This window comes from Roseobacter fucihabitans (assembly GCF_014337925.2).
Classification (GTDB): Bacteria; Pseudomonadota; Alphaproteobacteria; order Rhodobacterales; family Rhodobacteraceae; genus Roseobacter; species Roseobacter fucihabitans.
In genome coordinates, this window is sequence record NZ_CP143423.1 from 2,957,602 (window position 1) to 3,014,027 (window position 56,426).

The 56,426-nt window shown below is 53.3% G+C and carries 59 protein-coding genes and 9 pseudogenes (2 of these 68 only partly in view); 40 read left to right on the plus strand and 28 right to left on the minus strand.

Features of this window, described 5'->3' with window-relative positions; genetic code table 11:
• The 5 genes from ROLI_RS14495 to ROLI_RS14515 form a co-directional block, all read left to right on the plus strand.
• Positions 1-303 carry the 3' portion of a CIA30 family protein gene (locus ROLI_RS14495; protein WP_187429758.1) on the plus strand. Its footprint begins 174 nt before the window's first position, so the window shows 303 of its 477 coding nt (coding positions 175-477); its start codon lies beyond the left edge, outside the window; the stop codon is at positions 301-303.
• A gap of 111 nt (positions 304-414) precedes the next feature.
• Positions 415-888, plus strand: a complete 474-nt coding sequence (locus ROLI_RS14500; RefSeq protein WP_187429682.1) for a pyridoxamine 5'-phosphate oxidase family protein — start codon at positions 415-417, stop codon at positions 886-888.
• An 82-nt stretch (positions 889-970) separates the two neighbouring features.
• Positions 971-2,320, plus strand: coding sequence for an NADP-specific glutamate dehydrogenase (gdhA, locus tag ROLI_RS14505; protein WP_187429681.1), 1,350 nt, complete (start codon positions 971-973; stop codon positions 2,318-2,320).
• Between the two features lie 38 nt (positions 2,321-2,358).
• The gene (locus tag ROLI_RS14510; RefSeq protein ID WP_187429680.1) at positions 2,359-4,008 is read left to right on the plus strand and encodes an acetolactate synthase large subunit; all 1,650 of its coding nucleotides are present in this window, start codon (positions 2,359-2,361) and stop codon (positions 4,006-4,008) included.
• Between the two features lie 78 nt (positions 4,009-4,086).
• Positions 4,087-4,425 (plus strand): DUF3140 domain-containing protein, encoded by a 339-nt coding sequence (locus ROLI_RS14515; RefSeq protein WP_187429679.1) that lies wholly within the window; start codon positions 4,087-4,089, stop codon positions 4,423-4,425.
• 138 nt (positions 4,426-4,563) lie between these two features.
• Here ROLI_RS14515 and ROLI_RS14520 read toward each other — a convergent pair whose 3' ends face one another.
• The 6 genes from ROLI_RS14520 to ROLI_RS14545 all read right to left on the minus strand — a co-directional run bounded on the left by ROLI_RS14520 (position 4,564) and on the right by ROLI_RS14545 (position 9,524).
• The gene (locus ROLI_RS14520) at positions 4,564-5,877 is read right to left on the minus strand and encodes an MATE family efflux transporter (protein ID WP_187429678.1); all 1,314 of its coding nucleotides are present in this window, start codon (positions 5,875-5,877) and stop codon (positions 4,564-4,566) included.
• 87 nt (positions 5,878-5,964) lie between these two features.
• The gene (locus ROLI_RS14525; RefSeq protein WP_187429677.1) at positions 5,965-6,945 is read right to left on the minus strand and encodes a DNA topoisomerase IB; all 981 of its coding nucleotides are present in this window, start codon (positions 6,943-6,945) and stop codon (positions 5,965-5,967) included.
• Entirely contained in the window at positions 6,942-7,154 is a 213-nt protein-coding gene (locus tag ROLI_RS14530; protein WP_187429676.1) for a DUF2945 domain-containing protein, read from the minus strand. The genes ROLI_RS14525 and ROLI_RS14530 overlap by 4 nt, the downstream gene beginning before the upstream one ends.
• A gap of 471 nt (positions 7,155-7,625) precedes the next feature.
• Positions 7,626-8,042, minus strand: coding sequence for a DUF6326 family protein (locus tag ROLI_RS14535; RefSeq protein ID WP_222869471.1), 417 nt, complete (start codon positions 8,040-8,042; stop codon positions 7,626-7,628).
• Position 8,043: 1 nt separating this feature from the next.
• Positions 8,044-8,787: a DUF2306 domain-containing protein gene (locus ROLI_RS14540; RefSeq protein WP_262386468.1), complete on the minus strand. Its 744-nt coding sequence runs from the start codon at positions 8,785-8,787 to the stop codon at positions 8,044-8,046.
• Positions 8,766-9,524: a class I SAM-dependent methyltransferase gene (locus ROLI_RS14545; protein ID WP_187429675.1), complete on the minus strand. Its 759-nt coding sequence runs from the start codon at positions 9,522-9,524 to the stop codon at positions 8,766-8,768. The genes ROLI_RS14540 and ROLI_RS14545 overlap by 22 nt, the downstream gene beginning before the upstream one ends.
• Before the next feature lie 97 nt (positions 9,525-9,621).
• On the opposite strand from ROLI_RS14545, the gene ROLI_RS14550 reads away from it, so the two are divergent.
• From ROLI_RS14550 to ROLI_RS14570, 5 genes and pseudogenes are all read left to right on the plus strand, one after another.
• A complete protein-coding gene (locus ROLI_RS14550; protein ID WP_187429674.1) occupies positions 9,622-10,506 on the plus strand; it encodes a LysR family transcriptional regulator in 885 nt (294 codons plus the stop codon).
• A gap of 189 nt (positions 10,507-10,695) precedes the next feature.
• A pseudogene (locus tag ROLI_RS14555) lies at positions 10,696-12,158 on the plus strand (IS1182 family transposase).
• Between the two features lie 241 nt (positions 12,159-12,399).
• Positions 12,400-12,919, plus strand: a pseudogene (locus tag ROLI_RS14560) (Tn3 family transposase); the annotation flags it as partial.
• A 153-nt stretch (positions 12,920-13,072) separates the two neighbouring features.
• Positions 13,073-14,209 carry an Acg family FMN-binding oxidoreductase gene (locus tag ROLI_RS14565; RefSeq protein WP_187431382.1) on the plus strand — a complete coding sequence of 379 codons (1,137 nt, stop codon included), beginning with the start codon at positions 13,073-13,075 and terminating at the stop codon, positions 14,207-14,209.
• Positions 14,206-14,655 (plus strand): MarR family winged helix-turn-helix transcriptional regulator, encoded by a 450-nt coding sequence (locus ROLI_RS14570; RefSeq protein ID WP_316247483.1) that lies wholly within the window; start codon positions 14,206-14,208, stop codon positions 14,653-14,655. The genes ROLI_RS14565 and ROLI_RS14570 overlap by 4 nt, the downstream gene beginning before the upstream one ends.
• 77 nt (positions 14,656-14,732) lie before the next feature.
• Here the strand turns inward: ROLI_RS14570 and ROLI_RS14575 are convergent, their stop codons facing one another.
• The 7 genes and pseudogenes from ROLI_RS14575 to dctP all read right to left on the minus strand — a co-directional run bounded on the left by ROLI_RS14575 (position 14,733) and on the right by dctP (position 21,294).
• Positions 14,733-15,329: an FAD-dependent monooxygenase gene (locus ROLI_RS14575; RefSeq protein ID WP_187431381.1), complete on the minus strand. Its 597-nt coding sequence runs from the start codon at positions 15,327-15,329 to the stop codon at positions 14,733-14,735.
• 46 nt (positions 15,330-15,375) lie between these two features.
• Positions 15,376-16,088 (minus strand): annotated as a pseudogene (locus tag ROLI_RS14580) (IS6 family transposase).
• Positions 16,089-16,109: 21 nt separating this feature from the next.
• Complete coding sequence (locus ROLI_RS14585) at positions 16,110-17,273, minus strand: alanine racemase C-terminal domain-containing protein (protein ID WP_187431380.1); 1,164 nt, start codon at positions 17,271-17,273, stop codon at positions 16,110-16,112.
• 1 nt (position 17,274) lies between these two features.
• Complete coding sequence (locus tag ROLI_RS14590) at positions 17,275-18,420, minus strand: amidohydrolase (RefSeq protein WP_187431379.1); 1,146 nt, start codon at positions 18,418-18,420, stop codon at positions 17,275-17,277.
• Positions 18,421-18,423: 3 nt separating this feature from the next.
• Positions 18,424-19,713, minus strand: a complete 1,290-nt coding sequence (locus ROLI_RS14595; protein WP_187431378.1) for a TRAP transporter large permease — start codon at positions 19,711-19,713, stop codon at positions 18,424-18,426.
• Positions 19,710-20,240: a TRAP transporter small permease subunit gene (locus tag ROLI_RS14600; RefSeq protein ID WP_338469168.1), complete on the minus strand. Its 531-nt coding sequence runs from the start codon at positions 20,238-20,240 to the stop codon at positions 19,710-19,712. Before ROLI_RS14600 ends, ROLI_RS14595 begins: the two co-directional genes overlap by 4 nt.
• 61 nt (positions 20,241-20,301) lie before the next feature.
• Positions 20,302-21,294 carry a TRAP transporter substrate-binding protein DctP gene (dctP, locus tag ROLI_RS14605; RefSeq protein ID WP_187431376.1) on the minus strand — a complete coding sequence of 331 codons (993 nt, stop codon included), beginning with the start codon at positions 21,292-21,294 and terminating at the stop codon, positions 20,302-20,304.
• A gap of 156 nt (positions 21,295-21,450) precedes the next feature.
• On the opposite strand from dctP, the gene ROLI_RS14610 reads away from it, so the two are divergent.
• From ROLI_RS14610 to ROLI_RS14655, 10 genes and pseudogenes are all read left to right on the plus strand, one after another.
• Positions 21,451-22,407 carry a LysR family transcriptional regulator gene (locus ROLI_RS14610; protein ID WP_187431375.1) on the plus strand — a complete coding sequence of 319 codons (957 nt, stop codon included), beginning with the start codon at positions 21,451-21,453 and terminating at the stop codon, positions 22,405-22,407.
• Positions 22,408-22,514: 107 nt separating this feature from the next.
• A complete protein-coding gene (locus tag ROLI_RS14615; protein ID WP_405048967.1) occupies positions 22,515-22,706 on the plus strand; it encodes a hypothetical protein in 192 nt (63 codons plus the stop codon).
• A gap of 39 nt (positions 22,707-22,745) precedes the next feature.
• Positions 22,746-23,431, plus strand: a pseudogene (locus ROLI_RS14620) (IS6 family transposase).
• Between the two features lie 37 nt (positions 23,432-23,468).
• Positions 23,469-23,678, plus strand: a pseudogene (locus tag ROLI_RS14625) (tyrosine-type recombinase/integrase); the annotation flags it as partial.
• Between the two features lie 11 nt (positions 23,679-23,689).
• Entirely contained in the window at positions 23,690-24,883 is a 1,194-nt protein-coding gene (locus ROLI_RS14630) for an IS91 family transposase (protein ID WP_187431374.1), read from the plus strand.
• Between the two features lie 611 nt (positions 24,884-25,494).
• A pseudogene (locus ROLI_RS14635) lies at positions 25,495-25,608 on the plus strand (Rrf2 family transcriptional regulator); the annotation flags it as partial.
• Positions 25,592-26,065 (plus strand): annotated as a pseudogene (locus ROLI_RS14640) (CobW family GTP-binding protein). The pseudogenes ROLI_RS14635 and ROLI_RS14640, both read left to right, overlap by 17 nt.
• A 48-nt stretch (positions 26,066-26,113) precedes the next feature.
• On the plus strand, positions 26,114-26,497 hold the full coding sequence (locus ROLI_RS14645; protein WP_316247482.1) for a GTP-binding protein: 384 nt from the start codon (positions 26,114-26,116) through the stop codon (positions 26,495-26,497).
• The gene (locus tag ROLI_RS14650) at positions 26,482-27,543 is read left to right on the plus strand and encodes a WD40 repeat domain-containing protein (protein ID WP_338469169.1); all 1,062 of its coding nucleotides are present in this window, start codon (positions 26,482-26,484) and stop codon (positions 27,541-27,543) included. The genes ROLI_RS14645 and ROLI_RS14650 overlap by 16 nt, the downstream gene beginning before the upstream one ends.
• A complete protein-coding gene (locus ROLI_RS14655; protein ID WP_262386606.1) occupies positions 27,536-27,784 on the plus strand; it encodes a hypothetical protein in 249 nt (82 codons plus the stop codon). The genes ROLI_RS14650 and ROLI_RS14655 overlap by 8 nt, the downstream gene beginning before the upstream one ends.
• Positions 27,785-28,048: 264 nt before the next feature.
• On the opposite strand, the gene ROLI_RS14660 is transcribed toward ROLI_RS14655, so the two are convergent.
• Positions 28,049-28,426 (minus strand): hypothetical protein, encoded by a 378-nt coding sequence (locus ROLI_RS14660; RefSeq protein ID WP_222869624.1) that lies wholly within the window; start codon positions 28,424-28,426, stop codon positions 28,049-28,051.
• Between the two features lie 117 nt (positions 28,427-28,543).
• A complete protein-coding gene (locus tag ROLI_RS14665; protein ID WP_187431371.1) occupies positions 28,544-29,356 on the minus strand; it encodes a PRC-barrel domain-containing protein in 813 nt (270 codons plus the stop codon).
• Between the two features lie 311 nt (positions 29,357-29,667).
• Between ROLI_RS14665 and ROLI_RS14670 the strand changes: the two genes are divergently transcribed.
• A complete protein-coding gene (locus tag ROLI_RS14670) occupies positions 29,668-29,940 on the plus strand; it encodes a DUF202 domain-containing protein (RefSeq protein WP_262386605.1) in 273 nt (90 codons plus the stop codon).
• Between the two features lie 155 nt (positions 29,941-30,095).
• Positions 30,096-30,941 carry a mechanosensitive ion channel family protein gene (locus tag ROLI_RS14675; protein WP_187431370.1) on the plus strand — a complete coding sequence of 282 codons (846 nt, stop codon included), beginning with the start codon at positions 30,096-30,098 and terminating at the stop codon, positions 30,939-30,941.
• A 131-nt stretch (positions 30,942-31,072) separates the two neighbouring features.
• Here the strand turns inward: ROLI_RS14675 and ROLI_RS14680 are convergent, their stop codons facing one another.
• Positions 31,073-31,354 carry a CsbD family protein gene (locus ROLI_RS14680; RefSeq protein WP_405048968.1) on the minus strand — a complete coding sequence of 94 codons (282 nt, stop codon included), beginning with the start codon at positions 31,352-31,354 and terminating at the stop codon, positions 31,073-31,075.
• 463 nt (positions 31,355-31,817) lie between these two features.
• Between ROLI_RS14680 and ROLI_RS14685 the strand changes: the two genes are divergently transcribed.
• Positions 31,818-32,603, plus strand: coding sequence for a Crp/Fnr family transcriptional regulator (locus tag ROLI_RS14685; protein WP_262386604.1), 786 nt, complete (start codon positions 31,818-31,820; stop codon positions 32,601-32,603).
• A gap of 2 nt (positions 32,604-32,605) precedes the next feature.
• Here ROLI_RS14685 and ROLI_RS14690 read toward each other — a convergent pair whose 3' ends face one another.
• Positions 32,606-33,103, minus strand: a complete 498-nt coding sequence (locus ROLI_RS14690; RefSeq protein WP_187431366.1) for a ferritin-like domain-containing protein — start codon at positions 33,101-33,103, stop codon at positions 32,606-32,608.
• 284 nt (positions 33,104-33,387) lie between these two features.
• On the opposite strand from ROLI_RS14690, the gene ROLI_RS14695 reads away from it, so the two are divergent.
• The 6 genes from ROLI_RS14695 to ROLI_RS14720 are packed head-to-tail and all read left to right on the plus strand — an operon-like array spanning position 33,388 to position 38,532.
• The gene (locus tag ROLI_RS14695; protein WP_187431365.1) at positions 33,388-33,867 is read left to right on the plus strand and encodes a hypothetical protein; all 480 of its coding nucleotides are present in this window, start codon (positions 33,388-33,390) and stop codon (positions 33,865-33,867) included.
• On the plus strand, positions 33,864-34,265 hold the full coding sequence (locus ROLI_RS14700; protein WP_187431364.1) for a phage holin family protein: 402 nt from the start codon (positions 33,864-33,866) through the stop codon (positions 34,263-34,265). The genes ROLI_RS14695 and ROLI_RS14700 overlap by 4 nt, the downstream gene beginning before the upstream one ends.
• Positions 34,255-35,391, plus strand: a complete 1,137-nt coding sequence (locus ROLI_RS14705) for a DUF3618 domain-containing protein (protein ID WP_187431363.1) — start codon at positions 34,255-34,257, stop codon at positions 35,389-35,391. Before ROLI_RS14700 ends, ROLI_RS14705 begins: the two co-directional genes overlap by 11 nt.
• A 58-nt stretch (positions 35,392-35,449) precedes the next feature.
• Complete coding sequence (locus tag ROLI_RS14710) at positions 35,450-36,397, plus strand: YihY/virulence factor BrkB family protein (RefSeq protein WP_187431362.1); 948 nt, start codon at positions 35,450-35,452, stop codon at positions 36,395-36,397.
• Positions 36,398-36,407: 10 nt separating this feature from the next.
• Complete coding sequence (locus ROLI_RS14715) at positions 36,408-37,421, plus strand: endonuclease/exonuclease/phosphatase family protein (protein WP_262386603.1); 1,014 nt, start codon at positions 36,408-36,410, stop codon at positions 37,419-37,421.
• Positions 37,384-38,532, plus strand: a complete 1,149-nt coding sequence (locus ROLI_RS14720) for an AI-2E family transporter (RefSeq protein WP_262386602.1) — start codon at positions 37,384-37,386, stop codon at positions 38,530-38,532. Before ROLI_RS14715 ends, ROLI_RS14720 begins: the two co-directional genes overlap by 38 nt.
• Positions 38,533-38,571: 39 nt before the next feature.
• On the opposite strand, the gene ROLI_RS14725 is transcribed toward ROLI_RS14720, so the two are convergent.
• A complete protein-coding gene (locus tag ROLI_RS14725) occupies positions 38,572-38,757 on the minus strand; it encodes a GlsB/YeaQ/YmgE family stress response membrane protein (RefSeq protein WP_187431361.1) in 186 nt (61 codons plus the stop codon).
• A gap of 540 nt (positions 38,758-39,297) precedes the next feature.
• Here ROLI_RS14725 and tnpB point away from each other — a divergent pair.
• Positions 39,298-39,459, plus strand: a pseudogene (gene tnpB, locus ROLI_RS23835) (IS66 family insertion sequence element accessory protein TnpB); the annotation flags it as partial.
• A gap of 222 nt (positions 39,460-39,681) precedes the next feature.
• Here the strand turns inward: tnpB and tnpA are convergent.
• A pseudogene (tnpA, locus tag ROLI_RS14730) lies at positions 39,682-39,915 on the minus strand (IS200/IS605 family transposase); the annotation flags it as partial.
• Positions 39,916-40,140: 225 nt separating this feature from the next.
• On the opposite strand from tnpA, the gene ROLI_RS14735 reads away from it, so the two are divergent.
• From ROLI_RS14735 to ROLI_RS23840, 3 genes are all read left to right on the plus strand, one after another.
• Positions 40,141-41,604 carry an ATP-binding protein gene (locus ROLI_RS14735; RefSeq protein WP_187431359.1) on the plus strand — a complete coding sequence of 488 codons (1,464 nt, stop codon included), beginning with the start codon at positions 40,141-40,143 and terminating at the stop codon, positions 41,602-41,604.
• The gene (locus tag ROLI_RS14740; RefSeq protein WP_187431358.1) at positions 41,601-42,020 is read left to right on the plus strand and encodes a response regulator; all 420 of its coding nucleotides are present in this window, start codon (positions 41,601-41,603) and stop codon (positions 42,018-42,020) included. Before ROLI_RS14735 ends, ROLI_RS14740 begins: the two co-directional genes overlap by 4 nt.
• A 532-nt stretch (positions 42,021-42,552) precedes the next feature.
• Positions 42,553-42,705, plus strand: a complete 153-nt coding sequence (locus ROLI_RS23840; RefSeq protein ID WP_222869622.1) for a recombinase zinc beta ribbon domain-containing protein — start codon at positions 42,553-42,555, stop codon at positions 42,703-42,705.
• On the opposite strand, the gene ROLI_RS14745 is transcribed toward ROLI_RS23840, so the two are convergent.
• Positions 42,686-43,759 carry a UvrD-helicase domain-containing protein gene (locus ROLI_RS14745; protein WP_262386601.1) on the minus strand — a complete coding sequence of 358 codons (1,074 nt, stop codon included), beginning with the start codon at positions 43,757-43,759 and terminating at the stop codon, positions 42,686-42,688. The two genes, ROLI_RS23840 and ROLI_RS14745, sit on opposite strands and share 20 nt — an antisense overlap.
• A gap of 534 nt (positions 43,760-44,293) precedes the next feature.
• Here ROLI_RS14745 and drt3a point away from each other — a divergent pair.
• From drt3a to ROLI_RS14765, 4 genes are all read left to right on the plus strand, one after another.
• Positions 44,294-45,526 (plus strand): antiviral reverse transcriptase Drt3a, encoded by a 1,233-nt coding sequence (gene drt3a / locus ROLI_RS14750; RefSeq protein WP_187432152.1) that lies wholly within the window; start codon positions 44,294-44,296, stop codon positions 45,524-45,526.
• Complete coding sequence (gene drt3b / locus ROLI_RS14755; protein WP_187432151.1) at positions 45,519-47,036, plus strand: antiviral reverse transcriptase Drt3b; 1,518 nt, start codon at positions 45,519-45,521, stop codon at positions 47,034-47,036. Before drt3a ends, drt3b begins: the two co-directional genes overlap by 8 nt.
• Positions 47,002-48,131 (plus strand): IS3 family transposase gene (locus ROLI_RS14760; protein WP_338469156.1). Its coding sequence is split into 2 segments (ribosomal slippage): positions 47,002-47,248 and positions 47,248-48,131, totalling 1,131 coding nucleotides; the frame shifts between segments, so codons are not numbered across the junction. Before drt3b ends, ROLI_RS14760 begins: the two co-directional genes overlap by 35 nt.
• A 154-nt stretch (positions 48,132-48,285) precedes the next feature.
• Complete coding sequence (locus ROLI_RS14765; RefSeq protein WP_187432002.1) at positions 48,286-48,759, plus strand: hypothetical protein; 474 nt, start codon at positions 48,286-48,288, stop codon at positions 48,757-48,759.
• Between the two features lie 224 nt (positions 48,760-48,983).
• On the opposite strand, the gene ROLI_RS14770 is transcribed toward ROLI_RS14765, so the two are convergent.
• Both ROLI_RS14770 and ROLI_RS14775 read right to left on the minus strand, forming a co-directional pair.
• Positions 48,984-49,133, minus strand: a complete 150-nt coding sequence (locus ROLI_RS14770) for a hypothetical protein (RefSeq protein ID WP_187432001.1) — start codon at positions 49,131-49,133, stop codon at positions 48,984-48,986.
• Between the two features lie 66 nt (positions 49,134-49,199).
• The gene (locus ROLI_RS14775) at positions 49,200-49,418 is read right to left on the minus strand and encodes a helix-turn-helix transcriptional regulator (protein ID WP_187432000.1); all 219 of its coding nucleotides are present in this window, start codon (positions 49,416-49,418) and stop codon (positions 49,200-49,202) included.
• 142 nt (positions 49,419-49,560) lie between these two features.
• Between ROLI_RS14775 and ROLI_RS14780 the strand changes: the two genes are divergently transcribed.
• Positions 49,561-50,124: a GIY-YIG nuclease family protein gene (locus tag ROLI_RS14780; RefSeq protein WP_187431999.1), complete on the plus strand. Its 564-nt coding sequence runs from the start codon at positions 49,561-49,563 to the stop codon at positions 50,122-50,124.
• Between the two features lie 304 nt (positions 50,125-50,428).
• A complete protein-coding gene (locus tag ROLI_RS14785; RefSeq protein WP_187431998.1) occupies positions 50,429-50,707 on the plus strand; it encodes a hypothetical protein in 279 nt (92 codons plus the stop codon).
• Between the two features lie 529 nt (positions 50,708-51,236).
• Here ROLI_RS14785 and ROLI_RS14790 read toward each other — a convergent pair.
• The 6 genes from ROLI_RS14790 to ROLI_RS14815 form a co-directional block, all read right to left on the minus strand.
• The gene (locus ROLI_RS14790; protein WP_222869701.1) at positions 51,237-52,217 is read right to left on the minus strand and encodes an AAA family ATPase; all 981 of its coding nucleotides are present in this window, start codon (positions 52,215-52,217) and stop codon (positions 51,237-51,239) included.
• Complete coding sequence (locus ROLI_RS14795; protein WP_222869700.1) at positions 52,207-53,175, minus strand: DNA-primase RepB domain-containing protein; 969 nt, start codon at positions 53,173-53,175, stop codon at positions 52,207-52,209. Before ROLI_RS14795 ends, ROLI_RS14790 begins: the two co-directional genes overlap by 11 nt.
• A gap of 58 nt (positions 53,176-53,233) precedes the next feature.
• The gene (locus ROLI_RS14800; protein WP_187431995.1) at positions 53,234-53,434 is read right to left on the minus strand and encodes a hypothetical protein; all 201 of its coding nucleotides are present in this window, start codon (positions 53,432-53,434) and stop codon (positions 53,234-53,236) included.
• Entirely contained in the window at positions 53,431-53,664 is a 234-nt protein-coding gene (locus tag ROLI_RS14805) for an AlpA family transcriptional regulator (RefSeq protein ID WP_187431994.1), read from the minus strand. The genes ROLI_RS14800 and ROLI_RS14805 overlap by 4 nt, the downstream gene beginning before the upstream one ends.
• Before the next feature lie 133 nt (positions 53,665-53,797).
• Complete coding sequence (locus ROLI_RS14810; RefSeq protein ID WP_187431993.1) at positions 53,798-54,529, minus strand: hypothetical protein; 732 nt, start codon at positions 54,527-54,529, stop codon at positions 53,798-53,800.
• Complete coding sequence (locus tag ROLI_RS14815) at positions 54,480-55,664, minus strand: site-specific integrase (protein WP_222869699.1); 1,185 nt, start codon at positions 55,662-55,664, stop codon at positions 54,480-54,482. Before ROLI_RS14815 ends, ROLI_RS14810 begins: the two co-directional genes overlap by 50 nt.
• 549 nt (positions 55,665-56,213) lie before the next feature.
• On the opposite strand from ROLI_RS14815, the gene ROLI_RS14820 reads away from it, so the two are divergent.
• Positions 56,214-56,426: the start of a site-specific integrase gene (locus ROLI_RS14820; protein ID WP_262386683.1), read on the plus strand. 402 nt of this gene lie beyond the right edge of the window; the window shows 213 of its 615 coding nt (coding positions 1-213); its start codon is at positions 56,214-56,216; its stop codon lies beyond the right edge, outside the window.

Sequence of the window (56,426 nt, forward strand, 5' to 3'; positions counted from 1 at the left end):
GCATCGGGTAGCGCGTACGATGCAAGCCGCTGGACTGGCATTGAGGTGGACGTTCTTGGCAATGGCGAGACATACGAGATGCGCTTGCGTACCAACGAACTTGATAAACCTTGGCAATCCTTTCGACAGGCATTTCAGGCGGACAAAGATTGGAGAACGGTGCAATTGCCGTTCGCCGACTTTACAGCCCACAGGCATGATCTGGCCTTTGACCCTGCGCATTTGCGCCGGTTGGGTGTTCTGGCTGTCGGTCGGGAATTTCACGCCGATATAGCGCTCGCACAGGTACGATTTTATAATTGAACCATCTCGGTGCGACGGAGTTGTACAGTTAAGCTTTCTCCGAAAATTTAGAGCGGGTCGTCGGCGTCACAGTTGAGGGACGCGCGCAAAGCAACGAGCAGAGGAAACCGAATGACAACTAAACACGATCAATTCTGGAACATTATTGCTGGCATTCCGGCCTGTATGGTCACGACCGAAGACGGTGACTACATCCGCGCGCGCCCTATGGCCCCGTTCGTTAACAAGGACGCGCGCACCATTCAGTTCGTGACGGACGACGACAGTGCCAAGATCGAAGAAATGCTGTTGAACCGCAATCTGTGCCTGTCGTTTGCCGATACCAAAACGATGCAATTTGCGTCAGTGTCCGGCAAGGCGCGCATGACGGAAGACAAGCAATTGATCAAAAAACTCTGGGGGCCGTATTGCGACGTATTCTTCCCCGGTGGTCCCGACAGCGTGTCTGTGATCACGCTTGATGCGTCCCGCGCCGAATATTGGGATAACGATAAAAACAAACTGCTGTTGGCCTTTGAAGTCACCAAAGCATACTTCGGCGATCATGGCCCTGATCTGGGTGAAAATGCGAAACTCGATCTTTGAATGCTCGGATGACGCGCGGCGATCATAGGTTCCACGCGGCGTCTTATACCGTCCAACTTCCATCTCTAATCGGAGCGATCCAATGACATTTTCCCTTAGCAAACGGCATAGCAGCCTTGAAGAGTATCTTAATGCCCGTGTGCCCAACGAGCCGGAGTTCCATCAGGCGGTAACCGAGGTTATTGAAGATATCAAACCGATCATCGACCAGCATGCGGACTACAAGGCAGCCAACATGTTTGAACGGCTGGTCGAGCCCGAGCAGGTGATTACCTTTCGCGTGGAATGGCAGAATGACGCCAACGAGATTGAGGTCAACCGCGGTTACAGGGTGCAATTCAACGGGGCCATTGGGCCGTTCAAGGGGGGATTGCGGTTTCATCCGACGGTGAACCAATCCGTTCTGAAATTCCTCGGGTTCGAGCAGACGTTCAAGAACGCGCTTACAGGTCTGCCGATGGGCGGTGGCAAAGGTGGCTCCGATTTTGACCCATCGGGGCGATCAGATGCCGAAATCATGCGGTTTTGTAACGCGTTCATGCAGCAGCTTCATCGCTACATCGGGCCTGATATCGACATTCCGGCGGGTGACATCAACGTCGGTGCGCGTGAAATCGGCTTTCTGTTTGGAGCGCACCGCCGCATTACCAACCAGTTTCAGGGGATACTAACTGGCAAATCCCCGTCCTTTGGGGGCAGTCAGATGCGGACCGAGGCGACGGGTTACGGCGTCATGTATTTCCTGCAGGAGATGCTGAGAAAGAACAGCGCTGACGTGGATGGAAAATCGGTTATCATTTCAGGCGCTGGAAACGTTGCGACCTATGCCGCTGAAAGAGCCATCACAATGGGGGGTAAGGTGATCAGCTTGTCCGACAGCACGGGTTTTATCCACGATCCCGACGGCCTCACACAGGACAAGATTGACTGGGTTCGCGATCACAAGTCAAAAGCAGGCGAATCTCTAGCGGCTTACGTCAAGGAATTCGGCGGCGAATGGACCGAGGGCGGCGTGCCGTGGGGCCTGCAGGCCGACATCGCGGCCCCCTGTGCGACGCAGAACGAACTGGACGAAAAAAGCGCCAAGGCGCTGATCGGCAATGGGGTGCAAGCGGTGATCGAGGGCGCAAATATGCCGTCCACAGCTGCGGCCAAATCTGTGTTCAGGGCGGCCGATATCCTTTACGCGCCCGGCAAAGCCGCAAATGCTGGCGGCGTTGCGGTCTCAGGGTTAGAAATCAGTCAGGACCGTATGCGCAGGCCAAGCAGCGCCGAAGACGTGGACAAATCGCTGCAAAACATCATGTCAGACATCCACGACGCCTGCATCGAGGACGGAACCCGCGCCGGAAATGTCGATTACGTCAAAGGGGCAAATATCGCAGGATTTCGAAAAGTCGCAGACGCTATGCTCTCCCAGGGCGTAGGGTGATCCCGATCCTTAATTTTACCAAATAGAAGGCCGAAACCATGAAAGCATCCGATCTGTTTGTTCGCTGCCTGGAGCAGGAAGGCGTCACGCGAATTTACGGTGTGCCGGGTGAAGAAAACGCCGATTTTATGATGTCGCTCGGAAACTCGTCTATCGAGTTTATTCTGACGCGGCACGAACAGGGTGCGGCCTTCATGGCGGAAGTGTACGGCAGGTTGACTGGCACGGTCGGTGTCTGTCTGGGAACGCTCGGTCCTGGTGCCACAAACCTGATTACAGGTGTCGCTGACGGCAATATGGACCGCGCGCCAATGCTGGTCATTACCGGACAGGGTGCTTTGACCCGCCAACACAAAGAAAGCCATCAGATCATGAACGTGGTCGAGATGTACCGGCCCGTCACCAAATGGTCCTGCGCAGTTAATCACGCTGATAACATCCCCGAAATCGTCCACAAAGCAATCAAGCTGGCAGTCACGGAAAAGCCGGGCGCTTGCCATATTGAATTGCCCGAGGATATCGCCGCGACGCTAACCGAGGCGGCACCATTGCGTGCGACACGCACGCGCCGCCCGGTGCCGGGTAGCAAAGTCATCGACGATGTCTGGGGCCGTCTAAAAACCGCCAAAAGCCCGCTGATCATTGCTGGCAACGGTGCCATAAGGACTCGCGCAAGCGTCGAGTTGCGCCGCTTTTGCGATGCCACCGGAATTGGCGCGTTAATGACTTTTATGGCCAAGGGTGCGCTTGATCTTGATGATCCGCACTGCCTATTCACGGTGGGACTGGGGCAGCGCGACTATCCACAACTGGCCATTGACGCCGCCGACCTTGTTCTGACGGTCGGTTATGATCCGGTCGAATACGGACCCGAGAAATGGAACGCCGATTGCGACCTTGATATCATCCACATGGATTTCATGCCCGCGGAAAGCGACGCACATTATCAGCCACAGATCGAAGTCGTTGGTGATCTGGCACACGGTCTCGCAATGTTGAACGAACGCATCGCCGCTGACGGTTTACCGTCATACGACCTGACGGCGCAATCTGACCTGCGCACGAAGATGCAGACCGAATTTGCAGAGCACGCCGATGATAAGACCAAAGGCAGTATTCGTCCTCAAAAGGCCCTGGCAGACGTTCGCGCTGTTCTTGGGCCCAAGGACATTCTGCTGTCAGGTGTCGGCGCACATAAAATGTGGGTCGCGCGGCATTACCAGTGTCATGAACCTGGAACTTGCCTTATCTCGAACGGGTTTTGTTCCATGGGGATGCCATTGCCCGGGGCGATTGCCGCAAAACACGCCTGTCCGGATGTGCGCGTGTTAGCCGTGGTCGGGGACGCGGATGTGATGATGAACATCCAGGAAATGGAAACCGCGAGCCGGTTGGGCTCTGACATCACGGTGCTTGTCTGGGAAGATCACGCCTACGGTCTGATTGCATGGAAACAAGAACAGGAATTCGGTTCTCATACCGATCTGTCCTTTACCAATCCCGACTGGTTGGCGCTGTGTCAGTCTATGGGATGGAAGGGCGCGCGATGCGATAATGCCGAAAACCTGCAAGCAACGCTGAACGATGCGCTGGACCATGCAGGCCCGGCGATGGTTGTCATACCGATCGATTACCGCGAAAACATGGCGCTGACAAAGCGATTAGGCAAAATCGATCAAACATTCTAACGACCGGATCATGCTGCGCCAAATTCCGTGCGGTTGGTCATGAATTAGAATGATGCAAACAATGAGGTCTATATATTAATGTCAAAATCCAAGGATCAGATCTGGTCAGAATGGCGCGAATTGGTGAACCTGCAACCAAATGAGCTGGAAGACTGGCTGGAAACCGAAGAGTCAAAATCCGTCGGTGACACTGATGAAGGCGAGAGTACCGGACATAAATCGGGCCGCCGCATTGTCGAAATGAAGCGGACCAACAAGGATGATCTGAGCGACGATCAATGGGACCACATGGCAAAAGTTGTCGGATATGTTAAGCGTCATCTGTCGCAGGGTGGACCGGATGACGGAAAGGAAAGCTCGGCGTGGCGATACTCATTGATGAATTGGGGTCATGATCCACTTTTGGACGACAAGTAGAGAGAACCGCAGGAAATCCTGATCTCAGGATGTGCAGGCTTTTTTAACCGATCTGTTCCCATGCGACCGCATAGGTGCCAGTCCGCTCTTGCCGAGGCTGGGCGAGATGCGCTTTTACCCCTGATGAGATTGCCATGGTTAAGCCGCTTTTTCTTTTTTGACTTTGATAAAATCAGGTACTTTTACTTGCAACAGCCCCGTGCAGTGCAGCGCATAGACGGCGGCGGCGGCCCCAAGGACATTCGCAAGGGCCGCAGCAGAGACGATCCCGAAATATCCAAAGAGCGACACGCCGACCCAAGCCAACGGTAGATAGACGACAAATATCCGCCCCAAGCTGAGCGACATTGACCATATCGCCTTATCGCGTGCATTCATCGCGGCGTTGGCAATGACGACAAAGCCGTATCCAAACATCGTCAGCCCTACGATACGCAAATATTGAGCGGCATATTCGAGATCCCCTTCACCTGCGGCCAGAAGCCCTGCGATAGGGGTAGCAAACAGAAACAGAGCCAAGCCAATCACTGCGCCGTACGCCAGCGAGACCGACAATGCCCAGCCTGTCGCGGACTGCGCGCGCCCGGTTTCTTCGGCACCCCAGTTCTGGCCCACGACTGGACCTATTCCAGCCGACAGCGCCATCAGGGGCACCAGAAGAATGGACTGGATACGCCCAGCCGCACCAAAGCCCGCAACGGCATCATCGCCAACGGTGGCCACCGCAGCCGTGACCAGCGCCATGCCCGCAGGGTTAATCGCGTTTGATAGCGACGCAGGCACACCAACTGCCAGAATTCTTGATGCACTCTTGTAGGCACCCGCGAGGATATTGCCGCAATATCCCAAGAGCCCACGCCGCCACGCGATCCAGAGCGCCGCAATCATCGCCACGACCCGGCCGACCAGTGTGGACAATGCCGCACCTGCGGTTCCCATTTCAGGCAAAGGCCCCCAGCCGAAGATGAACACCGGGTTCAACGCAATCCCGAAAAACGCGGCAAGGATCATGATCGCGGGTGCGGTTGTGCCATCACCATGGGCCCGAAAGACCGAGTTGGTGATCATCATTATTACGAGAAACGGAAACGACAGCGCCCATAGGGGCATATAGGCCGCAACCTCCTGCGCGACCTTGCCACTTGCCCCGAGGCTGGCAAACAGCATCGGGTAAATCAGCCAGATCAGGATCGCAATGATCATCGAAAACAGTGCGCCCAATCCGATGGCGTGAATGCCAAGGCGCTGGGTGTCTTCGTCGGTTTCCCCAGCACCAACAAATTGCGATAACGCCGCATTTGCACCAGCACTCAGTCCGATGGACAGTGATGTCACCGCTGTTATGACGGGGTAGATAAAGCCGACCGCCGCAAGGGCTGCGCCGCTGACTTGCCCGAGGAAATACGCATCTGCAAGGCCAACTGCGATAACGGAAAAGATGCCCAAGCTCATGGGTGCAGACATGACTGCCAAAGCTTTCCAGATGGGTCCTTTCGTCAGGTCCCTTTTATTGCTCTCACTCAAAATCTTAATCCTCGGTCAGTTTTGTTTGGATGCGGGCGTAGATAGAAGCAACCGCATCAGGCGTTGTTCCGCAGCAACCAATCCGGCCTTTTTGATAGGTTGGAACGGTGCATTCTGTTTACCGGCAAGTTCAATAACAGCAGGATGGATGTAGCTGTTGCGCGCCACTGTCGGTGTGTTGTGCAACCGGGTCGCGGCGGCCTGCGCCATTTCTTTGATCGTGACGTTGCCGCCTTCTGCGCAGGAGAATGCGGCCAGCGTACCGGCCCATGTGCGAAATGACTTTGCAGTTACATGCGTATCATTTGCGGCATCGGCAAGATACGCATTCAGGGCCTGTGACGACAGCTGGTGCGGTGCGCCATCTTCGTCTGTCCATGTCAGTAAAGTGGCACCTGGAAGATCGTTCACCACTTGTAACAGTTTTTGCAACTTGCGGTCGGTGATCAACTTTTTGACCTTTTTACCGCCTTTGGCTGTAAACCTTAACGCGGTGTAATCATCATCAAGCGTCAAATGTTTGCGCCGCAGCGTCAATGCACCATACGTTCCGTTTTGACGCGTGTATTCGGGGTGACCCACCCTCAGTGCCGCACGGTCAATGATCTTCACCGCTGCGGCAAGGGCAAATTCGGCGTCTCCGGGGTCTGTCTCGAGGTCGCTTTCGACGCGCCGTCTGATGGCGGGCAGCAGGTTCCCGAATGTTGCAAGCTCTTCGAACTTCGCATTCGATTGGGCCGCCGACCAATCCGGATGGTAGCGGTATTGCTTACGCCGGCGCGCGTCTCTCCCTGTCGCCTGCAAATGGCCGTTAAGGTTGGTACAAATCCAGACATCCTCATATGCGGGCGGAACCGCGAGCGCTTCGATCCTTTTGCGTTCGGAACCGCGCGCTATGGCCGTGCCGTCAGGTGCTGTATAGGAAAATCCGCGCCCGCGCCGCTTGCGTGTAATCCCCGGATCCTGATCCGTCACATAGACCAGTCCGCTGGTCATTTCTTCTCAATCTCCGAGACGAGCTTGAGCACGGCGTCACCATCATCTTGCTTGATATAGACTGCGGGATCATCCTTGGTGCCGTTGCGCGTGACTTCTGTTCCCTTGATTTTGCGGGTCGTTTTTTCATGAAAGACCGACTGGACAACACCTGAGCCATGGCCGTCGCCCCAAGCCCATCTCACCTCATCACCTTCTTTGAACTGCATTATGTCGCTCCAAGTACCAATGTGCACGAGTTTATACTGTGATGTGAGTTGATGTGTTCCATTAAAACGAAAAAGCAAGTCTGACTAATAGGCCGGTCAACGATAAAGTCTGCTTGGTCCGAATCTGGATTTTTGGAACAATCAGGGTCGAAAGTTTAGTTTGATATCAGCGCAGATGGCCGCGTTTGAAAGACTGGTTTGGGAAAATATGCTGCACTGCCGAATTACAGTCACTGCAAATACGAACGTTTGCTGCGTGAGCAATAGCTGCGCGTGCACAAGTCCGGTTTGTCCGCATCTGTTAAGTTCAGGCAGGATGCAGCGAACGGTAGTGTATCTTGGAGCTAAGGTTCACGGACTGCTAAGCGAAAGTTGCTGGAAAGCCATCTTCGACTGATGCTGAACCATGTATCAATGACAGCTATAAATATTAAGATATTTTGTTGGAAAAAGCGGTCAAACGCCACGTATTTACGATGTTAATACATCTGTTCGCTCAGGGGCTTGCCATCGCCATGCTATCCCGACGATGGCAATTAGGGCAATCAACTGAATACCCATGAAAAAGAGGTTGTCGAGGTCGGGCTTTAGGTTCATTGCCACGATCATAACCATCGTGAAAAGGCCCACACCAATGTTCGCCCATCGATTGGCCGCATTTGGTAACAGCAATGCAAGGACTGTCATCAAGATCGGGATCTCTATCATGATCCCTCCGAACAGCATCAACATTTCTGTGACGACGGCTCCGTCAATTGTGCCGGACATAATCTGTTCCAGCATGCCGGGGCGGCGCAGCTCATGAATGTCGCGTGCAAAGAAATTCAGGATAATGAAGATCCAAAGGACCGACAAAAGAATACGGGGATTGCCACTTTGGTACATCATTTTAGGCCTCATTCCTTGGTGTTGACGACATATTGGGCAGTGAGGAATTCTTTCGCGGTCGCTTCGCTGGCTTGAGTATTGACCGAATTAAAATTTCTGCGACCAGCAGATTAAGCACCCAAGCGAAGATCATCATGCCGTCGCGTTGGGGTCCCGTCGCCTCAAAGCCGACAAAAATGATCCAAGTGATTCCCAAAACAGTTTGGGTCGAAGCACCTTGCCCGATGGCGTAGGCTCGCACCATTGATGTGCTATGTTGAAAGATATTCCGGGACCTGATCGCGATCACAGCCCAGATGATGCATCCAACCATTGCTGTACCCAGAACTATCCGCGCCCAATAAAGCGCTGCACCTTGCAGCGTTTGTGGAAAGACGTAAAAGTGCGTCATCCAAAGGCCAGTGAGCGCGGAAACACATCCCGCCGCTGCGATCAGCCAACCGATAGCGCGATGCGCTGCTGGACGCTGGTGGCGTAGGCTCGGTAAGAACTGGAAAGCGCCGAGCACGCAGAACAGACTGCTGCTGAGGATGTGGAGAATGATGGGTGTTGGGGCAAACGATGCCCGAGGGTTCTCTGGTGCGATCTGCGGCCCGCCTGCAAGCTCGAGAACCCGTATCAACCCGCCAACGACCGGAATGAATGAATAGACAAAGATTGCGCCAAGGACGACCCACTCCCATTTTCCTAAGCGAAGTTTTGGGGCTTTTCGATTTGAACTAATCATTTTGGCCGCCGGGCCCAAAAAGCAGTGCTCCCGAAGCCAGCAAAGGAACCAAGCCGAACCGGTTGGTATCCGACATCAACAAGCTGGGATGCGTACAGCCAATCAATGCCTTGTTGTTCTGTTATCGCCCGTGTGCGCCACAGAAGTTGGACAACTACTCCAAAAAGTGAGGGGCGCGTCACGCAAAGGAACACCATCCCACCCGGCTTTAGAACACGAACCATCTCTGTAAGGGCACGTTGCGGATTCGGCAGATGTTCAAGGACATGCGCGGCCATAACAACATCAAAAGACTGATCCTCATAAGGCAATGACATAACATCGGCCTGTTGAAGGCGCGGGGCCAGCCCGGCGTACTGCATCACGGACTTGGCCTGTACAAGCATTTCAGCAGAGGTATCAATGGCATGGAAGTCGATCGGACCCTTCTTGATGCTATCAAGTGCGATCGAAAGGCTCCCATTTCCGACGCCGCAATCAAGTATCTGCGCCTTTGGCTCAATCTGCATAAGTTCTATCACGACCTGAGAGGTCAAAAGCGGTTCCTGATACGCGGTATTCAATTGGAAACGACGCGCCGTCCGCGCCCATTTGCCCGAGACCGCGTCGTAACGGCTGGCAAGATCCGTCGTGGAGAGCGGCCACCTGCTGATCATGAATTCCCAAGAGCCAATGCGACGAGAGGTCATGGGGATTGCCTTTGCTATCGTGGCGGTGTTTGACGACCTGAGGTTTTTGATTTTTAGCTGCGTCATGTCTCTCACCTGCATAAAGTTGGCCGTTGGCGAGCATATAGAGTGCAGCTTATGAATACAGAATTGCGTATCTTTCTTGTTTTGGTATACGTAAATAGTGGAGTGGAAACGATCAGCTTTCGACTGGAACCAAGCGCGGGCGTTTCTCGTCACCGCCGAAGAAGGATCGCTGTCCGCAGCCGCACGCGCGCTTGGACTGACGCAACCAACGCTGAGCCGACAGGTCGTGGGCCTCGAAGAGGCGCTTGGTTTGACACTTTTTGAGCGGACATCGCGCGCACTCTTGCTGACACAATCCGGCTTAGAATTGCTGGCCCACTTTCGGATGATGGGCGATGCGGCAAACAGCATATCCCTTGCCGCAACGGGCCAATCCCAAGCTGTGACTGGACATGTGTTGATTTCGGCCACAGACCTGATGGCAACCCATTTTCTATCGCCAGTCCTCAAGACATTGCGCGCAACCGCACCAGACCTTCAGATCGAGATTATCGCAACAAATGAGTTAAGCGACTTGCGGCGGCGTGAGGCTGACATCGCAATCCGTCATGGTCGCCCCAAAGACGAGACCTTGTTTGCAAAACGGCTTCGCGATACCAACGCACATCTGTTTGCTTCAAAAGAGTACCTCGACGAAGTGGGGCGCCCCGAGACGCTTGCAGATCTTGAAAAATTGAAGTTTGTCGGTGTCGACAAACCAGAACAGCGGCTTGGTTTGATGGCATCTCGTGGCGTAAATCTGACGACTGCAAATTTCAATTTTTCGACGTCGAGTGCCACACTCACGCTCGAACTTGTCCGTCAAGGTTTTGGGATCGGCATTCTCCCTATCGACATCGGGGTGGCTTATCCAGAACTCGAAAACCCTTTCTCGGCGTTTGAGCCGATCAGTATCGAGACATGGCTGGTGGCTCACCGCGAGCTAAAGACCAATCTAAGAATTCGCGTGGTTTTTGATCTGCTGGCAGAAGGCATTGGATAGAAACATCGAGGCTCCGCTACCGGGTTGAGGCTGGAAAGCCAAGACTGCCGCTATTCCAAACAACCTTTGGAATAGGCCATCGCATGGGAGGTCCCAGAATAAATGAAGGGCGGATTCTGTTGAAAAACTCTTGCTTGATCGGGTGGCTATTCGCTGATTCAATTTTCCTTAGCAACGGGGGTGATTTCGATGCTGGGACCAAAGCAAGAAGCACAAGGCGCGCTGTTTTACGAGTTCTCGATTGACGATCATGTGCCCCAAGATCACCTGCTGCGGTCAATTGATAGGTTCGTTGATCTAAGCGACATCCGCCAATACCTAGCGGACTTTTATAGCCACACTGGCCGCCCGTCCATCGACCCAGAACTGCTGATCTATTACCCGGCAGTGCATGTTTACATGCATGAGAGGGCGCATGCTGCTCGTGGGCTATTGTTCTGGCATCCGCTCGGAGCGCCGTCTTTGTGAAGAGGTGCATTTGAAACTGGCGTATCGTTGGTTTTGCCGCCTCGATCTATCTGATCCGGTGCCGAACCACTCGACGTTCTCCAAGAACCGGCATGGGCGTTTCCGGGAGAGTGCATTGTTGCGACACCTGTTCGAGAAGACCGTAGCTCGGTGCATCGCGGATGGCTTGGTGAGTGGCCAGCGCCTTGCGGCAGACGCCAGTTTGATCGAGGCAGATGCGAACAAACAAAACGCGACGCCGAAGGAAGATTGGGACCATAATGCCATCGATCCAAACGATGCGCCGCGTGCCGTGAAGGAGTATCTTGATGTCTTGGATAACGCAGCTTTTGGCGCAGCATCTGAGGTTGAACCCAAGTTCACGTCCCATTCTGATCCTGCAAGCCAATGGACGGCAGCCCGTAAAGGCCCTGCGTTCTTCAGTTATTCCACCAATTACCTGATCGACACGGATCATGCCGTGATCGTCGATGTGGAGGCCAGACGATCAATCCGGCAAGCAGAAGTCGGGTCTGTGCGCTCAATGTTGGATCGGGTCAAAGACACGTTCGATCTGCATCCCGAATGGATTATCGCCCCCTCTCATTGATTGCTTTGCAATCAACTGCCGGGCAATGGACACAGCTTACGGTTCCGGCCCGATGCTCGGGTGGTTGGTTGATCGCAAGATCGAACCGCACATTCCGGTTATGGATAAAGCGAGCCGCACGGATGGCACATGGTCTTGCGCGGACTTTGAATGGGATGCGGAGAATAACCAATACATCTGCCCGGAAGGCGAGCCGCTCAAGCAATTCCGGCGCAACTATTCTGACCCAAATCGTGGGCCAACCGGCAAAGGCGTCGCCAAGTATAAGGCCCTTAAACAGACGTGTCAGGCCTGTCTGTCAGAAATGCAATGCTGCCCGAATGCTGATGCGCGAAAAATTACCCGCGAAGAACATGAAGACGCCCGTCAGGTCGCCCGCGACATTGCCAAGACCAAGCAATACGCAATCTCAATGCGGCTGCGCAAGAAAGTTGAGATGCTCTTCGCGCATCTCAAACGCATCCTCGGGCTGGGACGTCCCCGATTACGTGGCCCATGCGGCGCAAATGACGAATTCCTGCTCGCCGCCACCGCCCAAAACCTCCGCAAACTCGCCAAGATCTTTCCTGCACCGCAGCAAATGCAAAAAGCCTGATAAGAAAGGCGCTCGCGCTCCATTTAGATCACCACTTCCTGCGCTCGCAACACGTTGTTTTTCCACAGAATCAGCCAATGCAGACTTTCGCTGCGAGCGCAGCGAGATCACACTTTGTTCCGCACGGTGTGGGTTCGTCGACGGGGAAGCGAACGGTAACATCTGCAATTCATCAGTTCCGAGTAACGATAATTCCTAGTTATCGTTACCCATACGGTAGGCGCACGAACTGATGGCTAAGGTGCGCGAGAAACTGATCCACGATCACTGGAGGACATTCTACGTATCGCCGTCACCATGGAAAGTGGTGCAATGCAACCAAGCCAGATCATGCGAAAGCTGGCGTCATATCCACGCCAATTGCTCTTGCCGTTGCGTTGCGCGAGGTGGGGACGGTCGAACGCACTCTCTTCATCGCGCGATGGCTGACAGACAGCGATCTGCAACGTCGCGCCCAGATCGGCCTGAACAAAGGCGAGTCCCATCACGCTTTGAAAAATGCTCTGCGCATTGGCCGCCAAGGCGAAATCCGTGACCGCTCCGGCCGCGCCCAAGATGACCGCCTCGCGGACCTCAATCTCCTGGCTACGATCATCATCTACTGGAATACAAAACAACTCGGTCAGGTAATCGCCAAGCGCAGACAGACTGGAATTTATGATCCAGAAGATCTGCTCTCACACGTCTCTCCACTTGGTTGGGCCCACATTTTGATCACTGGCGAGTACAGATGGCCCAAAACCACCCCGAAAATCCCTTAGCGCAGGATTCCGCCCCTATCCGCAACTGACCCCCCTCTGCGCGCTGCCACCGTATGAGAGCAGAAGGCGTGATCTAGACGCGTCTAATGTAAGCACCCTTGATTAGTTCGATGTCGATCTATATGGTTCGATATAGAACCAATGGAGATAATCATGCACAGAAGAAATATTCTCAAAATTATTGGCGGTGGCGTCGTTTTAGCAGCGGCGGGTGCTGTCGGATTTTCCACAACCCGCCGTCCTGACACCGCATTGGCCCCTTGGGGTCAAGCCGGGCAATATGATGATCCGCGCATGAATGCGCTGTCCTACGCCATTCTGACGCCCAATCCGCACAACCGGCAGCCATGGATCGTGCGCCTTGATGGTGAAAACGCGCTGACGCTGTTCTTCGACACCGATAAGCAACTGCCGCACACCGACCCCAACGACCGACAACTGACCATCGGACTTGGCTGTTTTCTGGAACTGATGCGGATGGCCGCAAATGCAGACGGCTATGACGTTGCGGTATCGCTGTTTCCAGATGGCACAGACCCTGGCGGGTTGGATAACCGGCCTGTTGCATCGGTCGTGTTCACAGCGGCACCCCCCTTGCGCGATCCGTTGTTCGATCATGTGATGGCGCGACGCTCGAACAAGGAACCTTACGACAGCACCAGACCGGTGCCGACCGATGCGATCGCGCGCATTTTGCAAACGGCACGCCACGGGCGCCTAGGCGGGTCCGTGCAAGACGCCGACATCGCATTCTGGCGGCAACTGACGACAGACGCACTAACCATCGAATTCGAGACACCGAATACTTTCAAAGAAAGTGTCGATCTGTTCCGGATCGGTAAGGCCGAGATTGAAGCAAACCCCGACGGTATCGACCTAGGTGGCCCGCTTTTCGAAGCGCTGTCCTACGCAGGCGTTCTGACCCGCGAAGCCACGCTTGATCCCGCATCGCAGGCCTATGCCGAAGGTCTTGCCGCCGCACATGACAATACACAATCGGCGATGGGCCATCTTTGGCTGGTCACCCAGGACAATACGCGAGCCGACCAGATCGCGATAGGGGCTGACTGGCTGCGGGTGAACCTTGCGTGCACAGCCGAAGGCCTGTCGTTTCAACCGCTTAGTCAGGCATTGCAGGAATACCCTGAAATGGCGGCTCTCTATCAGGAAACCCACAGCCGTCTGGCCCCGGGCAGTGGCACTGTTCAAATGCTCGCACGGATCGGCTATGGTCCTGATGTGGACCTCAGTCCCCGTTGGCCGATTGCAGCAAAACTAGGAACAGTGTGAACGAAGACCAAAAGACAGCCTCGAAGATTTTCGACTTCTTTACGGAAGTCGGAATAATCACCCAGTTATCGACAGCGATGTTCGCCAAAAGCTTGCCCGATGGTGTCCATCCGTCGCATTTTTCGATCCTGAACCACCTTGCCCGATTGGGCGATGGTAGGCCGCCCGCGCGGATCGCCGCTGCGATGCAGGTCACCAAGAACACGATGTCGCATTCCTTAAAGGTGCTGTCGGCGCGTGATTTTATCACGGTCGCGGCTGACCCCGACGATGGACGCGGCAAACTGGTTTTCCTGACCCCAACAGGTCGCCGCTTTCGCGATCGGGCGATCACAGATGTCACCGAAACGTTCGGCCCTGTTTTTGGCCCTCAGCAGCTAGAGATCATGGACCGTATCCAAGATGACCTCGCGCAGATGCGCAAGCATCTGGATGATAATAGGTGAGCCGTACAGATCGACGGTCCAGCTTAGTGAATTGATGTTCGACCGACTAACGGCTGACGCAATCCGCCTGTCTTCTTCTATCCAAGCCTCGATCCACTTGCGAGCCGACGGCCCCGAATAGCGGTTGTTTCCAGATCCATTGTTCCGGCCATGTTCCAACGCTCAAGCATGTCTTTTGGAAGAAGATCAGAGGCAGTCCAACCTGATAAGGCCTCCGCCAGAAGTGCCGCATCGCCGAAGGCTTTAGAGGTGCCCGCAGCTGTGTGCGGGAGGATGGTTCCGGCTGCGTCACCAATCAGAAACGCCCTTCCATGAACGCGCGGTTGCGCGGCCACGTCCTGCACCGGCTGCATGAAGATCGCTAATGCGTGAACAAGCGCGCGGAACAAAGGTGGGAGGGTGCGTTCAGCCATTTCCTGTATCGCCAGTTTCGTTGCCTCCGTGACATAGCCGGCCGGAAGAAACGACTGATACCGCGTCCCGGTCTGGCCCGTCATGAAGCGGTCGAGGTCATCGGCAGACGTATTCACATACCAGACCCAATTGATACGGCGTTGGCCGGGCGCGGTTTCACCATCCGCTCCGGGGACCAGATAGCAAAGCATCTGCATTCCGGGTTTCATGTAGGAGGTAAACCGGTCCTTGAGTGCTGCGACCAATTCGTCGGATGGCATCGCCAACTTACTGGATCTTGCCGAAAAGGAGCTATAACACACCTGGTCAAGCGGCGTTCAACTCACACGTGATGTCGTCCCAAATGCTGTGTGCATCTGAGCGGGATTGTCGATAGGCAGGGGCGGTTAGTTTGTGGCGGCGAGGGCGAAATACGGTTTGAACTTGATCGTGGACAGACAAAAAGAGCTGTGCTTGGCAAGGCGATTTGAAGCGGGCCATGATCTTTTCTCGGTGCCGCGTTGGTCGATGCGAGCCTTCAGATCTGTTGTTTAAGCCTTTATGCCTGCGGTGGTCGATGCCGGGCGCGAGGCTTTTCAAAGCCGCACTATAGCTGCTGAGTTTGTCCGTGGTCACAACGCGCGGCCGCCCGTATTGCTTGAGTAGCTTGCGGAAAAGCGTTTCGCTGCGCGAGTGTTGCGCCGAGATTGAACCAGAATATCAAGAACGTCACCAGTGCTGTCGATCGCGCGCCAAAGCTAGAATTTGCGCCCGCGGATAGGAGTGACCACTTCATCAAGGTGCCATTTATCAGACGGCGCAGTTCGATCCCGGCGGATGGAAGCGGCATAGTTTGTGCCAAATTTGCCAACCCATTTCCGGATCGTCTCATAGCTTACGATGATGCAGCGCGTCGCAAGTAGATCCTCGACATCGCGCAGGCTCAAGGGAAACCGAAAATAAGACCAGACTGCATATGCAATGATCTCAGGCGGGAAACGGTGACCTTTGAAGGCTCTGGAATGTTTGGCTTTTGTCATCTCGGTCGGTACGATTTCGGATCAGGTCCCGCAAGTTGACGATGCCGTCCATCGGAACTTACTGACTACGCTACATTTATCGCAGGGAATCTGTGTGTTGCGTTGACCCCAACTGGCGTAGAGTTCGGCCATGATGGTACTTGACTGTACCTGTATTTGAGTCGGATCAATACATGACCCTGCCTGGGCGCCAAAGATAACAACCTCATCCCCAACCTCAATTACCGGAACGTCGGTGACGTCGATCGTCAGCAAGTTCATCGAAACCTTTCCCAACACTGGTACGTGTTTTCCTTGAATCAAAACATGAAATCGATCCGTCCAGTGGCGTTCGATACCATTGGCGTATCCAATTGAAACACTCGCCAAACGGCTGTCGCGGTTCAAACGCACGGTCCGGTCGTAGCCCACGCTGTTGCCGGCGCTGTAACTGCTTAGGCTGACCACGCGAGATTTCACTGTCATCGTTGGCTCAAATCCAAGGTCCGGCTTCAATATGCCGTAAAGGATCGCGCCGCAGCGCAGCATATCCGTTGGCGGCGGAGCATCTGCCACCAGCGTCAAGGAACTGCCAGCGTGGATCAAAATCTGTTGGCGGTCGAGCTTACCATGCTGAACGATCCACGCTGCATCTTCGGCAAAACAGGCGGCGGTTTTGGCCAAATCTTCGCACGTATTTGAAGGATAATGCGTGCAAATGCCGCGTATATGCCCCGCACAAAGCTCAAGTATTTCTTGTGCCTTTTGTCGTCCGCGATCTGAGCGCAGCTCAAGCGCATCCCGCGACATGCCATCTGCGTTCAACGCCAGATGCACAGGGGCAGTTGAATGCAACTCGCGCCAGATGCGGGCGCCTTCGGGCGAACTGATCTGCTCTTCTATGCGCAAAGGCAATGCGGCCTGTGCCTCAGCCAAGGTCGCGCATCGCAGCCTGATCACGTGACCGGTAAAGCCGGCGTCTCGCACGGCGCGGGCCTCTTGATTGGACACGATGCCGATATTTTGCACTTTGTTGCGCGACAGAATTGGCACAACATTTGCGATCCCATGCCCGTACGCATCTGATTTGAGAACGGCGCAGAACATGGCATTGCGCGGCAAAAGAGTGAGGGCGCGGATGAGGTTGCCTTCGATTGAAGGCAAAGAAATTTCGCACCATGACGAAAGAGCAGCCGTGCGATCCATGTTAGTCCAGCAAAAGAGCGATGATGGCGCGCATCAGCTTTGCGCCCGGCGCGATCAGATCGTCGGGGAAGTCGTAGTCGGGATTATGAAGCTGCGGATGATTTTCGCCCGCGCCTAAAAACACGATCGCGGACTTTGCCCCGTCCAATCCGAATTGACCGAAATCCTCGGACCAACTTTGCGGTGTATCCATCTCTTGGATCAGGTTGCCGCAGATTTCGGCCGCGGCGCGGGCCAATGCAATGGCGTCAAGATGGTTCAGCGTCGCCTGAAAAATGTCGCAGAACGACGTCTCGACTGTCAGCGCGCCTCTGGCGTCGGCAATCGCGGCGTCGGCACCTTTCACCATCTGTGCGATCCCGTCATCAGTGCTGCTGCGCAGTGTCACGCGCAGTTCACCTTCGCCCGGCGCAATGCCAAATGTGGGTGCGCCAAGCCGCGCATGCGTTAGGGTGCTGAGCCTGAAGTCGCCATCACGTACCCCGCCCATCCCCAGCGTTTCAAGATCCCCCATCAACCGTGCCATGGCAGCGGCAGGGGACAGACCGTTCTGCGGTTCAGCAGCATGAGAGCTTTTGCCCACCAGTTGCACTTTAACTCCGCGCGAGGCACAACAGGCCGGACCCGTGCGCAATCCGATCTCGCCCAGACGACGGCCCGGAACATTGTGAAACGCGAAAGCAAAGTCCGGGCGCAGCGCGGGCCAGCGCGGATCGGCGATGACGGTGGCAGCACCTTGACCGGTTTCTTCGGCAGGTTGAAAGAGCAGTATCACCCGCCCCCGTTTTGGCCGCCGCGCCAGAAGTTTGGCGACCCCCATGACAATCGCCATATGACCGTCATGCCCACACAGGTGCCCTTTGCCCGGTGCGGCAGAGCGATAGGGCAGATCGGAAATTTCCTCGATCGGAAGCCCGTCCAGCTCACACCGGATCAGCACAGTGGGCCCATCCTCAGGCCCTGCAAAAGACGCAGCCACGCCGTGACCGCCGAGCCCCTCGTACAGGTGATCGGCCCCCGCCTCTTCAAGTGCCAAGGCGATACGCCCGGCCGTGCGGATCTCTTCGCCGGACAGTTCGGGATGGGCATGCAGTTGGTGCCTCAGTTCGGTAAGCGCCGCGCATTGTGAATTAGTCAGTTCTGACATCGATCATCCAAAGACGAGGTTCGGCAGCCAGAGAGATACCTGCGGAACAAAGGTTGTGATCAGGAGCGTCGGCAGCCAGGCAAACACAATCAGCAAAAGCGTGGGTTTCAGCATGACGTTGACCGGCGTCTCGGTGACCCGCGCGCCAAGATAAAGAAGCGGCGCGGTGGGCGGCGTGATATTCGCCATACCGAGGTTGACGCCCAGAACAGCCGCGAAATGAACCGGATCCATGCCAGCGCTTTGAACAATGGGCAAAAGCAACGGGGCAGACAGCAGCAGACCCGAGATATCATCCATCAGCATCCCGATCAGGATCATTACCAGATTGACCATCAAAAGCACGATGACCGGATGCTCGGAGATCGAATAGATCAGATTTTGCGCAAGCGCGGGGATGTTTTCATAGACGAGGAACTGGCTGACGATAAGCACCATGAAGACCATCATCATCACTACGCCGATGGTCGTGCCCGCATAGCGCAGGGTTTCAAAGAAATTCTCGCGCGTCAGTCCCTTGTACACAAAAAACCCCACCGGGATGGCGTAGACAACGGCAACGCCTGCGGCCTCGGTCGGGGTCATGATGCCCCCATAGATGCCGCCCAGAATGATGACGGGCATCATCAGTGCCGGTATTGCTGCGACAGAACGCTTGCGCAGTTCCGGAACAAAATCACTGTGATCTGTGCGCACCTTGAGATCGGTCACGTTGCGCAAAAGTACGAAATTCACCAGACAGAGGAGCGTTATGAGGATCAGCCCCGGCACCACAGTCGACAGAAAACACTTCAGCACAGATTGTTGGGCAACCCACGCATATAGGATTTGCGATGAACTGGGCGGGATCAAAAGCCCCAGCGGTGAGGCTGATACGATCAGCGAAGCTGACAGGCCGTCAGGATAGTTGGCGCGGCGCAGGTGCGGCATCATGATTGATCCGATGCAGGTCAGGGTCGCCGCCGCTGACCCCGAGATCGCGCCGAAAATGCCACTGGCAACCACCGCTGCTGCGCTGAGCCCGCCACGGACATGCCCCACCATCAGTTCTGCCAATGCCACCAGCGGTGCTGCGATACGGCCACGCTCCATGATTGCACCGGCCAGGATAAACAGCGGGATGGCCAGCAAGACCAGTGAAGATACTTTCCAATGCCCCGTGGGCATGAAGCCACTGACGTCATGGCCACCGAATATCGAAATAAAGATTAGCACGCCGCCAAAAGACATCGGAACGGAAACCCCGATCAACAAGAGCAGGCAAATGAGGAAAAGAGCGCCAAGAATAATCATGGGGTTGCCTCTTCCGGGCCGGTCCTGATCCGGGCATAGAGGTGCAGGGCGCTGTAAAATGCCATGAAGCCAAAGCCCACCAGAATTGCCAGGCGTGGCACAAAGAAGGGGATGCGTAAGGCAATAGTCGTGCGCCAGCGCGGATAGCTGGAAATTTCGTCGATCAGCATCAAAACCGCCCAATAGACCAGCGCCAATGTCACAATCAGCTCAATCGCCGTCACAAGGATCGCGCGGATATGAGCCTTTTTAGGGTCGTTAATGACGTAGCTTAGCAGGTCTGCGTTTACATGACTGCCTTCGAAGGTGCCAATCGCGCTCCCCATGAAATAAAGCCAAAAGCAAATGATTAAGAGCCATTCTTCATAGGCGAACAGGTCAGCATCAAAGAGATATCGAAAGATCACCACGAAGAAAAAGGTCACCGCCATGATGAGACAGGCAATCACCGCGAACCAGGATTTCACCGTGATCATCCGCGAGACAAGGCGTGAAACATTCGGCGACAAAGTAGCATGCACGTTCATCATGAGAAGTCCTTCGACACAGTAGCGGAAGGGGGCCAGACGCGGCCCCTGCCACAGGTGTTTACTGGTCGGCCATCAGAGCATCGATGACGTCTTGCCCGACAATCTCCGCAATCTGTGGCCAGACGTCCGCCCGCACGGTGTCGGCAATCGCGGCACGCTCGGCATCCGAGACGGGGATGACCTGATACCCACGTTCTTCCAGCTTGGTCAGATAAGCGCCTTCATTTTCACGGCCCCAAGCGGCGTAGTCTTGCGCAGCCTTGTCAAAGGCAGCCTGAACGGCGGCTTGTTGCTCGGCGTTGAGATCATTCCAGGTGTCCAGCGAGGCATAATACGTCGTGTTCTCGACCACTGCATTGTAGGGCACAAAGGCTTTGCCGACATCGGATGTTGCAAAGGCCGTATAGGCCAGTTGCGCCGTGCAGCAAATCGCGCCGTCTACGGTGCCCGATTGAATGGCTGGGAAGACTTCACCCCAGTTCATCGTCGTGGCGTTAAAACCAATCGCCTCAACGGTCGCTTTGATGACCTGGCTCGACCAGACACGAATATTCATGCCCTTGTCACCGGTTGTGGTCGCATTTTCCGGGATTGCCTCTGCGACAACGCCCACAAAGCCTTCAGGCGCGTTGGCCAACAGCTTAAGGCCCAGCCCATCCAGTGTTGATGCGAAAATTGAATTGAAAGCGGACTCAGAGTTGAGATAAACCGCTTCGGCCTCATCCCAACTGCTGACCAGATAGGGCAATGAATTGATTTCCAGCACGGGGTCGTTGTGCGCGTAGACGACCGAATGAACCAAATCGACATTGCCGCGCGAAGCTGCTTCAAACAGTTCTTCGCCGGAGCCGAGTTGGCCGGCAGGAAAAACCATAATGTTCAGCCCGACATCTGCGGCTTCAATGTCGGTTTTAATCTGGGTCAACAGGTCATTGCCGAAGTGTTCAACAGGTACCACACCTGCCAGTTTGAGCGTGGTATCTGCCACTGCCGGACCCGCCAATGCCAAAGCAAGGGCAGCGCCTGCTGTCAATTTGTTGAAAATACTCATTGAAAATTCTCCCTGTGGTACGCATGTACCGTTGTTTTATTTTCGCGCAATTCAACTCCCGTAGATTGCCCGTTGTATTAACTAGACGGTGCGATGGACCCATAAAGCAAATTCATTTATATTATTTATGTATAATTTATAAATATGGATACTGCTGTGAACCTGACCCATACAGACCGGTTTTGCCGAAATCTCGATTGGAATCTGTTGTTTGTCTTCTTTGTTCTTGTCGAGGAAAAGAGCGTGACCAAAGCGGCCAAGCGCTTGCTGGTGTCACAACCTGCCGTATCAAACGCCCTGAAACGGCTGGAAGCGCAATTTGATTGTACCTTGATCGAGCGCTCGGCGCGGCGATTTGCTCTGTCTGAGGCAGGTCGGTTGTTATACGAGGAAGCCGCCCAGATGCGCGGCTCCGTTTCACGCATTGCCGTCGCGCTGAAGGACGTCACCGATGAAATCACGGGCCATGTCACCATTAGCGTTGCGACCCATGCTGAGTCTCCGGTGATTGATGCAGCCTTGCGCCAATTCCACACGAACCATCCGCGCGCAACGCTATCCATCCAGGTTGTGACCAGTGGTGATATTCTTACGGCAGTACGACGTAAGACAGTGACCTGCGGGATAGGGCTTGCGCAAAATAAAGTGCCTGAACTAGACTATGAGATGATCTATCGCGAGCGTTTTGCGCTTTATTGTGGGAAAAGCAGCGATTTGTTTGGTAAGCAAATCCTAACAAGCGTTGATGTTGTTGCTCAGCCTTATGTGACTTTTCCGACAGATGAACCGGGTGGGGACATGCATGATTTTGCGGTGGCTCGCAGGGATTTCGGGATTACATCGACCCCAGTCGGGCGGTCTTATCATCTCGAAGAATTGCGCCGTCTAATCGAGATCGGTGTTGGTATCGGCCCACTGCCGTTCCACGTAGCGCAGCGCTATGTCGCAATGGGACGCCTTTGGGAAATACCCATTGCGGCGGACTTGCCGGTGTTCGACGTCAGCTTAATCACCAACCCCCGAACCTGTCTTAATCCCAGTGAGTCAGCGTTCATCGACATCTTGCGCGTCAAAATCGCCGAGCGATCAATTCAAGAACGCAGCTATCTTTAACGCCTGAATTGACATGGTAGTTTAGCAAATTTTCGGAAGACGGTTGGGTTTTGTAGCGACTCGGTTCAGTGGAGGCGCTTTCCAAAACCAATACCAGGATTGAGAAGTTGATCAATTTCAAAGGCGCGCATCATCCGAAATCTGTGATCCTGTACGCGGTCTATTTCTATGTTCGGTTCGCGGTATCATATCGGGATCTCGAGGAAATCATGGCCGAGCGCGGCGTTGTTATCGATCACGCTACTCTGCAGGGTTCTGTCGCAAAGTTTTTGCGGTTGGTTGGACCGGCTCGCGCATGATAGGATCAGGCTTTTGAGTTTGAAAGCGAGCGCCTACCCGTGACGATTGATTTCAAAGGGAACCATTTCCCGAAGAGCGTGATCCTTTGCGCTGTGTTTTTCTATGTCCGCTACGGTGTCTGTATAGGGATCTTGAGGAGATCATGGCCGAACGCGGCGTCGAAAGCGATCATGCCACGCTGAACCGCTGGGTGGTGAAATTCTCTCCGTTGATCGCGGCAAGTGCGCAGGCCAGAAAGAAACCGACAGCCGTCTCTTGGCGGATGGACGAGACATACATGAAGGTTCGTGGCAAGTGGACCTATCCGTACCGTGCTGTAGATCGGGACGGGCAAACCCTTGGTTTCATGCTGTCAGAGCGTCGCGATACCGCTGCCGCGCGAAGGTTCTTCAAACGCGCCGTTGGCACCAACGGTGTCCCAGACTGAATTGCCATCGACAAGAGCGGTGCCAATTTAGCTGGTTTGCAAAGTCTAAACGTCATCCTCAAATTCACAGGAGTTGGCCGGATCATCGATATCGTTCAATCCAAATACCTCAACAACATTGTTGAGCAGGACCATCGGTTCATTAAACGGATCACGCGGCCAATGCTCGGTTTCAAAGCATTCCACTCTGCGGCAGCAACGTTAGCTGGGATCGAAACCGCCCATATGATCCGCAAGGGACAGCTAGGCCAAATAGGGCTCTCACCTTTCAAGCAGTTCGCCACCCTCGCAGAATAAATGTGTCCAGCGCCTACACACATTTATGCAGTACGAAACTTTGCACACGCTGCGGCACAGCTTTGCCACGCATCTGCTGGAGGCTGGTACTGACGTCCGCGTGATCCAGGTTTTGCTCGGTCACGCCAAGCTGAGCACGACGGCGCGCTATACCCACGTCGCCACTAAAACGATCCGGGACACGCCCAGCCCGTTTGAGGCACTCAAGCAGCTGAACATCGAGAACCTGCATCTGCGACCGGGATAAGCACTGGCCAGTTGGCGGAGGCAAAGCTGGAGATTGCTGACATCTTCCGCACCCATGGCCCTGCGTGGCGGCAGGCCAACAAAGGACGTGTCAGCCTTTCCCAGCTCAAAGTTATGTCCTCAATTGAAGCCTGCCGAACAGAGGCGTTCGGCGGGCATGTGGCCGCGTGCACCAAATGCGATCACCAACATATCACTTACAACTCGTGCAAGAACCGCCACTGTCCCAAATGTCAGGGACCGGCGGCACGCGACTGGATGGCGGCGCGTGCTGAAGACCTGCTGCCTGTAGAATACTTCCACCTGGTCTTCACACTGCCAGCAGAGATTGCCCGGATCGCGTATTGGAACAAGAAGGCGGTCTATGGCCTGCTCTTCAAAGCATCCGCCCAGACGGTGACCAACATTGCCGCAGATCCCGAACGTCTTGGTGCCCGCGTTGGTATGACCAGCGCCCTGCATACATGGGGTTCGGCGCTGACCCATCACCCCCATGTCCATATGATTGTTCCGGGCGGCGGCCTGTCGCCAAGTGGCAACCGCTGGATCGCGTGCAAGCCGGGGTTCTTTCTGCACGTCCGGGTTCTATCACGACTGTTCCGGCGCTTGCTTATCGAAGGGCTGCTGGCCCTGCATCGTACAGGCGAACTTAACTTCTTTGGTGATCTAGCTGCGTTATCAGAACCGCAGGCCTTTGCCGCATATCTCGCCCCGTTGCGCAAAATAGAATGGGTGGTCTACGCCAAACCACCCTTCGGCGGACCGGAGGCCGTGCTCGCCTATCTCAGCCGATATACGCACCGCGTCGCCATCTCAAACAGCCGACTGATCAGTGCTGATGTCGATACCGTCACCTTCCGCTGGAAAGACTACCGGGTCAAAGACGGTGATGGGCGATCCGTCATGCGCCTGTCCACATCAGAGTTCATCCGACGCTTTCTGATCCATGTGCTACCGGAAAGGTTCCACCGCATCCGCCACGATGGTCTGCTCGCCAGTTCGGCCCGCAAGGCCAATATCGCAAAGGTTCGCACCTTACTCGGCGCACAGCCCCCCAAGCAAGAAGACGCACTAGCCGCCGAGGTCATCCCACTCACATTGCGCGAACCATGCCCCGATTGCGGCGGTGCGATGCGCATCATCGAGATCTTCAGACGCGGCCAGAAACCGCAATCCCGTGCATCACCACGAAAGGCGGCAGCTTGATGAGATGCACGTCAATATCCCACGGCTGCAGCCTGAACAGCCTCGCTTTCCAAGCCAATACAGGCATGCTTGAAGCTGGATTTATAACGTCCGGTGTGCAGAAATTGCATCGAACGTTTCGCACAAACGATGTGCAGATACCTCAGATCGATGCCGAAACCGGAAAACTCTCATCACCTTGGATCAATCACCCCAGGGTCCGCTCAATGCTTTCCCCATAGGGCTCAACCAGATCCCACGGCTTCCTCCTAGTCATGTTTCCCAACGCGGGCCACCGTCGCACAGAAACGAAAACCTTCGCTCAGGCCAGCATCGAAAAACCTTAAACAAAGCCGACATTCGATTTCTTGCCTTCGCTGACGCAGCATTCCTTTGCATGTGCAGCATTTCTGTCGCTACATAGTAACCCAAATCGCCAAACCGGTCGTTGATTGTTACGGCCCACCTCTGATTCCGCCAGTGCACACCCAACTGTGGGAGCGCGTGCAAATCTAGGATCGGCTTTAGATCAGCGTCGATTTCCAAAGAATGCAGCATAGGGCTATGCAAGCGGTGGATTTATTGTAACAATAGTAGTTGCGATATTTGAATAGAGAAGACGGAGTATTCACATCAAGCGGAATTCGCGTTTGTCTTTGGCGCTGCACACACTCAGTCATATGGCATATGACACCGAAGATGCCCAAACATCCGCTGATATCGCGGATCATGCTGGGACCAATCCTGACGGAACGCCATGGCAAGAAATATGCCGTAATCGTTAATGAATTCGGTGAAGAAGGTATCGACAACGATCTTGTTGTCGATGCCGATGAAGAAGTATTTGAAATGAATAATGGCTGCATTTGTTGCACCGTACGGGGGGATCTGATCCGTATCCTCAGCGGTCTGATGAAGCGAGCCGATCAGTTAGATGCTATCATCGTTGAGACCACGGGCCTCGCCGATCCTGCCCCTGTCGCACAGACGTTCTTCGTTGACCAAGATGTCGCCACCCGCACCAAGCTTGATGCGATTGTGACGGTTGCGGACGCTGTGCATCTTGATGGGTAGCTTGGCGCACATCATGAGGCCGAAGAACAGGTTGCCTTTGCCGATGTCGTCCTGCTCAACAAGACAGATTTGGTCGAGGCCGATGGGCTAGAACGGGTCGAGGCGCGTATCAGAAAGATTAATCCTTAAGCCAAGATCATCCGCACAGCACATTGCGCAGCACCACTTGACGAGATTGTGGGGCTGAACGCGTTCAGTCTTAACCGTGTGCTGGAGGTCGAGCCTGATTTTCTGACCTCGGATCACGATCATGAGCACGATGATGATGTGACCAGCGTGTCTTTCACGACCGAAACACAGCTTGATCTGGACAAGTTTCAAACGTGGTTCGGAACGCTCTTGCAAACACATGGCCAGAACATTCTGCGCTCAAAAGGTATTCTCGATTTCGCGGGACAAGATGACCGTTACGTCTTCCAAGGTGTGCATATGCTGATGAGTGGATCGGAAATGGGACCCTGGCCTGATAGCAAGGCGCGCAACTCACGTGTTGTGTTCATTGGGCGCGATCTCGACAAGATGAGTCTTGAGGAAGGATTTGAAGCGTGCAAAGCGGCGTAATGGCTAGGTTGCCTCGCAAAGCCGACCTAAAGCCGACTGCGCTTGAACAACGCGGCAAGCGCTTCGCTTTCGGTGCTCCAGTGACAGGTGCCGTTAGCGTTGGCGACGCCGTTGTCGTCAGTTTTGGAGATGGCATGTTGCGGTTTTTCTGCCCCGATAAGATGCCTCAAGAACTCAAGCTGCATGAGGGCGTTATCCTTTGCTTGGCCGCCGATGGCGACGGCCATGTCATAACGGGAGGTGATGATGGTAAGTTTTTGCGGACGTCTCTCGAAGGTGCAGTTGAAGAACTTGCAGATTTCGGCACCCGCTGGGTGGATTGCGTTGCCGCAAGCCACGGCCAGATTGCCTGTTCGTCGGGAAAAGAGGCCCATGTCTGGACACCCGGGCAAAGCAAAGTGACCGTTTTTGAACATGCCAGCACTGTCGGCGGACTTGCCTTTGACGCAAAGGGCAAACGCCTCGCTGTCAGCTACTACGGCGGGGCGACCATTTGGGCACGGGAAAAGCGTTGGAAGTCATCCAAACTCGTCTGGAAAGGCTTACACGGTGATACCTGTTTTAGCCCAGACGGCAAATATCTTGTGACATGCATGCAAGAAAACGCGCTTCACGCATGGCGTTTGCGAGACAAAGGAGATTTCGAAATGCCGGGTTATCCGGCAAAAATCAGAAGCCTGGCCTGGGTCGGCGACACACCATACCTTGTCACCTCGGGCGCGGATGAAGCCATCGCATGGCCGTTCGGTGGCAAGGACGGACCATTGGGCCGCAAGCCCGTTTGCGTGGCCTACAATGAAGGTGAACTCGTCACTTGCGTGCATGCCCTGCCAGACCAAGACGCCGTCTTTGTTGGGTTCCGAGATGGTGCAGTGCAATTGGCAGAGCTTGATGAAACGAAACCGGCGATTGTCATTTCTGGCTCCACCGGCTCAGAGGTCATCGAGATCATTGTTGCGGGGCTCCATATTTTTGTTGGTGACGCGCGCGGCAATGTGCTGTGGGCCCCTCTTTGGGAAGGGAGCAGCTTTGCTCAACATGTTTGATAACTCCCGCCCTAACCCCGACGCAATCACCCGGGTAAAGGCGCAGTTCACCGAAGCATTTGAACTGCCGGAAGACACCATGCTGAGCCTTGCAGAGCTGCGTTGCCATGAACCGGATTGCCCACCGATCGGGACGGTCATCGTCGCACGCGCGCAGGGCTCTGGCATGCGCGAATGGCGTATAGGAAAACCCATCGCAGAAATCACCGAAGCAGATATCGCGCCACTCACCGGCGACTAGAAAGAAATCTCACCCGGCCATATCTCGGGGCAATCGGCGCGCCGAAGGCAGCTGATCCTTGCGCACTTTTTGGTGGACGCAGCTTGTCGGAATGGCCGCTTTTCATGCCGCGCTGCCGAATAGAAAATCACGTCGTTGCTGCAATATTCGCGCTGCGAGCGCCCGCAGCATGAAAATCCAATTCACAGGTTGGGCTCTTTTATAGCATTCGCCGCAGATTTGGCTAACGGCTGCTTCAGCTGTTTTGAAGCGGCGCACCTCAACTCACCGTTCCCGACCGCGCTCAGTTTGCATTGATTTTTCGAGGGTTTTCGCAGGTAGCTCAGAGCTTCCTTTATCAGAAGCACCACGTACAGTCGCATTCTTCACCCGAGTCTGCTCGATAATCCGGGAGATGTCTTTCGAGGTCAGCGCTTTTGCCGCCATCTGCTGAGCAATGCTCACGTTGGGCAACCGCTGTACGTCGAATTGTCGGCCTTCCCGAATGCCTTTGGCAAGTTCGCTGGAATCAAGATCACGCACCGTGTCGCGGTCTGTATCCGCGACACCTGCGGTGCGCATTTCCGCATCCAGTATGGCCAGAATACTGGCGGCACCGCGCAGCTCTGGATTATTCATTCTCTGCATAGCGTATTCAGTCATTATCGCGAAAGCTTTGTGCCGCGCACATCGTTCGATTTAGGCGAACATAGAGGGGGTTGCCGCCAAATAACTGGCGGCAACAAACTCATTAAACAATTAGTATTCTAGTCATGAGGGTTAGCCGTCGTAGTTTGGCTGCGCTTCAAGTGCTTCTTGCGTGCTCTCGATGTAGACGCGGACATCGCCTTCGCTCTGCATGATGGTCAACTCCTCCAGTGTGACGGCTACTGGCTTTTCGCCCATTCCAAGGAAACCACCGACGTCGATGACTGCGCGTTCAATTTTACCATCAACAGCCAAAAGCAACTCACTAATTTCACCGACGTCTTCGTCATTAAGACCATAGACGCGGGCACCTGTCAGCATCTCGCTGGTCAGTTGCTCGATCACAACGGCTTCATATCCGTCACGGTTGATCATTGGCGGTGTCAACGTTGATCGGCCCATGGAAGAACCCATATCCGTGTCAGCGCGTGTGTAGGATGGTGCGTCTGTAACGCCCGCAACGTTCGCCTTTATGACAAGAAAAAAGTCGTCTGCGTCGTCTTGGTCAGCAACAATTTGAAGCTGCGACATATCGATCGCTACATCTTTTTCACCGATGCTCAAGAAACCACCGACGCCTACGATGACGGAGGATACTTCGCCGGAACGGGTCAAAACAATCTCGTTGATCTCGCCGATATCATCCCATTCCTTTTCGCCGTCTGCGGCCAAAGGTTCGTTGGCAATGTCGCTCTCAGATGCGTAAACCCGCATGCCGATCAATTCGGATGCATTCAGGTTTTGCGCTGCGTCGAATTTGAATTCCATGAATGCAGTTGTGTGAGCATCAGCATAGGCAGATGTTCCCAACACCAATGCGGTCGCGGCAGTGGCAAGAAACTGCATGGTCTTGGAATGTGTTGCTTTGTTTTTCGTATGTAACATTTTTCTATCCTTGATAATGCCATACGTCACCCTGCGAAGTTGCGCATGATGGCGAAGGCCTGACAGTTGGTCTCTGGTCACGGCGAGTTGAAACCCCGCACACCGATCGCCCAGCCCCGCGTTGCGGCGGAGTATCCTGAGCCTGATCGACTTTAGCTGACTGCCAAAATGCAGTGTCGGCCAAAACACTAATCTGGGACAAGAAATGACTGTTTACCGCCTTCTCATGGGTAGGATGGTCCGGCTGGCGTTAGCGGTCTGCCGTTTTCTGTGATTAGTTATTAATTTATCCCTGCAAGAGGACCCATCATATGCCTGATACCGAAATGTCCAAAGATCCGTCGTCAAATGAAATGGCCGACACCCGGACCGCTTGGGCCGAGGATCGCACAATGCTGGCAAACGAGAGGACTTTTGCAGGCTGGATGCGAACGGGTATGGCCTGTGTCGCACTCGCGCTTGGCCTGAAGGCCGTTTTCAAAGATACGGACTATCCGCTGATCGCAAAAAGCGTGGCAGAAGTGTTCATTGTCGTTGCGATCCTGATTTTCTGGGCTGCCGTCTCAAAATGTCGCGAGACCTGAAAGCGCATGGATGATCACGACGTCAGTGCACAATCGCATAAACGGATGACAATATTAGCCACGATTTTAACCTTTGGAGCTGTCGCGACGGGGATAATCCTATGGCTGTTGTAGGACAACCAGCCCATTTTCATTGATCACGAAGGAAAACACTTTTGGAACCCGTTAAAATTTTGATTGAACAGCTACGAGAAATTGCCCGCGCATCGATCGAGCTGCTGCCGCAGGTTGCAGTCGCAATAGTCGTCATCTTGCTTACCGTCGGCATGAGCAAATTTGTAAAGTACGTGGCACGGCGGGTCTTTGCCCGCACAAAGCTTCGCACAAGCCTCAAAGAGCTGTTTACGCTACTCTTGTCGATTTTTGTTTGGATCTTAGGTTTGATGGTTGCCGCGGTCATCGTGTTTCCAGGATTAACACCATCAAGCATTCTTGCAGGCCTTGGTATCGGTTCTGTCGCTATCGGCTTCGCGTTTAAAGACGTCTTCGAGAATTTTCTTGCGGGTATCATTATCCTGTTTCGTCGCGAAATGCGCATCGGCGACTTTATTGAATGTGGGAATATTGAGGGGCAGGTTGATCACATTGCAATTCGTGAAAGCCATATCAGGCAAACTGATGGTCAGCTGATCATTGTACCCAATTCGATCCTGTTCAAGAACCCCGTGACCGTTCGGACAGACCTCGACGTTCGGCGGATTACCATCATCTGTGGTGTTGCCTATGATGTGGATGTGGATGAAGCACGCGACGTGATCCGCGATGCTGTTGCAAGCTGCGACAGCGTTGTTCAGGACAACAAACCGATCGAGATTTTTGCGCAGGAATTTGCGGAATCCTCGATCAATTTCGAAGTGACATGGTGGGCGGGCTCCCAACCGCTGGATGTGCGCGCGTCGCGTGACCAAGTCGTGTCACGTGTGAAGCGTGCTTTGGACACTGCCGGGATCGAGATCCCGTTCCCGTACCGCACGTTGACTTTCAAAGAGCCGCTAAAGTAACGCGCTGATACTGATGCTTAATTACGAAAGGCAGCCCTGTTGGTCTCGTGGTTTCGTCGCGCCGTGAACCGGCCGGTTTCTTATGTGCTAGAAAGAAGAAAGGGCCGCAGCGTTTGCGGCCCTCTTTTCGCCTATTGCTCGTTCATGAAGTCGTCGACTTCTTTTTTAGCTTCTTCTTTGGTCTTGCCGTATTTGGCCTGAACCTTGCCTTCGAGAGCTTCACGGTCTCCGTTTACTTCTGCGATGTCATCATCAGTGAGGTCGCCCCATTTCGTTTTGACATTGCCTGTCATTTCTTTCCATTTGCCTTCGATCTGATCCCAGTTCATCGGGTATCCTTTCAAGTTGAGTGTAGTAAGGGATGGTCCCTCACTTTGGGTATGCTTGTCGGCAGGGGCGGCGATAGCGGTCATTCTGGGGGAAACCTATCCGGATGTCTTTGGTGCGGTTGGTGCGCATTCAGATATCCCCGCGGGTATCGCAAAAGATTTGCCATCGGCGTTTGCAGCAATAGTGGGCCATCCGCTTTACGCTTCGCGCGTGCCGGACACTGACGAAATCGTTCGTACGATCGTGTTTCACGGCGTATCAGACACGACCGTTAAGCCGTCCAACGGATCGACGATCGCGCAGCGCGCGATGGAGGGGGACGCCCGGCAAAGTATCGAGACAACAGAGTAGGCTGAAACCTCCGGTCGCGATTTCACCTGTCATGTATCGCGTGATCTGGACTGGAGCGATGATGACGGAAAGAATGATGCGAATGAGATCCATGAGGAAATGTCCTATAAATGAGTATACCATGGGAAGACACGCGATCAGCTGCTGGCGCAAGATAATAGCAGTGGGCAAACTTAATGTATGTTAGGATTAGGGATGAAACAGGATTATCAAAGCTGTCTGATCAGCCGCCTCTCCAGATTTGTCACGCTTACGGATGCAGAATGCGCTTTTATCGCCGATCTTGAAAAAGACGAGCAAAAGCGAAAGAAAGGCCGTCCGGTTGTAAGCGTCGGTGAGGCAACAGATGGGATCATGGTCCTTAAATCAGGCTGGGCCGTTGTTAAAGCAGACAGCTCAGACGGGCGCAGCCAGATTTTGCGGGTGTATCTTCCCGGCGAGGTTATGGGGCTGGCCGAGTTGGGGACATCGCACGCGCACCACCGAATTGTCATGCAGACCGACGGCATGGTCTGCCCGTTTCCCAGAAAGGGCCTTGCACCGCTTTTCATAGACTTTCCACGACTGGCAGCCCTGCTGACCTCTGTCGGTAGCCTTGATCAGATTGCGCTGCGTCACCACGCAGGTGTTCTGGGATCACTGGACGCGGCGGGTAAGCTTAAATCATGGCTGCTCCAACTGCGGTCCAGGCTGGAGGTTGCTAACGTCGGTTTGGGAAACCGTTTTCAAGTGCCTTTCAGTCAGGTCGAGATTGGTCAAGCAGTTGGTTTGACTTCTATTTACGTCAACAAACTGCTGCGCAGGTTCGTCGAAAACGGTGAAATGGAAATTGATCGCCCTTACGTGCGGCTGCTCAAGCGGGATGAGTGGGAAAAAGAATGCGAATACGTTGACGCATTCGTCAATATGGACACATCATGGTTTCCGCCCGCAATCGGGGCGGAAACAACCGGCACGGCCCAAATGGCCGAGCCGGTCTGAGTTTAAGCAACTGCGTATTGATTGATGCCACCGGTCGCGAGATCCGTCATCGTACGGTCCCCGTCATAGGACGCGTCGAGGCATTTTTTCAGTTTTTCAGCGTCGTTGTCCAACTCTAGCCGGTCAGCAAATGCGGCAAGGCAACCGTATCCTGCAATCGCGTAGTGAACCAGTCGCTGGTACTGCGTGACGATCATCGCGTCACGGACCGCATCCTCGCCGAAACTCTCGTCCAAAGCGTGAGCGCGGGCTTCTTTTACCAGACCTTCCATGCCCTTACAGTGTTCACCACTCGGGCTTTCATCGTGACCTTTGGCAATCACTTCAAGCGCATGATTACCCGTCTCGATGCCTTTAGCTCCTGCCATCAGCGCGTCTGCCAAGCCTTTATCAGTAGCCGCTTCAGCCATTGCTTTGGTCACATCATGCGCCTGTTTATTGGCGCTGTAGATGTCTTTGAGTTGCTCAAGGTAGAGGTCTTCCAGTGTGTCGATGCTCATGGTCAATCCTTTCAGGGTGAGCCTTAACGCTATCCCATTCAGGCCGGTTCCACATGCCTGATCGGGTGGTGAACCGTCCTGAATGGTCAAACGCTAAACCAGATTAGTGCCTGCGTGCCCCTGTCCCAAACGTTCGGGGCTAAAGATGATCCCACAAGCGACACCTGCGTCGCATCATCAAAACAGGGGCACCCCATGCACAACGTATTCTATCTCATCGGCTTGATCGTCGTCGTTCTGGCCGTCGTCAGCTTTGTATTCTGAACCTGAACTGGAGAAATAACATGTCGACCTACAAAACGCCCACCGCCAGTCAGAATGAGCCAGCCACCAAAGAGGCGAAACGCAAGGCTGCCGAACTTGGAACGCAAGCCAAAGCAGCTGCTGGCACTTTGGCTCAGGACGCTGCATCTGCCGCGACCACCCAAGCCAATGCTGCCAAGTCGTCAGTCGCCGATGAAATGTCCGGCGTCGCGTCCGCCTTGCGCACTGCAGCGCAAGAGATGCGCAGTGGTTCACCGCAGGAACGCACATTTGGCCAGATTGCCGAAGGTCTTGCTGATGCGTCAGAAGCCATGCGCGACAAGGATCTCAGCACTATGGTGCGGGACGTCAGCACGTTTGCGCGCAAGAATCCGTTGGTATTTCTGGGCGGTGCAGCGCTGATCGGTTTCGCGGCTACACGGTTTGCCAAAGCGTCAGGTGATATGACCGCTGATGCTCCGAATGCTCCCTACACCCAGCCGCGCGGAGATTTCTTATGAGCGACAACAACATAAACAAAAGCGCGGGCAGCCTGCTGTCTGATGCGCTGAGCAATGTCAGCGGACTGGTGCGCAGCGAAGTTGATCTGGCACGCGCTGAAATCAGCGAGAATGTCACCAAGGCAGGCGTGGCTATCGGCTTGATTGCAGGGTCAGCGATCATTGCGCTTGTCGCGTTGAACGTCCTTGCCGCAGCCCTCGTCGCTGCGCTTGCCAATGCCGGTATCGATGCGGGATGGGCGGCACTGATTGTCGGCGCCCTGCTGGCCATTGTCGCTTATATCCTCATCAATAAGGGCATCAACGATCTGAAACTTTCAAGCCTTGCACCGACGCGGACTGTCAAAAATGTCCAGCGCGATGCCGCAGCCGTAAAGGAAGCTTACAATGACAAATGAGAACCGCAGTCCAAAAGAAATCGAGCGCGACATCGAAGAGCAGCGCTCCGATCTGACCTCCAATCTGGAGGGCTTGCAGGACAAGTTTTCCATCGACACAATTGTCCGCCAGATCGGTGATCAGTTTCGTGAACACGGTGGTGATATCGGCCGCTCTGTGTCCGATCAGGTCAAGGCGAACCCGATTCCACTGGCGCTGACCGGTATCGGACTGGCGTGGATGATGTTTGGCAATGCGTCGCGGCAGAACGCGCCGGCCCGGATCGCAAACGATGGGTACAGTGATGCAGAGCACGATTATCGCCGTACCCGCATCGAACAAGGTCGGCCCTATTTTGCTCCGACGCCATATCCATTGTCGCGTAACGATGGTCCATCGTGGTCGTATGATGATACGCAGAGTGGTCCGACGATATCGGAGCGGATGTCTGACGGTGCCGATGCAGCACGCGATCACGCCGCCAGTGCTGCGTCCGAAGTTAGAGGTGGTACGGCTTCTGCGGCATCCTCTGTGTCCGATGCGGTAAGCGCTGCAGGGTCTTCCGTAGCCGGTGCAACCGCATCTGCAAAATCTACCCTTTCCGGCGCAGCACAATCCGCACGGGACGGCCTTGCAACAGCAGGTAGCCGGATCGCCGAAGGCACCGAAAGTCTGACCGAAGAGGGTCGCCTGCGGGTAATCGCAGCGCGCAGAAAGGCCGTCGAGATGCGCCGTCAGACGGCACGTTCCGCACAGAAAGGCGCTGACGTGGCGGCGGATTTCTATGACAATCAGCCACTTGTGGTCGGTGCATTGGCGCTTGCGTTCGGTGCAGCCCTCGGCGGTGCGTTGCCGCGCACGAAAACCGAGGACGATCTGATGGGCACCCAAAGCGATGATCTCTTCGCGGAAGCCGAGCGTGTTTTTGAAGAAGAAAAGTCCAAGGCAATGTCTGTCGCCAAATCGGTGCAGGATGAGGTCAAGGACATCGCCGCCGAGACGAAATCAGATCTCGATAGCGGTGCGCCCGGCGACAAATCAGCCGTTGAGGCAATTGGCGATACGGCCAAATCAGTGGCTGGACGGGTCGCGAACAAGGCCAAATCGACGGCCAAAGACGAAAACCTCGGCAAGCCCAAGAGCTGAACCAAAACGGAAGGGGCCTCTTTGGTCCCTTCCACTCCAATTTTCTAAAGGATTTAGTATGTCGCGTGGACGCAACGCCGAAACACCCACCGAAATTCCAGCTTTCGGTTGGAAAGATGTCGCATTCCGTCTCAAAGATGAAATCGCCAGCGACAGGGTTGGCCTGATCGCGGCTGGCGTGGCCTTCTATGGGTTGCTGGCCCTGTTTCCTGCAATCACGGCCTTGATCGCAATCAGTGGTCTGCTGGTCGAACCAAGCGAGATCGTGGACCAGTTGAACAACCTGTCCGGTGTTATGCCCGAAGAGGTGATCGCCATCATCACCAAGCAGGCGACAAGCGTGGCGGGGTCGCGCGAAGGTGGGCTTGGACTGGCGGCACTGTTTGGGATATTGATCGCGCTATATTCCGCATCCAAAGGGATGGGCAGCCTGATGCAAGGCATCAACATCGCATACAATGAAGAGGAAGAGCGCGGGTTTATCAAGCTGAAGCTTGTAACCTTTGGTCTGACGATCGTTTTGATGATCGGATTGCTCGTGGCGATGCTGTCCACTCTTGGTATGCCCGCAGTGCTGGCGTTCGTCGATCTTGGATGGGGCATCGAGGCGATCATCACCATCGTTTTCTGGCTGGCGTTGTTCGCACTGACGGTCGTCGGGTTGTCCGTACTGTACCGTTACGCGCCGTCCCGCGATCCCGCTGAGTGGCGCTGGACGTCGCCGGGTGCAATCGCGGGGTGCCTCATGTGGATCGTTGCATCTGCGGGCTTTGCTTTCTACGTCAGCAACTTTGGTTCCTATAACGAGAGCTTTGGCACTCTGGCGGGTGTCATTGTTTTGTTGATGTGGTTCTGGATTTCGGCATTTATCATTCTGCTCGGAGCGGAATTGAACGCCGAGCTTGAGGCGCAGACCCGCCTCGACACCACCCAAGGTCACGACCAGCCAATGGGCCAAAGGGATGCCGAAAAGGCCGATAATTTGGGCGAGGCAGCAGGCAAATGATGTACTTTACATGTCAATGCTGAATGTGGCGCTTTGGCTTACCGGTATCGCGGTGATCATCACAACGGCTTTGCCACTCACCAATAGTGTGACGTGGTGGGTGCGGATGTGGGATTTTCCGCGCCTGCATATCTCGCTACTGGCACTCGTGGTTCTGATGGCGGCCCTGTTCATCGCAGTATGTCTGAAATCTCTACTGATCGCCCTGATGTCTGTCGTCTTTGTTTTTCAAGCGATACAGATTTTCCCCTACACACCGCTCGCGCGAACCGAAGTGGATTTGGCTGAAGTGCCCTCCGGTGTGAAGGCGGTGTCGATGATGTCAGTGAACGTCTTGATGGAGAACCAGCGCTACGGCGATCTGATTTACATCATCGAACGCGAAGATCCCGATGTCCTGCTCCTGATGGAAACGGATAATGTCTGGCATAACGCGCTTAGGGACGTTCTATCGCGTTACACAACCATCAAGATGCATCTGGCCGATGATCACTACGGCTTAATCATTGCCACGCGGTTGGATGTAATCAGCATTGATTTGCTTTGGCCCGCGCAAGATGACACCCCTGCGGTAAAGGCGGTTCTGAATGCGCCGAATGGCACCGCGTTCAACTTCATCGGTCTTCATCCGCGTCCTCCCGTACCGGGCAATACTACCGAAGTCAGGGACAAACAGATCAAGGACGTCGCACTTATGACGTCGTCATCTGACAGGCCGACGATCTGCATGGGTGATTTCAACGATGTGGCGTGGTCATGGACAACGCGGCGTTTTAAACGCTACAGTGATTTCCTTGAACCGCGCGTGGGGAGGGGCATGATCTCGAGCTTCCATGCCGCCTATCCGTTCATGCGCCTGCCCATCGACCAACTTTTCGTGACGCAGGATGTAAATCTGGTGTCGTTTAACCGGTTGGAGAATTTTGGCTCTGACCATTTCCCGATGGTGGCAACGGTTTTTTTTGACAGCCCCGGGAGTGGGAAAAATGGCGAGCGAAACGATGCCCGACACAATCACCGATAAGACGGCTGCCCAAGCTATGGCACCCACACCCTGGAAGCGATTGGAAGTGCCGATCACAGGCATCTTTTGTATCCTGTTGCTGCAAGCTCTGGTTTGGGCGAGCGATTTTCTGATACCCGTCACAGCAGCATTTCTGGGCTATTTCGTGCTGAACAGGCCCCGACGCTGGCTGGCACGTATAGGTATTTCGCCGGTGTTTTCTGCTGCGTTGTTCACGGCGGTTCTCACGATTACGATCGGTGTTTTGCTGGTGCAGCTCAGCGCGCCGGCTGCGCAATTCATTGAAGACCTCCCATCGCTCATGGAGCAGATCAAACAGAAGCTTTCTGTTGCCGGTGGTACGATGGAAGCGATCAACGATGCCACTGTCGCAGCACAGGAAATTATAGACGATCAGGACGCGGAAACCGTCGCCGTCGAGGTCGTGTCGGACACGGGTATCGCTGCCACGCTGTTCAGTATGGCGCCCGGTTTTCTGAGCCGTATTCTGTTTGCGCTTATCTTAGTTTTTTTCCTTGTTGCGTCGGGCGACATGTTCCTGACCAAGACAGTGCAGAGCTTTGAGAGGTTCAGCGAAAAGCGCCGCGCTGTCGAGGTTCTTCATGCCATTGAGGACCGTCTTGGCTATTATCTTGGGGGGATTGCGATCATCAACGCCGGATTGGGTGTTGCTGTCGGCATCGCCATGCATCTTTGGGGGCTCCCGAGCGCGATCGTTTTCGGATTTATGGCCTTTGGCCTGAACTTCGTACCATTCCTCGGGGGCCTGATGGGCGCGACAATTGCCGCGGCGGTTGCCTTCGTCAGTATTGACGGGACGTGGGCGGCGGCGGGCGTGTTTGCAACCTATGTCATTCTGACGGGCATAGAAGGACAGTTCATCACGCCAATCATCATTGGTCGCAGAATGCGTCTGAACACGACAGTCGTGTTCCTGTCGGTCGCGTTCTTTGCATGGATATGGTCGGTGATGGGGATGGTCGTCGCACTGCCTATCCTGATCGTGATCAAAATAGCCTGCGACGAAACGGAGGGGCTGCGCACGCTGGGGCGGTTCCTTGGGGATGTGGATGAAAAACAATCCGCTGTCGCAATTAACGACGAAGCGTAAGCGACAGGCGCAAGTTGATTGCGTCTGTCTTTTGTTGGGTCAGGTCTTGCGACGGACCAGCCGCACGACAAAAATCAGCAGGCACGCACCTGCTGCAGCGACGATAAGCTGTCCGATCCAGCCACCCAAAGTGGCACCGACGATCAACACCAGCAGCCAGTTCAGAACCAGCGCGCCGACAATGCCGAGCACGATGTTCATCAGCAGGCCGTCGTCAGTCTTCATGATCTTTTCCGCGATCCAGCCCGCAAGCGCGCCTATGATCAGCGATCCGATTCATCCTATTCCAGTCATTAGTTCTAATCCTTATTTGTCTCAATTATCAGAAGCGTTGCAAAAATTTGGACGGAGCACCAAAGATCATGGGACAATGGTCTGAGACGCTCCGCCCTGAAACACCGCAATCAGGAGGATGACTGCGGTGTTGCTGTTTTGAAATCACAGAAGGGACATGTCAGTCCGCTTCCGGGGTTTCGTTAGTCAAGACCAAGCTCTTCGGCCAAACGGATGTCCGGCTCCAGAATGCGGACTTCGCTTTCGTTGAACTCCGGCATGTTCTCGAGTTGTCCTTGGGTGTGCCTGAGGACGTCGTGGGTACGCTCGATTTGATCAAGGGAGATGTGGTCGTTCGTCTTGCGGCGAACACGCCAGCCGTGCGCATTGCCGAGATTGTGGCTGCGCTGTGATCCATCCGTCGCATGGAGTTCAGATATTTGTGGCGACGAAGCCCGTAGACTTTCGCAAGGGACACGATGGTTTGGCGCCTTGGTACAGAGTCATTTGCAAAAGAAGCCCTTTGATGGCGCGGTTTATGTGTTCCGCGCCAAGCGTGCGGATCGACTTAAAATGATCTGGTGGGGCGGCACAGGGTTGGTCATGGCATATAAGCGGCTTGAGCAGAATGCGTTCAAATGGCCTGCCATTCGCGACGGCGTATTGCCACGTGGACGCGCTGACGAAGAACGCTTGGTCGCGGATATGATCGAATTGACGCGCCAATTTGGTCGATATGTCTACCGTCGGATTACAACGCAAAATGACCACATAATGCTCTGGGCTACCGCCCACCTGCGCCAGAGGCCATCGTTCCGATGGACCAAACGCCAATCATGCAATAATTTTCAAACTGGACCACCCAAGTGGGACTGCTCAGGACGACCTGCCCTTCATCAGACGCATCAGATCGCTAATCGCCAGTTTCGGCGGGACCGACACGAACATGTGGACGTGGTAACTTGAGAGCACGCCGCGGATGATCTCGACACCACTCTGCGCACAGACCTGGCGGCAGATATCACAGACCCGCAGTTTGATGTCGCCCTGCAACACTTTATAGCGATACTTGGTCGACCAAACGAGGTGGTAGCGGTGATAATAGACGCAGTGCTTCCCCGTGGATCATAGGACGATTCTTCGTGCTAAAGCACGCCCGTCTGAAAGACGGGCGGTTTAGACCAAAGAGTGGATACTAAAGCTCTAAGAGTCCAACTTCCTTAAAGCATGTGGCATCGAAATTAGCGAATTGTTAATCAAACTAGCAGCAGTTGGGCTGACGCTTTTCATACGCAAACACAGTAAACGCTTTCGTTTACATTTAGGAGGTGTCGCGTGGTTCCTTACGATGCTCATTGGTTTCGATCTGCTCTGAATGCAATGCACGATATGGTGCTCATCAAAGGTCCTCGCTCACAGCTCCTCTGGGCGAATAAGGCCTTCCTTGACTACTACGGTATGTCTGAAGAGGAGTTGCGTAACATTATCGATGCTGATCACAGCGATCCTGATGACACACTGCAATATGTTATTGATGATCAAACCGTGTTCGATACAGCCAAAGATCTGGATATTACTCGGGAGAATGTAACGGATGCTTCGGGTAACAGTCGTTTTTTTCATACGATTAAATCTCCAATATGCGAAGCCGAAGATGTTGTTCGATGTGTCGGTGTCAGCCGGATGTTGGAAGACACCAAAATCAATAGCCGAAAAATTGACCACACTGATGCAAAGGCGTTCGTGGCGCCGCTAAAGTCGCTGACGTCAGGCTTCCCAAATCCCATGATCATGGTGGATGTCAAGAAGCGTATCATAAATTCGAGCCCGCTCTGGAACCAGTGTTTTGGTCACTTAAAACTTACGCCGAGTACTTTCTTCGAAGAGGTTTATGCATCGTTGAGCGAATTACACTCAGCAATTGATGATTGTTTGGAATTGCAAACCCACGCCGAGATCGCCGTCAGTCATAAAAACCCAGAAGGTTCTGAAAAGAAATATTCAGTTCAGATCAGCCCCTGGGAACACGGAGATGGCACATTGGGAGGGGTTACGATCGTCGCAACGGATATCTCGGCGCTGCATGACAAATCAGTTTCACTGGAGCGTGCAAATGAGGAGCTTATGCAGTTTTCGTATCGTGCTTCACATGATTTGAAAGGTCCATTGTCAACGGTTAAGGGACTTGCCAATTTTATTGTCGAAGACATCGCAAGTGGCGACCTCGAAGAAGCCAAAGAGAATGCGCGGCGAATTAACAGCACAATGCAGCGCCTGGAAGATACTGTGATAGCAATCCTTGAGCTTGCCCAAGCCGATTTGAAAGACGAAAATATCACAAGCATATCGCTATCACATTTGATGACCGACATCTGTGAGGATTTAGCCCTGCAAATTTCAGAAAGCTCTGTCCAAATCGACTGTAACTTCGAGGTAGAAACGTTAACATGCCAACCCACGCGTCTGCGACAAATCATAGGAAACCTATTATCAAACGCAATCAAGTATCGCGCGCCGCACAGAGAAGACAATAACGTGACAATTAGTTCGAGACGTTCCCAAAATGGTGTCGAGTTATGTGTGATGGATAATGGCCTGGGTTTGCCTGAGGGTTCGAAAGACAAGATTTTCGATCGCTTTACCCGCTTCCATTCTGGCTTTGAAGGCTCTGGTCTGGGCCTGGCAATCGTACAAAAGCATGTCGACGCGCTTGGGGCTCGAATTGGCGTTGAGGATTTGTCGCCAGGGACAGCTTTTCGGTTCATTATACCGCAGCCAAGATTGGAGGTGGTGTCATGAGCGTTTCCGTTCTGATCGTTGATGACAACGAAATGGATCGCTATCTTTTGCGGCGTAATCTTGCAAAGTGTTCCTTCGATATCGTGAGTTTTGAGGTCGCAGATGGTCAATTCGCAATAGAGTACTTTGAAGAACACAGCCGTCGCCGCCAACTGGAACCAGAAAGATATCCCCCCCTTGTCATATTTTTAGATGTAAACATGCCGCGTGTTGATGGGTTTGGGTTTCTAGAGAGATTCAGTGATATTCGCGCGGCAAACGAGTTGAAATCTACAGTGGTCGTTATGTTTACCTCCTCGCCCAGGCAGGAAGACAAAGACCGTTCACGACAGTGGAGTTTCGTTAGAGATTTCATTGTAAAAGGCGAATTTTCGCCTGACGATCTGGATCGAATTTTTTTAAATTTGGCTGCTTAGCAGCAAAGCTGACTGTCTCAGGGCAGCCCAACGATTTGGTGCTGCTTGATTTTGCGCAGTAAAAAGTCAAATAAATCCCACAGAATTAGGTGTTTATCGACGGCGTTGCACGGATCAAGTTTGAGGCGGATCGGTCCGTCCCATTGCCAATCGTTTCAGAAGACAAGCTCAAACGCGCGCCGGCGCCAGGCGTCGAACACAAATCTCAAAAGGGTCTCAACCGCCGTTCGGCTTGAAATTATGCTGCTGCAACATGACCTAGCAAAACGAACTGTCGCCGCAACTGCAAACCCAGTTTGTAGGCTATTTGGCGCTTCGCGGCGTTCTCAGCCATCCGCGGCATTTGCCCGTATGACCGTAATCTGTTGTTTTGACGCCGCTTGACCACCGTAGTTCCAAGTCATGGTCCACAAGTTACGTCCATGTCTCGCCTTCATCGCTACTCAGCCCTTTGTTCTGCTTGAAGCCCTAAATACATCTACGGGCGGCAAGATCGGCTCCGCGCCGCAAAGACCTTGGCAACGACTTCGCCTTGCGCGGCTTTGTCACCTGTGGGTGTTGCGACACGCCGCTGCGGTCGTGTTATTCGACCAGCAACAGCGGCAAGCGCTACGCTTATTATCTCTGCCAGACCAAAGACTGTGACGCCTACGCCTCATCACTACCTATTTCAGCGGAACAATAGGTGGCATCGGAGCCTTACAATATCCAAACGGGGCTTTCTCATCGAGACGCGTGTATGAAAACCAGCCAACGATGGACTTCGATACCTCAGAAGCTGTCTTGACCAAGGCTTTTAAGATGTCTCGGATCAAAGCAAGATAAGCCTTGTCGTCGGTGGCATGGGCGGCCAGCGCTGGCTTGCTTCCCTCAACAGTTCCGATGATATCATAAGCCAGCGAATGAAAAGTTCTGGCCTCCAACGGCTCACCGCACTTTTCTTCAATCCGCTCACTCATCTCTTTGGCGGCGGCACTGGCAAATGCTAAAAGCAGTACTTCTTCTGGTTTGCGCGCGCCCGACTTCAGTAAATAACCTGCTTTGGCGGTGATAACGCTGGTTTTCCCTGAGCCAGCCCCTGCTAAGATCAGTGTTGCGTCTTCATCAGCAACGATTGATTTACGCTGCTCTGGCGTTAATGGGTTGCTTTCGAAAGTATCAAAGAAGTCGCTCCACTCAACAAGCTGACGTTCCTCAAAAGCTGCAATTGCTTGCTGCCTATCGTGTTGAGCGTTTTGAACAAACGTCTGAATTTTTCCAATTTGATCCCGCTGAACATCCCCGAGCGCTTGCTGTGGAAGCTTTGATAGAAGGCTTTGGTCAAGGCCACGCGCACGTTCCACTATTGGTGACACGACGCACGCCGCAGGATAAGTTGCTGGGTCCGAAAGCTGTGCAATTTCCAAAAGCAATGTGTCAATGGCTGCGCGACTTCGCTCAAAATCTGCTTGGTTGATCGCTTCCCAGTCCAAACGAATTTTGTCCGAGAATACTAAAGCTTCTTTTTGCCGAACGCCTTTGAGCAATTGAACAGGTTGTTCGTCCAATTGGAGCCTCAGCGAAGCGCCCCAAAATCCACTCTCAACAATCGGACTTGCTGAAAGCTCTCTCAGCCCAGCAGTCACCGCATACCCAGCTTGGACGACGATCTCATTTCCATCGTACCCTATGTATCTAGGGTATTTCCCGAAGGGGTTGAGAAGGAAACCAACCAACGGTTTTGGCTTTAAGCGCTTCAAAATTCTGGAACTTTCAAATCAATAGAAGAGAAGATCTATGGTTTGAGGGTATCGCGCATTACGATGACCTAAAAGTCTAAATCAAGCATCTGAGGGTAAGCTTGATCTGGTCATACGGACGGTAAGAATGGCCGCTGGGTGCGTTATGGGTGCCCAAAGTGGTGCGCTAGGGTGAACTCGTTTGGTTTGCTTTGAAACTGATTGAAGACCACATAGTATTGAAGCTAAACACTTTTTGCGTCGGCTTGAACCAGCCTGCTAGAGTTTGAATGGGAACCTAGGAAAACTGAAAATCCTCGTGTCGGTGGTTCGATTCCGCCCCCGGGCACCATTTAAATTATTGATAAATATAGATAATTGGGGTTGCTTTAGTGGCCGCGGTATTCGTTATATCTCGCTTGGGTGCCGTATGGGTGCCAAATGCCATGATATGAGCTGCATATCGTTTATGCAATTGGCTGAACGCTGGTGTGTCTGTGGCGTTCGTTCTATCCTAAGGTGATTTCAGGAAATTGATACCCTTAGGTTCCGCATATGTACGACCCCACTTTTAGCACTGCGTCGCTAGCCCGACACCTGACGAAAAACGATTTCTTAAAACAACCTGCGCTTATGGGCGACCCATACAAAGCAGCTGTTATCACTAGTGCAGTCCACACAGCACGAAATGGCTTTCCTTCTCTACCATTGACGCCGAACGATTTGGCTGGTCGGAGAATTTATCGAGTCAATGACTTAGCGTCCGATTTAGTGCTTAGGAAAGCGGCGCAAAACATTAGAAGGATCACTGGAGCCAAGCAAAGCAGTCGAATGGAAATCGTCCGTCGATTAAAGTTGTTCTGCGAAGAAGGTATGCCGTTTACCATTGCAAAGACGGACATAAAGAACTTTTACCCATCCATTGATCAAGATGTCCTATCTGGTCACCTCAAAAGAAGATTGGTCACCGCGCCTAGCACTCGAGCTGTACTTGGATCGTTGATTAACCATTGCAAAAGTAACTCTCTTTCGGGTCTTCCTCCTGGCTTGGCAATCAGCGCAGAACTAAGCGAATTTTACATGCAAGATTTTGACCGCAACATGCGAGAAACCTTGGGAGCCCATTATTTCGCGCGCTACGTCGATGATATCATTTTGATTTTGCCAGAGCTTGATAGCGCAAGGAAATTAAAAAAGAAAATCGAGAATGCGCTGCCTAATGGTCTTGGGCTCAACTTCACGAAGTCGAAGATCTTTGTATTTGGAGGGGCCAAGGCTAACACCCCTTCCGCAGAACACAGCTTCGACTACCTCGGCTTCCGATTTACCATCTATCAAACCAATAAAAGGAGACCGTGCTTTAGGGTTGTGGAACTAGATATTGCTGCATCAAAAGTGAAGAAAAACAAGACAAGAGTTGTGAAGTCGTTTTTGCAGTATCTGTCGGATGGAAATTTCGAAGACCTGCGCGACCGTGTTCGCATTCTAACTTCTGGCTACCAGTTCTTTGATGAACGGCAACAAAAGAAACGAAGTGCTGGACTACAGCATACATACAGCCTCATCGACAGCGGTGCTCCCGCCTTGGCTGAACTCGATAAGTTCTTCGAGGGTATGGTTTTATGTAGCTCAGGGCCAATTGGAGGTAGACTTGCACTTTCGTTAAGCAACCGCGAAAAGAAGGAACTCCTAAAGCATTCTTTTTTCACGGGCGTGGCCAATCGAGTTCACTTCAGGTTCAGCGCTGATCGATTAGCGCATCTCATGGAGTGCTGGAAGTATGCCTAGTAAACATAGGTTTAGAGTCAAACTGAGCAGGGCAGACAAGTGGCGCGTTGTCCTGACCGACACCTCACCTTTCGAGGTGCCAATAATCATCAGCAACGATGGGTTTTACAAAAATTTATATGGGCTGGCTGGCAAATCGGCACACTTTAAAAAGCTAATCAAAACCCTTGTGCTAGAAGATGATGGCAAGAGTTTCTCCGTCCCCTTGAGATACAGAATTGTCAAAGATTCACGCAGTGTAAGAACATTGAGTTTGCTTCACCCTAACGGGCAAGTGGTGTTGGCTTCATTCTACGAAAAATATGAAGAACTGATCTGCGAATACGCTTCCCGCAGCCCGTTCTCAATTCGTGCGCCGGAAAAAATCGGTGGATCGTTTTTTGTTCCATCGCCACTGCAGGGCAAGAACCAATACAAGAACGCTACCGTTGACACCACGGAACTCGACAAACTGGTTAGAAATCCGGCTAGCTACTTTGCCTATTCTGGATTCAGCCGTCTGCACCAGTTCTTTGCCTCGGACGACCACATTCGGCTGGAAAAGAAGTTTCGGTACCAGCTATCGCTAGATATCAGCAAATGCTTTGACAGCATTTACACCCACTCCATGGCTTGGGCAACAAAGAGCAAGGAGGAAGCTAAGGAGAGCATCTTTCCGCTGAATTTTGGGAACCAATTTGACAAGGTGATGCAAAGACTAAACCACAACGAAACGAGTGGGATTTGCATCGGTCCAGAGGCTAGTCGCATTTTTGCGGAAATCATATTGGCGAAGGTAGACCAAAATGCCCGCCGAAGTCTTGAGAGGCGCGTTCCGGCCATTCGTTACGGCGTGGAGTATGAGTGCATGCGCTATGTCGATAATTATTATGTGTTTTCTAACAGCGCCGAAGTTGCTGAGCAGGTCGAGCACGAACTATCACTTGCACTGCGCGAATACAATTTGCACCTGAACGTCGGAAAGCGAGAGTTTGAAAAACGCCCGTTCTATTCAAAAAAATCTTTGGTGATCGACGAGATCAACAATTCTCTACGATCCCATTGGGCACAGTTGTTCGAGACAATACATCTGCCTTCAAGTGGCAAGAAAACGGTAATACCAAAGTTCATCTATCGCTATCGCGCTCTATTCGGAAAACTCACTAGAGAGGTTAAGGCCGCGTGTTATGCATCAGAATTGGGCTACGATGCGGTTGCAAACTACGTCATTGGCGCAATCCGACGGAAAGTCATAGATATTGCTGATGACTACGCTGAACTGAGCGCAATTGAGGAAAGCCCGGTAGTCGAACGGGATTATCGTCAGATGTTCTTTTTCCTGCTGGATGTTGGTTTCTACTTTTTTACGTTGCACCCCACCGTGGCGTCCTCACTCGGTTTGTCGCACGCTCTCGTACGCGCGGCCCAACATATGGTCTTGCCACGTTTTAGTTCCGGTCTCTTTCGAGCAATGTTTGCTATGAAGGAGATAGAGAATGGCACCGAGATACACAGACGAGTTTCGTCTTGATGCAGTACGCATCGCAACGACCAGTGGGCTGACACGACCGCAAGCGGCAGCGGATTTAGGAGTTGGGCTTTCGACGTTGAACAAGTGGGTTCAAAAGCATCAGCATGACAACCTGATGTCGGGTCCTCACGAGGATGTCGAGAAAGAGAACGAACGCCTTCGCAAGGAAGTTCGGTTGCTTCGCGAGGAGAGGGAAGTGTTAAAAAAAGCGGCAATCTTCTTTGCAGGCCAAAGTCGGTGAGGTTCGCCTTTATCGACGCCTGGAAAGAAGAATGGCCTGTCGAATTTCTTTGCCGCGTCATGCAGGTTACGTCGCGAGGATTTCGCGCGTGGCGAAGCCGCCCGATGAGCCAGCGACAGCGCGACGATATGGTGATCCTGGCGCATATCCGCGAACAGCACCGCTTAAGCCTGCAAAGCTATGGCGGGCCTCGCATGACCGAAGAACTGCAAGAACTGGGTCTGCAAGTTGGGCACCGGCGCGTGGGCCGCTTAATGCGGGAGAATAGCATCAAAATCATCAGGACCCAGAAATACAAGGTTACGACCGACAGCAATCATGCGTTTAACATCGCCCCTAACTTGCTGGGCCAGGACTTCTTTGCAGATGGTCCAAACCAAAAGTGGGCCGATGACATTTCCTACATCTGGACCAGTGAGGGCTGGTTGTATCTGGCAGTGATCCTTGATTTGTATTCCCGTCGTGTCATCGGTTGGGCGGTTAGCAATCGTATGAAGCGGGATCTGGCGATCCGAGCATTGGATATGGCTGTGGCACTGCGGCAACCGCCGAAGGGCTGCATGCATCATACGGATCGCGGGTCGCAATATTGTTCAGGCGACTATCAGAAACGGCTGTCTAAACACGGCTTCCAAGTTTCGATGAGCGGTAAGGGAAACTGCTACGACAATTCCATGGTTGAAACGTTCTTCAAATCACTCAAGGCAGAGCTGATTTGGCGCAACCGCTGGGAAACCAGGCGTAAAGCCGAAGGGGCGATTTTCCAGTATATCAATGGGTTCTACAATCCACGACGGCGGCACTCGTCATTAGGTGGCAAAAGCCCCTTGGCCTTCGAACGAAAGGCTGCCTAAATGAGTTGAGAGACCGGAACGCAACCGCGACAAGACCAATCTGCAGAAGCATGACCCTGAGGGGCATGATATTCTTAAAGAGGCCTCGCTTCGTTGGGCATCACAATTGGCCAGAGCTCCCAGCTTTGAAGGTCTGTTTTCAAAGGGCTCAGTTGTGCCGATTGAAATCCTGAACATTTTAGTAAGTCTGCAGCAATTTGGCGGTGACGGCCAGCTGGAGCATGAGTTGATTGCATTAACCAAACTGGACGAGCAGAGCCGTGGATATTTTGAACTTGTCGTAAAGCTATTTATCTACGGAAACCGTTCCGACTTCGATCAGCACAGATCCGAAATTTGGAAAACCATTTGTGAACGGGTCAAATCAGAGAAACATCTGGCAAGAGATTCAGAATCCGTACATTTATTCCTTGATGCGCTTGCTTGCCCGCACATTGAAAATGCCAAGCGAGCTGAACTGCTCCGAGATGTTTGGAAATCGATTTCTCCCAGTATGGGTGCAATCAGCAAGTGTGAAGCCGAGGCAACAGTCGCTGAGATACAACAACAATACTGGTTTGTTCGTTGGGATGGTGTCGATCTCTTGAACATGATTGAAAAGAAAGAGTTGAGCAGCGTCTATGCTTAAGGTATTGATAGCTGAGGTTATCAGCCACGTTTTACCGCGACTTGTTACGGTACAGACTTGTTGATCAAACTGCGTGGATCGTACAATCCGCGAAAGAGGTTGGCTTGAGCAGCAATGCACACACTTACGTTGGCTGGTACCCTTGTTCTTATCAACTATTTCTGCTTCGCGAGTTTAACTAAAACAGCGCGCCGTGCTTCTTTTTCTGCCAATGATCCTTTGACCTATTGCCATGGAGTACGTGGCTTGCGTGCCTTTGCCAGTTCAGGGTTCGCTTTTGCGTCACCAACGGCGGCGCGCAGCTTTTCGCGAGCCTCGCGTGGGTCAAGTTTCAATTCTTCGCACAGAGCTTTGAGTGTCACGATATCAGCCATTATTGATCTCCTTTGGTTCTGATGAAGATCGATAAGATGCGATAAGGAGGCTTGTCAGGGATATTCCTAGTTCGGTTTGAAGATTTCCGAAACGTCCACATTAAGCGCCTTTGCGATGCGCTCGACGACCAAGATCGATGGGTTGCGTTTCCCCGTCTCAACGCCACTCAGATAGGTTTGATGAATGTTCGCGCGATGGGCAACATCCTCTTGAGAAAGCTCCTTTTCCCTCCTGATCCTTTGGATGTTTTTTGAAACGCGCGATTGAACTGACATGCGCTGCATGGCGCATGGGTGATGGGATCAGCGCCATAGGCTATAAGTCATATTCGCTCTAGGCTGATCCAAGACCCGAAGTCATTGGTGATGTTTAGGAATGATAGAAGGAAACGGTGGCCGCACGTGTTCTGACTTGACTCATAGTCTATTGGACGACGAGAAGGCATTTCTTTCTCCCGCAAAGCTCATTCTCCCCAATGATGTCTTGGGTCACATCGACGAGCGCTCAATTACTCACGGCCTTTACGGATGGTGGTTCGACGGCAATCTACCGTTCGTTCCGAGGGACGGATGCATCTCGCACAAAGGCAAACATCTGCTCTACGTGGGCATAGCACCGCCAAAAGATGGGCCAGCGCGATCAAGGTCATCAACCCCAATAAAAAGCCGCCTATGGCGAAATCACGTGAATGGAACGGTGCGGTCGTCCACTCTGCGCTTGTCCCTTGCCGCGTTGCTTCAGCACGACCTCAATCTGGCGTTCTGGCGCGACACTGGAAGTCGCGTTCGGATGGATCGAGAACATGAAGCAAAGCTGACGGTATGGATCGGGAAGCACGCAGCGCTATCAATGATGCAACAGGACAATCCTTGGAGCCTTGAGGAAAAGCTAATCAAGCGTGGCCCGCCTTTGCCGTTAAACCTCAGCATGTCCGGCCATCCCTTTAAAACGACACTGAGCGATCTTCGCCGTGCACTTGGGAGGAATTGACCTGATCCGTAAGTAATCCCTGAGTCAGAGACTCATACGTGCGCGCGGCGGCGTTGTATTGAGCCAGACGTGCTGGAACGTCCGTCGGGCTGGCACATGCTGTCAAATACACGGCTGGCTCAAGTTGCCCTGCTGTGAGGCGCGCGCGATTAATTTAAGCCAGAGAGCCGCCATCTGACGCCAGAGGCAACAGTCTGGGTGTTCTATATACCCACCCAATTTCGAAGACTCGTTTCTGGGGTTTTACCTGACGAGAGACGGTCACTTTCTTAGCGTCCTGCCAACAGCGACAGGAGGCACAACGTTGGAGAAATCAGACGTCATAATAACGGTTGCGGTCGTTCTCGCTCCAGCGGTGATCGCATTTGTTTGGGTGATGTGGGAAAATTCTGTACTGCCTGCAATGATCCCAAAATCCGAGATCGTCGCGGAAGCCGATGAACTGATAGAAAAATACGGTAGCCGGGCAGAGGAAGTTGCCGCGAACCGCGAATATGAGGCGTGGTACCGATCTGAACTGACTGACCAAGGCAGATGGAAACGGGTTCGCCGCGAAATCGCACGTCAGCAACGGCGCGACTGATATATTCTTGTGGTCGATCTTGTCGCTGGTCACAGTCAACGGCCTGTGGATTGGCTGTCCATTGTACAACCGTGCGATTGTCCTTCGCCACTATCACAAAAAGGGTTGGGTTCAAAACGAGGCCATGGACACTCCAGCAGATGAGTAAACCCACCCATGCGGCACCCAAATCAGTCCTTGCAGATCGCTGTGAATACGGACCAATTGAAAAGACTCACATAATTGGTTCCGTGTCGCCTCCAACAGCCTGATCAATAGTCCGCGTGTCGGTCTCGAACGATGATCTGTCGCATCGTATTCCGATGACCACCGGGGTAATGGGAGGGTGTTTTTTTAACGGGTCCCGTCTGTCGGGCAGGCAAGCGCTCATACTGACTGCCAAGGTTTTGGGTTTTGAGCCGATTGTCGGCCGCTGCATTCAAAGTCAGGATGCCACAACGCCACAATGACATATTGAAAGTTGGCATCCTGAGACACGTGTCAGAACGCCAGCGATACATGTGGCAAAGTGGCATTGTGGCACTCTGGATCAGGCCGACTTGAGTGACCATCTCCAAGACCCGTGCTTTTGTTCGGACTGAACCCCCATCCGCGTTTTAGCCCGAACAAGTGTGCGCTCGCTGATGCCGCGCTCTTCCGCCAGCGCCAGCATCTCTTTGGACTTTCGTGGTCCGTCGCGCAGTTCGCGTTTAAGAAATTCCTCTGCGGCATCCTTGGGTCGTGTGTTGGTATTTCCGACTGCGGCATTCAGATCGTTTACTGAGATTTCTTCCTCTCCGATAAATTCCAGACGCGGCACGCCTCCGTCTTCCGTCGGGATTTGCATCATATAAACCCAACTAGGACCTTTGGGGCCGACGTTGTGTTTCAGGTGCGCCATAACCCTGTGGTCTACATTGTCGGGATGTTGGCCGATGCGGATCGCTGAACGCGCTGCTGCGATCATGTCCACCGTGCCGCCGCCTTGATAAAGGGCGTTGTCCTGCTTCATCTTTGTCAGGTGCCTGATCAAAACAACCGCACATCCGTAATCTTTGGCGACACTTTCTATTTTGTCGATCAAGGCTCGGATCGAACTGGAATCCTTGACGCGCGTATCTGGTGGGATGAACGACACCCAAGGATCAATGATGATCAGGTCTGGCTCATACGCGTCCAATTCAGCCCGTAGCATTTTCAGGCCTTCATCGTCGAAAGCGAGCCGACCATTGAGAACACGGATTTTCTCAGGGTCCCCACCCATCGCATCAATGCGAGGGCGTGTCGTGTATGACGGATCGTCTTCCGCACTGATATATAGGACATTGCCTTGATCGAGGTCGCCCCCGTCAGGTAGATTACCGCCTCGCGAAATCTCCGATGCTAAGAACATAGACAGGAAGGACTTGCCCAAGCCGGGGTCGCCCTCCAAAATCGTGATCATCCCCAAGGGAATATACGGCTCCCAAAGCCACTGCACCTTTCGGGCCTTGACTGATGAAAGCGTGACGAAAGTTGGTTTATCGACCATTTTGGTCCCCGATCTTACAAATGATGTTGGATACTTGCCGTTCGAGTGCGGTTCGATTTTGGCCATACTTGTCGAGGAAATATGCGCTGCTCCAGACGACGCTTGCGATTTCATCGATTGTCGCCCCGGCTTCAAAAAGCTCGGTGACCATCACGAAAATCCATTTTGAACGATCAGGGGCCATCACGCGGTTATGGCGGATGACTGTCCGGGCTGACGCGCTCAGCTTGGCTCGATATTTGCGCAGGACGTCGAGGCGATCATGCGCGTAAGGGTTCATATCCTGCGGCTGGGATGACACACCATGATTTCGACCCTTGTCGGAGGTGAGTTTCGGTCGCTCTGAAACCGTATTCCAGTTCTGCGAAATCAGCTTAACGAACGGCTCGTCATAATGCGGCTTGTGATTTACTGAGCCGGGGATGCGCAGCATCTTCGTGATGGTCCATCCAGCATCGCCACCATACCTGTCAGCGAGGGAGCGCGAAAAGCGCTCGGCTTCTTCGACATCATGCTCGGTATCCCACAACCACAACGCCTGAAATCGATTGGGCGATGTTTCCCACAAATGACTGGGCAATGGTCGATAGGCTTTGGGATCACTGTCATCCATGTCGCACCAGCCCAAGGAAGTAGGCAGCGCGAACTCCTTTTGGCGTCGATCCTGCGAGAATGGGTTTACGCCAAAATACAAGTTGTGATCCCAACGTGAATACTTGTGCAGCAAACGGTTTAAGTCAGCTTTGACTGTGCTGGCGCGGACAACATGTTCACGCCACTTGCTGCCATCAGGATTTGCCGTAGCCAAAAACAGGAAGCTATTTTTTGGTGCGTCCATCCATAGGCGGCTCAGAAAACCCACCATACTTTGGTGGGTGTTTTGGTCATCATCGTAGTCCTTAAAGGCATCTGGGTACCGAACATCTGGACGTGCTCGTTCATTCACGCACGGTGGCATGTTGTGTCCTTTCGAATTATAAAGAAAAGACGGAGCGATTTAGGCTCCGTCTCCGAATTTAGTCGATTGAGTGCTTTGTTGGAAGCTTGTCGATATTGGCCAAGTGCCATTCCAACACTTGCTTGGCATCCCAAATCTTAGACTCAACTTGCTTGGGGAATTCCCCCTGCTTTTCCAATGTGATCAAAACATCATAGTCGTAGTTAATGCCGAGGCGTTTGAGGCTGTCGAATGAAAAACAAAATTGCATCCTGTTCATCTCGCATCCTCGTAGTGCCAAGTGGCACGCTCGGATTTACGGGCATCTATCCAGGACAATAATTCATCGCGATCCCAGCAGACGCACGCACCTGAAAGACGAATGCGGACAGGGAACCGCCCTGCTTGCTCAAGCCGGATAAGTGTTGAGTTCGATTGCCAGATTCCTAGAGCCTTGAGATCGGCTCTCGACAGGAGGACCTTGTTTAGTTTTGTGGCTAGCTTCGCCATAGTTTTTTCCTTCTCAGTTAGAGTAAGGAACGCGTTCCAATTCGTGTCAATTGATGCGATTTTGATAGCATATAATCTTAATTTATGTCTATTTATCAGAATGATAAGTCTGGAATTATCTGTTCCAAAAGCGTCAAGGCCCTTGCAGCTTCCTGAGCTCGCCAATCAGCTTGCTAGACAGTTCATTTTCGGCTGGCAGGATTTCACCAATACAAATTGCCATTACGGAAAGAAACGAGCCATGCATTGATGGATCGCTTGCCACTACTGTCTTGTGGTAAGTGCCACGACTTATCGTCAGGCTGGGAAAAAAGGATTTAAGGACGCGGGTTAGTGCATTTCCAAGATCGGTCAAAAATTCCATTGTCATAGATTCGTTTGGTAGCCGATCCTCTAACAGCAGCTTCAATTCTGTGGCGCGGTCATGGAACTTGTTCAGTTCCGCGACCAAAGAACTCTTGTCAGGCGCCGGGTAGTCGAGTTTTTCAGGCCACTCGGAAAGCAGCGCTGAATTGTCGTCGGCAAGCGCGTCGAGTAAGAGACGCGCTGGTTTGATTGTGTGCGTCTCTAGATACTTAATACGGCTAGTGAGTTTAACATCGCCGAGACCGTCCAAAAGGCGCAATGGTGTCGTGTGAAGAGCGGTCATATAGTCAAATGCGACGTTGCGAAGCTGTAGCTGTAGAGCATGAAAATCTGCGTCGTCCAAGTTACCCGCAATTTCGCCGATAGACTTAATCGCGTCATCTTTGAATAAGTCGGTGTTAGGGTCGCGCCCCTTGGGAAATTTGGGCTGATCCCTGTACCAAGCAGGCTCACTGTACCGCTGATGGTATGGTGCATGGTCTTGTGGATTCTTCGACATGATCTGCCCATTGCTCTAGTGCTTCGCGTTTCTCATTTAAATACGTGTAGCGATTGTACGTTGCACCGACGCCTGAGACGACCCCTGATTTATGATTGGTCACTGCGTCGATCACGTGGGGCATAACGCCGATCTTGGCCATGCCTGTGGAGGCCGTGCGCCTGAAATCATGGAAGCGCCAATCCTGTGTGTTCTCTGGCAGCGTAGCCTCAATTCGGGCCTTCAATCGACCGAACCCAGAAATCGATGATCGCCCTGTGGTGGTGAAAACGAAATCGCTGTTGAGGAACCTATGCAAGGATCGCAGGATGTCCACGGCCTGTGGAGGCAGGGGCACAATATGCAGGCGAGCGTTTTTCACGCGGCTTGCTGGAAGTTCCCAAATGCCCTCATCAAGATTGAGTTCGGACCACCGCATTCCAGACACCTCGCTTCGGCGCTGACCTGTAAACTTTAGCAATTTGAGAAAAGGCCCAAACGGGTAGCCCTCGGTTTCGCTGTGTCGCCAAATCGCGCGAATTTCATCATCGGTGAGTACGCGATCACGCTGAACTTCGCGTGTTGGTGGCCTGAGAGGAGCCACGGGCGACGTTTCAATGGTGCCGCGCATGGCGCACCAGTTCATGAGCTTTTTGATCGCTGAAAGCGCCCGGTTTGCCCGTGTCGGCGTGCCATTGGCGATAATGCCATCCAAGACCTTGGTGACGTCCTGTCGCTTGATCTGATCAAGGGGCCTGTCGTTCAAGCCATCAAACTTGCGCAACACACTTTGGGTGCGTTTCCAGTCTTTGGTGTTTGGCTTAGCGTGAATTTCGATGAACTTTGGGATGACCTCACCGAGGGTGGGTACTGTTTCCTCTGGGATTCCGGGTGTCACGTCGAACTCACCCAGCTCGATTGACCGGGCGATTTCCGTCGCGCGGCGTCTCGCATCGGCCAGAGAGATCACAGGATAAGACCCGATTTTGATGCGTCGTCTTTTGCCGTTGGCACGGGACATCGTGTAAAACATCCTCGCACCTGTGGTCGACACCCGCACATGCAGGCCGTTTACTTTTGCGTCGCGAACCTCGTACCGTTTAACGGTCGCAGGCTTCATCGCGTCGAGTGATTTGGTTGTCAGTGTCTGTTTCATGTGGACACTGTAAGACACCCAGAATCCCCGTGTCAGGGTATGGTTTGGGATGGCCTGAGGGTTTATGATTAAAGCCGCGTTAGGTTGCTTAAAGTTGGGGATGTGACTTTTGTCATCTTTTTTGTGTTTCGTGGGAACCTGCCAAAAACAAGAACTAGGAGCACTCTCTGCCCTAATGGCCGCTGTGGGAAAAAGGCGATCCGAGCCGCCAGATGGGGCAAACGAGCACTTGAAGCGCTACAAGAGCGCGACCGGGCCACCTGCATTCTGAAAGAGTACGCATTTTTAACTTGGCTCAGGCGAGTTTCTGCTTCGTATCAAATGGCTACGTCACGTACCGTGCGGCCCAAACGTCAGGCATATCGGACCCAGACCGGCCTGTCGTCGTAGAACCTGCGGAGGTTCACATTGCGGACAAGGACGAAACCGCTCTTGCGGTATTGGCGCGTGTTGCTGGTGTTTCGCATAGATCGAAGTGCGGTAATTTTGTGATCTGACTGACCTGTTGGACGATTGAGACCTTCTCAATCTGACCAATAGGAGGTTTCAATGTCAGACCAATATGTACCAGCGCTGCGCCAGCGGTTTCTTGAAGATATGCAGATCAAAGGACTGCAGCCCAAGACGCAAACGATGTATCTGCGCGGGATGCGGGATTTTACGCGGTTTCTGGGGCACGCGCCGGATACGGCAACGCCGGAGGAACTGCGTGCGTTCCAACTCGATATGAAGGAGCGCGGGGTCGGTGCGCCAACGTTCAAC

Excerpts from the sequence above, each read along its gene's own strand:
- ROLI_RS14775 (WP_187432000.1), bottom strand. The coding sequence starts at position 49,418 with ATGCAGCGCATGTCAGTTCAATCGCGCGTTTCAAAAAACATCCAAAGG.
- dctP (WP_187431376.1), bottom strand. The coding sequence starts at position 21,294 with ATGAGTATTTTCAACAAATTGACAGCAGGCGCTGCCCTTGCTTTGGCA.
- drt3b (WP_187432151.1), top strand. The coding sequence starts at position 45,519 with ATGCCTAGTAAACATAGGTTTAGAGTCAAACTGAGCAGGGCAGACAAG.
- drt3a (WP_187432152.1), top strand. The coding sequence starts at position 44,294 with ATGTACGACCCCACTTTTAGCACTGCGTCGCTAGCCCGACACCTGACG.
- ROLI_RS14595 (WP_187431378.1), bottom strand. The coding sequence starts at position 19,713 with ATGATTATTCTTGGCGCTCTTTTCCTCATTTGCCTGCTCTTGTTGATC.
- gdhA (WP_187429681.1), top strand. The coding sequence starts at position 971 with ATGACATTTTCCCTTAGCAAACGGCATAGCAGCCTTGAAGAGTATCTT.
- ROLI_RS14695 (WP_187431365.1), top strand. The coding sequence starts at position 33,388 with ATGTCGACCTACAAAACGCCCACCGCCAGTCAGAATGAGCCAGCCACC.
- ROLI_RS14535 (WP_222869471.1), bottom strand. The coding sequence starts at position 8,042 with ATGATGTACCAAAGTGGCAATCCCCGTATTCTTTTGTCGGTCCTTTGG.
- ROLI_RS14715 (WP_262386603.1), top strand. The coding sequence starts at position 36,408 with ATGTCAATGCTGAATGTGGCGCTTTGGCTTACCGGTATCGCGGTGATC.
- ROLI_RS14805 (WP_187431994.1), bottom strand. The coding sequence starts at position 53,664 with ATGGCGAAGCTAGCCACAAAACTAAACAAGGTCCTCCTGTCGAGAGCC.
- ROLI_RS14810 (WP_187431993.1), bottom strand. The coding sequence starts at position 54,529 with ATGTCGAAGAATCCACAAGACCATGCACCATACCATCAGCGGTACAGT.
- ROLI_RS14770 (WP_187432001.1), bottom strand. The coding sequence starts at position 49,133 with ATGGCTGATATCGTGACACTCAAAGCTCTGTGCGAAGAATTGAAACTT.
- ROLI_RS14510 (WP_187429680.1), top strand. The coding sequence starts at position 2,359 with ATGAAAGCATCCGATCTGTTTGTTCGCTGCCTGGAGCAGGAAGGCGTC.
- ROLI_RS14525 (WP_187429677.1), bottom strand. The coding sequence starts at position 6,945 with ATGACCAGCGGACTGGTCTATGTGACGGATCAGGATCCGGGGATTACA.
- ROLI_RS14690 (WP_187431366.1), bottom strand. The coding sequence starts at position 33,103 with ATGAGCATCGACACACTGGAAGACCTCTACCTTGAGCAACTCAAAGAC.
- ROLI_RS14585 (WP_187431380.1), bottom strand. The coding sequence starts at position 17,273 with ATGGATCGCACGGCTGCTCTTTCGTCATGGTGCGAAATTTCTTTGCCT.
- ROLI_RS14530 (WP_187429676.1), bottom strand. The coding sequence starts at position 7,154 with ATGCAGTTCAAAGAAGGTGATGAGGTGAGATGGGCTTGGGGCGACGGC.
- ROLI_RS14670 (WP_262386605.1), top strand. The coding sequence starts at position 29,668 with ATGCCTGATACCGAAATGTCCAAAGATCCGTCGTCAAATGAAATGGCC.
- ROLI_RS14665 (WP_187431371.1), bottom strand. The coding sequence starts at position 29,356 with ATGTTACATACGAAAAACAAAGCAACACATTCCAAGACCATGCAGTTT.
- ROLI_RS14790 (WP_222869701.1), bottom strand. The coding sequence starts at position 52,217 with ATGGTCGATAAACCAACTTTCGTCACGCTTTCATCAGTCAAGGCCCGA.
- ROLI_RS14600 (WP_338469168.1), bottom strand. The coding sequence starts at position 20,240 with ATGAACGTGCATGCTACTTTGTCGCCGAATGTTTCACGCCTTGTCTCG.
- ROLI_RS14795 (WP_222869700.1), bottom strand. The coding sequence starts at position 53,175 with ATGCCACCGTGCGTGAATGAACGAGCACGTCCAGATGTTCGGTACCCA.
- ROLI_RS14680 (WP_405048968.1), bottom strand. The coding sequence starts at position 31,354 with ATGACCGCTATCGCCGCCCCTGCCGACAAGCATACCCAAAGTGAGGGA.
- ROLI_RS14545 (WP_187429675.1), bottom strand. The coding sequence starts at position 9,524 with ATGACGCAGCTAAAAATCAAAAACCTCAGGTCGTCAAACACCGCCACG.
- ROLI_RS14815 (WP_222869699.1), bottom strand. The coding sequence starts at position 55,664 with ATGAAACAGACACTGACAACCAAATCACTCGACGCGATGAAGCCTGCG.
- ROLI_RS14660 (WP_222869624.1), bottom strand. The coding sequence starts at position 28,426 with ATGACTGAATACGCTATGCAGAGAATGAATAATCCAGAGCTGCGCGGT.
- ROLI_RS14725 (WP_187431361.1), bottom strand. The coding sequence starts at position 38,757 with ATGAAGACTGACGACGGCCTGCTGATGAACATCGTGCTCGGCATTGTC.
- ROLI_RS14655 (WP_262386606.1), top strand. The coding sequence starts at position 27,536 with ATGTTTGATAACTCCCGCCCTAACCCCGACGCAATCACCCGGGTAAAG.
- ROLI_RS14500 (WP_187429682.1), top strand. The coding sequence starts at position 415 with ATGACAACTAAACACGATCAATTCTGGAACATTATTGCTGGCATTCCG.
- ROLI_RS14520 (WP_187429678.1), bottom strand. The coding sequence starts at position 5,877 with ATGAGCTTGGGCATCTTTTCCGTTATCGCAGTTGGCCTTGCAGATGCG.
- ROLI_RS14685 (WP_262386604.1), top strand. The coding sequence starts at position 31,818 with ATGAAACAGGATTATCAAAGCTGTCTGATCAGCCGCCTCTCCAGATTT.
- ROLI_RS14565 (WP_187431382.1), top strand. The coding sequence starts at position 13,073 with ATGCACAGAAGAAATATTCTCAAAATTATTGGCGGTGGCGTCGTTTTA.
- ROLI_RS14705 (WP_187431363.1), top strand. The coding sequence starts at position 34,255 with ATGACAAATGAGAACCGCAGTCCAAAAGAAATCGAGCGCGACATCGAA.
- ROLI_RS14515 (WP_187429679.1), top strand. The coding sequence starts at position 4,087 with ATGTCAAAATCCAAGGATCAGATCTGGTCAGAATGGCGCGAATTGGTG.
- ROLI_RS14700 (WP_187431364.1), top strand. The coding sequence starts at position 33,864 with ATGAGCGACAACAACATAAACAAAAGCGCGGGCAGCCTGCTGTCTGAT.
- ROLI_RS14710 (WP_187431362.1), top strand. The coding sequence starts at position 35,450 with ATGTCGCGTGGACGCAACGCCGAAACACCCACCGAAATTCCAGCTTTC.
- ROLI_RS14740 (WP_187431358.1), top strand. The coding sequence starts at position 41,601 with ATGAGCGTTTCCGTTCTGATCGTTGATGACAACGAAATGGATCGCTAT.
- ROLI_RS14590 (WP_187431379.1), bottom strand. The coding sequence starts at position 18,420 with ATGTCAGAACTGACTAATTCACAATGCGCGGCGCTTACCGAACTGAGG.
- ROLI_RS14800 (WP_187431995.1), bottom strand. The coding sequence starts at position 53,434 with ATGAACAGGATGCAATTTTGTTTTTCATTCGACAGCCTCAAACGCCTC.
- ROLI_RS14575 (WP_187431381.1), bottom strand. The coding sequence starts at position 15,329 with ATGCCATCCGACGAATTGGTCGCAGCACTCAAGGACCGGTTTACCTCC.
- ROLI_RS14720 (WP_262386602.1), top strand. The coding sequence starts at position 37,384 with ATGGCGAGCGAAACGATGCCCGACACAATCACCGATAAGACGGCTGCC.